Genomic DNA, 57,090 nt, shown 5'->3' on the forward strand with positions numbered 1-57,090 from the left:
CACGGGTGTTGTTTGACGTCGGTTCGGCGGATTCACCCATTCGGGACGCCCCCCTTTGGCGTTGGTCAAAGATCTGGAGCGACCCGCGCCCGATTTCGCTCCTTAACTCCGTTCACCAAGATCGCAAAGTTACCGTTCCGTGACCGAATGAAGATCAATTACAGTGCACGAAAAAGCCCGCTGACCTGGTATTTCATCCAGATCGAGCGGGCTTCTTCAGACCGTCGGGACGACAGGATTTGAACCTGCGACCCCTTGACCCCCAGGCGCGCCCGGATCACAACATGACCTGCGGAAACGTCGAATCAGCAGGTCGCGGCGGTGCAGTTGGATGCACTTGAGCGCAGCTCGATCTTGTTGCTACACCTTGACTTCTCCCAATTTCCTCCCATCTTCCTCCCACGGCGAGCCTGTGTCGACCGCTGCGAGCGTCGAACGCCTGTGTGCGAATCAAGTGACCGCAGCCGTGCCAGTGGATGCCATGCGTAGTTGGGTGACCGGAACGCGAACCGCTTTGCACATCTCGGTTTCGCGCTCAGCAATGCCGCGGACAGCCTGTTGTCGGCCGGGGTCCGCGTCACCGCAGCCGTACCGCTGATCGAGGGCGGTTACGTCGCGTGTGGCGGGCTACCGCTGCTCGGTACTGCGGCGATTCGTCGATCTGCCCCGGGTCGTTCGACGTGGTACTCGCCCGGCACGTCTTGTGGGCGCTGCCGGATTCCGGGCGCGGCACTCTCGAGGTGAGCGCTGCTCCAACCCCGAGGTGTGCTCGTGCTGTTGGAAGGACGTTGGTCGACCGGGGCCGGACCGACAGCAGAGCGGAGCAGACCAGAGCGCTGGTCGTGGACGTCCGCGAGCAGGCTGTAGTCGAGCACCTGTCAGGCCCATCCCCACCGTCATCGCGCTCTCCCGGGCCGCCCGCCGCCTGGTGGTGCAGAACCTCGCCATCGCCGGGACCTTTATCACCGGACTGGTCCTGTGGGACCTCATCGGCACCCTGCCACTGCCCCTTGGCGTCCTCGGCCACGAAGGCTCAACCGTCATCGTCGGCCTCAACGGGCTCCGCCTGCTGCGCGACACCGCCTGGCGCCGAGCCGCCGACGACAGCTGACCGCAAGACGCACGAGGCCGTGACACAGAACGTCGTCACGCTGACAGTTGAGCCATGCGTAGCCGTTGATCGATAGGCAGCATCCGAAATCGGACCGCCGTGCTCGGCAACGCACCTCGTCCAGGAGCGGTCAACCGCCCCGTCTCGGGCATCGCGTGGCCGGCACCGGATCGGACTCGCCGCACGCCCCTACGGTGTTCCGCCGCCATCCACAGTGCCGGGTTGCCGGCGTCCGCTCAGATCACGTCGGTGCGGTGGAGCCGCGGGCGATGGGAGCTGCTCCCCCGGTCGTCCCGTCGACGGTGGGGCACCCGTGTCGGCGATTTTCCGCGCGGCGATGAGGCGTCCGGTATGCGGTTTGTCCTCGACGTACCCGCCGCGTGACCTGCATGGTTGACCGGGAGCGGCATCACAGACCCGACTGGGACAGCCCACGCTCAACGGGTCGACGGGTGCTCTTGTCGGTAGCGTCCGAGGCTGCTGGTGCAACAGGCATCGGCGGTCGCGCAGTGCCGTACGAAAACACCGCGTGCCGTCGTCCGCCACATGACCACAACTCTGACCCCGGTTCGATGGCTGCCGTGCATAGACCACGGCAGGACACTACCGGCTCTGCCGGACCACCGTGCCGCCCCGAATGCAACACCGGCGCGGGACATGCGCGGGCGAATCACCAAGCTCCGGCAGGAGAACGAACGAATGCGTCGTCACGTGGAGCGCGCGAGGAACACATCCGGCGGCTCTCCACCGAGCACGTCCGGCTCGCCGCGCCGGTCACGACGGTCGACCACTCCGTGATCGCTGTGATGCCGCCGGCCAGCACAACGATGCCCGGCGGTGGTCAGCTGGAAGGCAGGATGATCCACAGTGCGATGTAGATCAGGAACTGCGGGCCGGGCAACAGGCAGGACAACACGAACAGGAGTCGGACCGTCCCGGGTTTCATGCCCCACCGCCTGGCCAGTCCCGCGCAGACGCCTGCGATCCTGCGATTGTCGCTGGGCCTGCTCAACGCCGAAGTCGTCATGTGCCGCTCATCTTTCGTCGTGGTCCACGTCTCGGGTGCGCCCGATGACGTGCGGGTGGTGCCGGGTCGCCGGGCGGTGTCGCCGGGGGGTTCGGGATTCAGCCGAGGTTGTCGGTGTCGAAGGTGCCGCGGCGTGCGGGGTCGCCGGTGTCCAGTTCGGCGTCCTCCTTGAACTGCACCGCGTGTTCTCTCCCTCGTCGAGCGTAGGGGTTCGGGCCGTAGGGACGGTCGGGCGGCGCGGCAGGCGTGTCATTGGGAGTGGCAGCCGGCCGCGCCGGTCTATGGGGTGTCAGACCCTTTTGCGGCCGTACATGCCGGCGGCGAGGGCGATCTGGCTGATCAGTTCGATCCAGTCGATGCCGCGGGTGTCGCCGACACCGAGGGCGTTCGCGATGAAGGTGCCCACGAACGCGGCGGCGATGCCGACGAGGATGGTCAACCAGATCGGGATGTTCAGCTTGCCGGGCAGCGCGAGTCGGGCGAGCGCGCCGATGATGAGGCCGACGACGAGGGCGCTGATGATTCCGGAGACGGGAACGTCCACTCCTTCGAGGGGTTCAGGTGAGCCGCACTACCCCATCAGCCCCCATCAGCGAAAGGGGTCACTCCTCGAAGGCCATGTCCTCGCCGCCGCCGTCGTCCTCGAACACCTCTTCCATGACCTCGCCGACGACCATGCCGCCGACCACACCGGCCGCGACACCACCGACGACCGCGCCAACGCCGGGACCGCGGTGGTGCCCGTGGCGGTGGTCGTCGTCGTGGTGACCGTGCTGCCCGTAGCCCGGCTGCCCATAGCCGGGCTGGCCGTACCCCGGCTGGCCGTAGGCGGGCTGGCCGCCGAACGCGGGGTTGCCGTACGCGCCGTGGCCGGGGGCGTGGCCACCGAAGGCGGAGTGGCCGCCGCGTTCGGCGATCTGCGCCATCCACTGGTTGATCGCACCGGCCCAGTCGGTGTTCATCGCATCCTGGTGCGACACGCGGAAGCGACCGAACACGTCACTGCCGGAGGAGAGCATGCCACCGCGCTTGTCGGCTTCCAGCACGACCACGAGCTCGTGGGGGTTGGTGACGAAGGTCAGCTCGACCTGGTTGATCCGTCCGGCGTACTGGCCGGGCGGGAAGAACTCGATTTCCTGGTAGAAGCTCAGTTCCTGGTTGACGCCGTGGATGCGGCCCGCTTCGACGTCGGCGCTGCGGAACTGGAAACCCAGCTGCCCGAACGCGTCGAGCACACGGTCCTGCGAAGGCAGCGGGCCGACCAGCAGCGGGTCGAGGTCGCCCTTGTCGGGGGCGCCGGAGATGACCAGTTCGGTACGCACACCGACGGTCATGCCGGGCAGCTGCTGCCCACCGACGGCGGTGATCGGGGTCTCCCAGGGGATCGGGAGCTGAAACGGCACCGACATCGGCTGACCCGCCGGGACCCGCACGCCCTGCGCGACGACCACGCGCAGGAACTCCGACACGCCGCCGAACTCGTGGTCGCCGTGCTCGATCTCGACGCGCGTCACCAGCGACAGAACGATCTGGTCGATGTTGGCGTCGTTGCTGCCGCCCTGGATGCGCACCTGACCGGTGATCACCTGGCCGGGAGTGGCGTGCGGGGTGTCCAGGACGGTGTCGACGGACGGTCCGCCGACGCCGAAGGCGCTGAGCATCCGTTTGAACATCAGGGATTTCCTCCGGGAGGGTGGGTGTTCACGTGGTGCGGAGCAAGGGGTCGGTCTCGTCCTCGAAGTCGCCGATCAGCTCTTCGAGGAGGTCTTCCAATGCGGCGATGCCGATGACCCGGTCCTCCGGGTCGGACACCAACGCCAACTGGGCGCGTTCGGCACGCATCGCGGTGACCGCGCTCGCGACCGGCATGGTGGCGGGCAGCGTCACCGCGGGGGCCATCAGGTCGCGGGCGGTCGTCCTGCGGCCCGCGGCGGTGGCGCGCACGGCCTCACGGATGTGCACCAGGCCGAGGAACCGGCCGTCGACGTCCATCACCGGGAACCGGGAACGCCCCGACTCGCGACTGCGGCGCTCGATCGCCAGGGCACTGCTGTGCAACGACACGCTCAGCGTGTCCTCGACGGGCACCATGACCTGGGCGACGGTGGTCTTCTGGAGTTGCAGCATCCGGGTCAGCAGCCGCTGCTGACCCTCGGGGATCAAACCGTGCTCGCCGGACTGCCGCACGAGCATCCGCAGGTCATCCGGTCGGTGGGCCTGCGCCAGCTCGTCCTGCGGCTGGACCTTCATCAACCGCAGCAACCCGTTGGTCACCCCGTTGAGTCCACCGAGGACCCAACGGACCGAGTGGGCGAACGCCCGGAACGGCAATGCGAGCAGGAGCGCGGAACGTTCGGGGTGGGAGATCGCCCACGACTTCGGGGCCATCTCACCCACCACCATGTGCAGGAACACCACCAGCACCAGGCTGAAGGTGAACGCGATCCCGTAGGACACGCCAGACGGCAGCCCGGTCGCCAGCAGCAACGGGTCCACCAGATCGGCCACCGCCGGTTTGGCCAGCGCACCCAAACCCAGCGTGCACAGCGTGATCCCGAGTTGGGCTCCCGCCAGCATCAGCGACAGCTCACGCACACCGGCCACCGCCGCGCGGGCCGCGCGGCTGGTCTCGGCGTCCTGTTCCAGACGGTGCCGCTTGGCGGCGATGAGCGCGAACTCGGCGGCCACGAAGAACGCGTTGGCCACCAACAACACCAACGACACCAGCAACGACCAGGTGGTGCTCATCGGGCATCCTCCCGCGCAACGGTGGGAGCGGCCAGCACCACGGTCGACGGCACGTTGCGCGCGACCGCAGTCACCCGCACCGACACCCCGTCGAAGGTGATCTCGTCGTCCACCCGGGCGGTGCGGCCGAGCCGGCTGAGCACCAGTCCGGACACCGTGTCGTAGGTGTCGTGCTCCGGCAGCTCCACACCGGTGGCGTCGGCGATCTCATCGAGCCGCATCCGGCCGGGCACCCGCCAGGCCCTCTCGCCCAACGGCTCGATGACCTCCTCGACGAGGTCGTCCTCGTCGTGGATCTCCCCGACCAGTTCCTCGGCGAGGTCTTCCAGCGAGACGACCCCGGCGAAGCCGCCGAACTCGTCCACCACGCACGCCAGCTGCCGGCGCTCGGTGCGCAACCGTTCGAGCACCGCCGGCAGCGGCAGCGTCGCGGGCACCACCAGCGCCGGGGAGGCGACGTCGCCGATCGGCGTGTCCGCGCGCCGCTCGGGGTCCACGGTCAACACCTCGGCCAACCCGACCACACCGCGCAGGTCGTCCAAGTCGTCCCCGAACACGGGGAACCGGGAGTGACCGGTGTCCAACAGCTCGACTACCCGAGAGGTGGGCTCATCGGCGCGCACCGCGTGCACCGCCACCCGCGGGGTCATGGCCTGCTCGGCGACCAGCTCCCGGAAGCCCAGACCGCGGTCCAGCAACCGGGACAGCTCCGCGTCCAGGTGCCCCTCGCCACGCGCGTCGGTGATGATCTGCCGCAGGTCCTCCGGCGTAGCGCCCTGCGGCAGCTCCTCCACCGGCTCGATGCCCACCGCGCGCAGCAACCGGTTCGCCGCCGCGTCGAACAGCCGGATCACCGGACCGGCGACCTTCAGGTAGGCCAGCGTGGAGGTGCTCAACGCCTTGGCCAGCGACTCCGGCCGGGCAATCGCGAAGTTCTTGGGCAACAGCTCGCCCAGCACCATCTGCACCACCGTGGCGAACACCAGCGCGACCACCATCGACAGCGACACCGCCACGGCCGGCGACAGGCCGGTCAGCCCCAGCAGGTTCGCCAGACCCGTGCCCAGCAGCGGCTCGGCCATGTACCCGGCGAGCAGCGCCGTCACGGTGATCCCGAACTGGGCGCCGGAGAGCATGAACGACAACTTCTGCGTCACCCGCAGCGCCCGCTCGGCGGCCTTGTCGCCGCCCTCGGCCAACTGCCGCAACCGGCCCCGGTCCACCGCCATATAGGCGAATTCCTGGGCCACGAAGTACCCCGTGGCCACGGTCAGGGCCACGATCGCGAGCAAGCCGGAAAAGATCAACACGGCGCACTCGCCACGAACCGGGAACCTATGATCAGCCGGGTCTCACCCGGCCGACTACTGGAAGGCTCCGTGTCGGCGTCATCAGGCATGCTTAACACTAGCACGTGGCACTGTACGGTTGACGGTGAGTGACCGGAACGAGGAGGTGGCAGTGTCCGAGGTTCTGCTCCGGATCGGCGAACTCGCCGCCCGCGCCCAGGTCAGCCCCCGCACCGTCGACTACTACACCAGCCTCGGCCTGCTCACCCCCGCCAAGCGCACCGCGAGCAACTACCGCCTCTACGACCCCGCCGACATCGACCGCATCCACCTGGTGCAACGCCTGGAGGTCCAGGGCGTGCCGCTGGAGGAGATCGCCGCCGCACTCACCTCCGCCCACGTCGACGTCGCCTCGATCCTGGACCGCATCGACGCCGACCTGCGCACCCTTCAAGCCGTCACGGAGAACGCCTCCCCCGAGGTGCAGGGCCTACTGGCCGTGATCGCCACCAGGGTCCACTCCCTGATCACCGTCGCCCTCCAGATCCCCCCGGATCTGCTCCTGCCCTGAACCCTCCGATCCCCGCCGCAGGCACACCGAGGTGATCGCGTGGTGCTCCACGGCGAGCACCTCGATCGTCCACCCCGACACCGTGGCCCGACGCACCCAGCGCTTCCGGGATGTGCCCAGCAACACCAACACCAGACCGGCGATCGTCGCGTAATCGCCGTCGGGCGCGTCGGGCAGCTCCACCCCCAAGTCGACCAGGTCGTGCGCGTGAAGGTGCCGGGCAGAACCAGCGAACCGTCCTCGGCGGCCCGGACCGCCATCAGGTCGCGATCGGTTTCCGCGTCGGACCGGTCACATCGCGGGACACCGGTATGCAACTCCGGTCCGGCCAGGTGCAGTAGCCCGACCACGAGCACCAGCACGGACACGGATCAGGACGGCCGTCGTCCACGCTCGGGCCCGGGACTGCCGGTTCGTACCAGGGCAGGAGCACCACATCTCCACACTGGAGGAAGCCGTCCGCGCACAGCTGCACCGGTCGCAATGATGAAAGGGTGACCAGGCTTCCTCGGGGAAGAACCGTCCGGCGATCATCGCACAGGGAGTTCGAATCGCTGTCGAGTGGAATCAGCCTCCTGTGACGTCGGAATCGGTGCCCGCCAGGGGCCTGTCTCGGCGGTCGAGGGTGAGTTGGCGGCGGTGGAAGTCGAAGTGCTGTACGGGGAAGCGGTAGAGGTCGGCGAGGGTCATGAAGTCTTGGAAGAACGGGTCCCAGCGGGTCGGGTAGTGCATGCCGCGGGCCAGTTCGGTGTCGGTTTCGCGGTCGAGGCGTCGGTGCAGTTTCGCGATCACGCGGTCGCAGAGTGCGGCCATCTGGCGGCGGCCGAGTGTGGTGCCGCCGAGCCAGGCCCCCGCGTAGTTCACGGCGTCGAACGGCTTGGTTGCGGCGTTGAGCAGGCGGGCGAAGGCCCTGCCGACGCCGGTTGGGAGCCGGTCGAACAGACGCACCAAGGTCAGCAAGGCTCGCATGATGAGGAATCCGAGGAGCATGTGGAACAGCAACTGCCGGTTGTTCCATCGCGTGCCGTTGGACTTGCGTCGCAGGTCTGCGTCGCCGGCGAGCTCCAGGAGCGAGCGGAACGTGGCGCGTGCCCGTTCCATGTCGTCGTGAACCGCCTGCTTGTCCACGTTGCCAGTGTGCCCCTCCTGCACGCTCCCCGCTTTCCCTCCTCGTCAGCCGGCGAACTCGACGCGCATGTCGGTGGGAAGCACCGCACGCACGGTCTCGTGGTCCGAGCTGTGCACGCCGCACAGTTGGATCTCCACTGCGGTCAGGGCGTCGAGCGGGCTGAGGTCGGCGCCTTCGACTCCGGTCAGGTCGAGGACGAGTCGACGCAGCTTGGGCAGTTCGGCGAGTTCGCCGACCTCGGCGGCGGAGAGCGGGCCGAGCACCGACACCGCCTCCAGTGTCGGGAACCGTCGCACGCCGAGAAGCGACCTGGAGCGCGCGGGCGAGTCGACGACCAGCTCGGTCAACGGCAGCGAGTCGGGCACGGTGTACAGCCCTGTGCGCAGGTCACGATGTTTGATCGCCAGCCTGCGCACCCATGCGCCGTCGAACGTGGCCAGTTTGGCCACCGGGCCGCCTGCGTAAGGACGGCCCAGCAGTCGGAGGTCGGTAACCGGCAGTTGGGCCAGCGCGGACAGGTCCTCCAGCGCGCTGTAGCCGGATACGAGCAACGTGTCGAGCCGACCGCAGCCGATGAGGCCGTCGAGCGACCGGCACCTCGTTGGCACGGATCTCCAAGGTGCGCAGGTCCGGCAGCACGGCCAAGGGACGCAGATCGGCCCTCATGTCAGCCAGCTGCAAATCGCCCACGACGAGCACGTGGCGAAGCGTGCGCAAGTGACGCAGTCCCCCGCAGCATGTGCCAGCGGTGGACCTCCAGCACCCGGTCGCCGAAATCAACAGGGCCTAGGTTGTCCGCTGCGTACCGCTCCGAGTATTCGGTGGCTCGCCAGGCGCGCAGGAGCTCGTTGGTGACCGCGCCACCATAGGCGTGCGTGAACGTCTCGATCGTGCCCCAGCCGCCGATGATCGCCAGCACGCGGATGACGTAGGTGGCGATCTCCGCTGGATCGGCACCGGTCTCGGCCGCGAACTCGGCGACCCCGGCCGGTCCCGGCAGCAGTTCCAGCAGGAACGCCCCGCCCGTGCCAGAAGCTCGGCGTCGTCATAGCTGCGTGGCGGAACGAGTTCCCGCACGGTGTTGATCACGTCGACACGCACGTGCTCGGGCTCGATGACGTCCACGTAGCCGAGTGACGCCGCGGCGAGCAAGCGCAGCCGGTGCACCTCGGACGTCGTCCTCTTCCGCTGATCCGCCTTGGCCAACAGGCCGCGCAGCAACTCGCCCGCCTCGTGCGCGCGAGCCTGGGCCGCGGCCATGAAGATCACTTCGTCCAGTTCCTTGGTCACGTCGTGGGCGTTGTCCACGAGGTAGCCGAGGTCGCCCGACTTGACGAAGTCGCCCGCGGCGAGGAAGTCGCGGAAGATGCGGTGCACGAACCTGATCTCGCCCTGGCCTTCGTCGTCGCGCAGCAGCCCGGTCCGTTCCACGAGGTGGCGCAACACCTCCTGCGGGTCGAGGTCCGTGGACCGGAGACCGGTCATCGCGCGCTCGATCCGCCGCACGGCCGCCGTGCGGCTCACCACGTGCTCGCCGTTGCGCACCGTGGGTGCGGCGAACCGTTCGAGCAGCACGACCTTCTCGTGGCCGGTCATCTGCAACTCGGTCTCCACCCGCACACCACGGCGCATGTCCCACTCGCCCAGCAACAGCTCCAGCGCCCGGTAGAGCAGGTCCTTACGGCTGTGCGACAGGTACATGTTCTCGCGGCGGTAGAGCGCGCACAGCAGCGAACACAGCAGCGGGCTCGACACCAGCCTCTGCACGTCCGGCCGGTTCTGAGGCGCCTTCTTGAGCTTGCGCTCGCATTGAGACAGCCATTCGTGCGTCGATTCCGGCTCGCTCACGCGCACGGCGGCGAACCAGTTGCCCACCAGGTCCCGGATGCCCGGCCCGCTCAGCGGCATGACCTCGAACCGCATGAGGTCGGGCTCGCCGGGTTCGGTGGACGCGAGCCAGGTGTCGTCGACCGCGGACGGCCGGGTCGTCACCACGTACCAGGCATCCGGGTAGTTCCGGAGCAGCCCGGACAGCCAGGAACGCACTTCTTCACGGCGCTCCAGCAGGAGTTCGTCGATGCCGTCCACGAGGATCAGCGCCCGGCCCTCGTTGAGCAGGCCGGTGACCCAGCGCTCCGGCTTCTCGCCCGCGAGTGTCGGCGTGGTGACACGGACGAGGTCTTCGGCCAACGGCAGGTCGCGGTCGGCGAACTGGCGCAGCGGCACGAAGAAGGGCACCACGCCCTCCCAGAGGCTGTCGGCGTCCCTCTTCCGGGCACTTTGCGCCGTCACCTGCAAGAAGGTCGTCTTGCCCGCTCCAGCCCGACCCAGCAGCAGGACCCGGCGGGCCTCCGCGATCGTATGGGCCCTGTTGATGCCCTGGCCCGTCAACGCGGTGTCGGCCTCCGAACGCCGTTGCCACCGGTCGATGGACGGCGGCGCGTAGAAGGTGGAGAAGTCGTGCTTGGCCGGACCGCCACCCCGATTGCCGACCTGGAACAACTCGAACCGGGCGAACTGGTTGGCGACCTCGGCGAGGTACCGCTCCTCGAACCGCGCCCGCTCGTCGCGCGCCTGCCGCTCCGGCGCTTCGGACAGCTCGTGCAATGACGATCGGATCCCGTCCAACCCGCCGAGAGCACGTTTGACGTCCGAGCCGATATCAGCCAGACCCGCCGCGACGGCGGACCGCCAGATGCTGTTCACCTGACGGGCGTGCTGGGCGATCTGCTCGCAAGTCTCGAACAGCAACCGGTGGTAGACCTCGGCTTCCACCTCGCTCATGCCGACGACCGAGGCCCCCGGCAGCATCCTCCGCAGCTTGGTGGCGTTGACGACGTCCGCGGGCGCGAGCTGGGCCAGGCGGCCGATCGACGACGCGGACAGCGTCTCGGCGGCGGCCTCCGTGGTGAGGGTCCACTCGGCGTCGGTCAGCCTCGGGAACTCCACGCGCCGCAGCGCCGCCAAGTCCTCGACAGCGGCGGCGATCTGCCGATCGACGTTGCCGAGCCGCCGGTTGCGGCGTTGCAGGGCGCCGTCGACGACCCTGGCCAACACCCACTGGTGCGGCGGGGAGAAAGTCGCCCCCGAGCACTGCGGTCAAAGGATCGGTCACCGTTACCCCCGGCTTGCACGCTCCTGCGGCGATATCACCAAAGTAGCGAAAGGTGAACCCCCGGTGGTGGCGAGACGGACGCAGCCGTCGGCAGCCCGTCCCGCACCCCTCCGCTGCCCGCCCGGCGGGACAAACACCGACGTGACCCCGAAAAACCCACGTTCGACTTCTTGCCCGTTCCGGCTGATGCATACGGGCCGTCGGGAGCCGATTGGATCGCGGCAGGGCGGAACATCCGAAAGCCGTGGCACGCCGACGGAGCGGTACAAGCCGGCATGTCAGGACCCATGACCACCCTCGAACTTCACCATGACCAACATTAAAGCGGACAACAGGCGGATTCTGTCTCCGCGGTACCGGCAACCGCCTGCGAAGAAGGCTTTCCTGAATCGAAGGCATGTGGGTACGGTCAACCATCGACTGGGGATCACTGCGCTTATGTAAACAGTCGAGCTGTCGCAGGCCATCGGATGTCGCAATTCCGTGCACCGTCGTGCGCCGAAGCCATGATGCGGATCTACAGGAGCAGACCGGTGACGTTCGCGCTCCGTCATCGCGCACGGTATGGAGCGAGGCGGGACCATCTGGCATAGCCCCACGCGGTGAGTCCGGCTTCCCGGGGTGTAGACAGCCCTACGGCGACAACGCTCGCGCGAACGAGTCCGTGGTCGCTGACGGCCTGCACGACCGCATGGGATCGGAGGTGGCCCGATGACTGTGAGGCCCGAGTCGGACAGTCCCTCGGCGACGAGGTGCTGGTGCTGCGGGGGCGGCTTCCTAGAGTCGGAACTGGTCAGGCTCGGGGAGCATCCCGAGGTGGGTGTGTGTCTGCGTTGTGCCCGTTGGTTGTGGCGGCGTGCCGTGCGGCGACGTGATGAACTGCGACGTTCGGTGGCCGGAAGGCTGCGGGGTGGAGTCCACGTCGTGCGCGAGGCGGTGATCCGACGGGGATGGCACGAGCGTGGCGCTCTGGGGGTGTTCCTGCGTTGGCTCGACCGGTACCTGCCGTAGCCGCCTGGGGCACAGGGTGGATCAGGCGGGACGGGTTTCCGATGTCGGTTGCAGGAGGGCGCCGAATTCGGTGATGCCGCTTGCCAGGGCTTGTGTCTGGTCGAGCACGGTCGCGGTGATCTCGGGATGGGCGTCGGCCCAGTTGCATGCCGCCTGGGTGCTGGTGAAGAAGTTGATGTATCCGCATGTGCGGTCGGCCGAGGGGCAACAGCCGTCGTCGGTGGCGGTGCCGGCGAGGACGACGGCGGTGTCAGGGGTCCAGGTCGCTTGGTCGCGGTCGACCCGGATGATGATCGTGGCGTCGCTGTCGGGCTCGGTGGAGGTGATGACGACCGGGTGGTCGAGCATGGCGGACATGCCGAGTGCGTCGACGGCGCACATGGCGTAAGTGGTCGGGCCGCCCGCCCAGGTCACGGCGTGGCGTGTCGGCGTGGGCGAGAAGGGGTAGGCGGCGCGGATCCGGCCCCGGTGGTCGACGGCCAGCAGGTCGCACCCGGTCAGTTCACGCAGCGCGGGTTCGAGGTCGATGTCGTGGTCGTGGGTGTAGTCCTCCAGGTCCTGCAGTCCGGGTGGTCGGCCGGTGTCGGCGAAGGCGGCGAGGATCCCGTGGTGGAGCTGACGGGCAGGGGTGGTGAGGCCGGCGGAGGCGCTGCACTTGTTCAACGCCAGGTCTGTCGGTTCGGTCATCGCGGTTCTCCACGGTCGTGGTGGGGTGGAGTCTCAAGATTGGGTCTGCTTCGGGTCAGGATGCGCAGCAGGACAGCGTGGTCACGTCGCGGGTGAAGGTCTGGGCGGCGAGTTTGAGGCCTTCGGCCATGGTGAGGTAGGGGCACCACATGTCGGCCATCTGCGTGACGGTCATGTGGTTGGCCAGGGCGTAGACGGCGGTGGCGATCACGTCTCCGGCGCCGTCGGCGAGGACGTGGGCGCCGAGCAGTCGTCCGGTGTCTTGTTCGGCGACGAGTTTGATCAGGCCGCGGGTGTCCCGGTCGATCAGGGCCCGTGGCACGTGTTGCAGAGGCAGCACCCGGCACTCGCACGCATAGCCCTGTTGGACGGCTTGGGCTTCGGTGAGGCCGGTTGCCGCGATCTGCGGGCTGGTGAACGTCACCCGCGGTAGGTGGTGGTAGCCCAGGGTGCGGTGGGCGTCGTCGAAGGCGTTGTCGGCGACCAGGGTGCCGTGGGCTCCGGCGACGTAGACGAACTGCGGGTGGCCGGTGACGTCCCCGGCGGCCCAGATGCGGGGGTTGGCGGTGCGCAGGTGTCCATCGACGGGCACCTCGCCGCGTGGGCCGGGTGTGACGCCGACGTCGGCCAGGTTGAGTCCGTCGGTGACCGGACGGCGTCCGGTGGCCACCAGCAGCGCCTCGGCCCGGATCTCGCCGTTGGCGCCGGCGGTGCGGGAGTCGAGTACGACCTGGTCGTGCTCGCGTCGGACCGAGCTGACCGCGCTGCCGGTGTGCACGGTGATGCCCTCGTCGGTGAACACGCGCCGGATGCCGGTGGAGATCTCCGGCTCCTCGCCGGGCGCGAGCCGGTCTTCCTGTTCGATGACGGTCACGCGGACGCCGAGGCGGGCGTACAGCTGTGCCTGTTCCAGTCCGACGTAGTTGCCGCCGATGACCGCCAGCGAGCGCGGCAGCGTGGTCTGTTCCATGGCGGTGGTCGAGGTCAGGTAGCCGATCTCGGCCAGCCCTGTGATCGGCGGTGTCCAGGGGGCGGAGCCGGTGGCGACGAGGTAGTGCTCGGCGTGCACTCGGGTCCGGTCGCCTCCGGTGAGGTCGACGTCCAGGGCGGGGCCGTCGACGAAGCGGGCGGTGCCGGTCAGGATCTCCCAGCCGTGGTCGGCGGCGAGGTCGACGTACTTGTCGGTCCGCATCGTGTCCACCAGGGTGCGTTTGGCTCCGGTCACGGCGGCCATGTCCACCCCGTCGGCGGCGGTGCGGATGCCGGGGAACTGCTGGTGCAGCGCGACGTGCCGGGCCTGCGCCGCGGCCAGCAGTGCCTTGGAGGGCACGCAGCCGGTGTTGACGCAGGTGCCGCCGACAGTGCCGCGCTCGATCATGATCACGGTCCGGCCTTTGCGGCGTGCCGCGATCGCCGCCGCGAAGGCGGCGCCACCCGAGCCGATCACCGCGAGGTCGTACCTCATCGGGGCCTCCCACTGCCGGAGCCATGTCGTATCCGCTTAAGCGGATACGACGAGGGTAGCGCGAAGTATCCGCTTGGGCGGATACTTGCCTGCGTGGTGCGGCACGGGAACGCGGAGACGGTCAACTGCGCGGGCGGGGCGGATTGCTGCGCCGGTCCGCTCGGTCTGCTGCCGGAGGTCACGGACGGGGCCGCGGTGCTGGCGAAGTTCTTCCGTGCGCTCGGTGACCCGGCCCGGCTGCGGCTGCTGGAGTTCCTGGTGGCCGGTGAACGGTCGGTCGGCGAGTGCGTTCGGCACATCGGCCTGGTCCAGGGGCGGGTGTCGACCCATTTGGCGTGTCTGGCCGACTGCGGCTACGTCGAGGTCCGCCGGCAGGGCCGCTTCTCCTACTACCGGGTCGCCGATCCCCGGGTGGTCGACCTGGTGCACCTGGCCCGGGCGCTGGCGGCCGACAACGCGGCCGTGCTGGCGGCGTGCCGGCGCATCGACGCCGGTGCGGGGGCGCCCGACGCCGATCGGACCTGAACCGCGCGAGTCGGTCGTCCTCACCTGCAAGGCGTAGTCACGCCTGCGGGATCGGCACGCTGCGTGACCGGGGAGGCCGTTCGTAACTCCGGAAAACGTACCCGTCTGCGGGGTGTGTCGTTGAATGGGTCTGGTTCAGACTGCGCTTCCGGGGGTGCGCCGTTAGGCGCATCGCGGGCGGAGTCTTTGGGGGATGCCTTAGGTCTGTCAGTTGATGCTGCGTCGACCGTCCTTTCGCGGTTCGCGACGCGAGTTGTCGGAATATGAGCTTTCCGCACCACTTGTCGTGACGCGCTTGATTCGTCATGGCATGGAATGAAAGAAGAGGACGAAGTGATGAGTCATCCCGAGCTGGCCACCGCGTTGACCGAGTTGCTGTCGCTGGACCTGCCGCCGGTGGCGCTGTCGAAGGTGGAGGCGCGTCCGGATGGGGTTGTCGACACCGGGCGGCCGGTGCCGTCCAGCTGTGCGATGTGGCGCGTGGCGGAGAAGGGGGTCTTCTACGCCGAGGCCTCGGAGCACTTCAACTGTCCGGTGGGGTCCATGGTGATGGGCTTCGAGCTGCCGGAGAACGTCAATGCCGAGCTGGGCGGCCTGGTTCAGTCGATGTGCGACGCCCAGTACCTGGAGATGTCGGAGGTCGCGAACATCCCGTCGGTGCGCAAGGCGGGCACGGGCGTGGTCTACGGGCCGTTGGCCGATCTGCCGGTCGAGCCGGACGTGGTGTTGATGTGGCTCACCCCGGCGCAGGCGATGATCTACAACGAGGCGTCCGGCAACGCGAACTGGACCGCGGAAGCGGGTCAGGTGTCCGGACGTCCCGGGTGCACCGCGCTGGCGCTGGCGCTGGACTCCGGGCAGCCGCGCATGGCGCTGGGCTGCGTCGGCATGCGCACGTTCACCGGCATCGCGGCCGACCGGATGCTGGCCGTCCTGCCGGGCGCCAAGGTCGGCGAGTTCGTCGAGGCGCTCAAGGTCACGGTGCAGGCCAACGCCGGCATGAAGTCGTTCTACGAGAGCAAGCTGGCCCAGTTCGCCTAAGGGCCTGACGCCGCGCGGTCCCCTGACACCTGGCTCTTGACCAGTCGGCAGTGCCAGGGGATTGCGCGGACCGCCACTTAGGGCCTACTCTCGGTCACATCGACGAAGTTCGATCCCTATATGGATCGACGGTATTCGATGTCGGGGGTGGACGGCTCGTGACAACTGCCGGGCGGGTCATCGGCTTGGAGATCGTGGAGACGCGGTCGTCGGGCGCGCCCCATTGCAGCGTTCCGCTGACCACGCCACGCCTGTCTCACGAGCAGGCTAACGACCTGTCGGTGGTGTTCAAGGCGCTGGCGCACCCGACGCGGGTGCAGCTGATGAACCTGCTGGTGTCCAGCCCGTTCGCGGCCTGTGTCTACGACATCCAGGTCGCGATGGGCATGCCGCAGTCCACGATCAGCCACCACCTCAAGCAGCTGGTCGGCGCCGGCCTGCTGCACCGCCGGCAGCGGGGCAGTTGGGCGTACTACTCGGTGGACCGCGAGGCCATGCGCCGGTTGGGCACGGTGATCGATCTGGGTGACGCGCCCGCGCAGCCGTTGTCGCCGCAGGCACAGGCAGATCCGCCGATCGAGCAGGTCGAGGACGTGTGATGGCGTCGACCACGCCTTCCGCCGCGTTACCGGACGCTGCCAGCGCCGACCGACGACTTCTGTTCGCCGACGAAGCCGGGCGTTGGCTTCACGGCCCGGCCGAGGAGCTGCTTCCCTCTCAGGCACGTCCCGCGGCCGTGCGTCGGACCTGGCTCGTCCTCGCTGTGGTGCTGCTGGCCCTGGCCGGTGTCGCCGCGACCATCGGGACGGTCCTGTGATGCCGATCCTCGCCCGACCACGACGGCGCAGGGTGCCGGTGGTGTTGCAGGCCAGCCGCGCCGAGTGCGGTGTCGCGTGCCTGACCATGGTGCTCAACCACCACGGCCACGCGCTCTCCCCGCAGGAGGTGCGGCGGTTGTGCCCGGTCGGGCGTGACGGGATCAGCGCCGGGATCATGGTCCGTGCCGCCAAGCAGCTGGGCATGCGGGCCGGCGGCTACCCGGCGGTCCCGGCCGTGTTCGACCAGGTGCCGCTGCCGGTGATCGCGCACTGGGAGGACGACCACTTCGTCGTCGTCGAACGCATCTCCGACCGCGGCGTCGACCTGGTGGACCCCCGGCTCGGACGGCGACGGCTTTCACCGGCGGAGTTCTCCGCCGGCCTGGGCAAGGTCGTGCTCGGCATCCGACCCGACGAGGGCGCGAAACCCGACGGCCGGCGCGTGGAACCGTTCTGGCGCCGCTACCTACGCTCGCTGCTCGCCCTGCCCGGCACACGCGGCCTGCTGGCGCAGGTACTTCTGGTCAGCCTGGTCGCGCAGGCGCTCGTCGTCGCGATGCCGCTGGCCACCAAACTCGTCGTCGACGAGACGGCCACCCTGCGCGACTCCTCCCTGATGACCCTGCTCGGCCTGGGCGTGCTGGTCGTGGCCGTCGCGCAACTGGTCACGGGTCTGCTGCGGGCGGCGTTGCTGGTCGCGTTGCAGGGCAGGCTCGACACCCAGGCCCTGCTCGGGTTCAGCGCGCACCTGCTGCGGCTGCCGATGCGGTTCTTCGAGCAACGCAGCACCGGCGACCTGGTGACCAGGTTCGGCAGCATCGCGATGCTGCGCGAGCTGATGACCGGGCAGACCCTGGGTTCGCTGCTCGACGCCGTGCTGGTGCTGACCTACCTCGGCCTGTTGTTCTTCATCGACCTGACCGTGGCGCTCGCGGTGCTGGCCGTCGCCCTCGCCGTGGTGGTGCTGTTGTGGAGCACGACCCGGCTGGTGCGCGAACGCATGGCGCTGGACCTGGCCACGCAGTCCGAAGCCCAGGGCTACCTGGTGGAGATGCTCGAAGGCATGTCCACCGTCAAGGCCGCCGCGGCCGAGGACCGCGCCATGGGCCGGTTGTCGACACTGGTGTCCACCTGGACCTCGGTCACCCTGCGCCGCGGCTACCTCGCCTCCACCATCGACGCGGTCACCTCGACGCTGCGCTTCGTGACGCCGCTGCTGGTGCTGTGGCTGTGCCTGACCAGGGTGCTCGACGGCACCCTGTCACCCGGCACCATGCTCGCGGTCACCTGGCTGGCCGCCGCGATCCTCACCCCGCTGGCCTCGGTCGCGGCCAACAGCCAACGCCTGCAACTGGCCGGCGCGCAGCTGCAACGCCTCGCCGACGTGCTCGACACCGCGACGGAACCACAGCCCGAGTCCGCCAGGGACGCAGCGCCGCTGCGGCTGCGGGGAGCGATCGACCTCGACCGGGTCGGCTTCGGCTACGACCCCTACAGCCCCGCCGTCCTGGACGACGTCACCGTCACCATCCGCCCCGGCCAGCGCGTCGCCGTCGTCGGCTCCACCGGATCGGGCAAGACCACCCTCGGCATGCTCCTGCTCGGCCTCTACACCCCCACCGCGGGCACCATCCGCTTCGACGGCCACGACACCGGCACGCTCGACCCGCGCGCACTGCGCGGCCAGATCGGTGTGGTGCTGCAGGAACCGTTCGTGTTCAGCGGCACCATCCGCGACAACATCACCCTGCACGACCCGGCGATCCCCGACGAGGAGATCGTGCAGGGCGCGCGCCTGGCCGGGCTGCACGACGAGATCACCGGCATGCCCCAGGGCTACGCCACGCGCCTGGCCCAACGCGGCACCGGGCTGTCCGGCGGGCAACGCCAACGCCTCGCCCTGGCACGCGCCCTCGTGCGCCGCCCCGCCGTGCTGCTGCTCGACGAGGCCACCAGCCACCTCGACGCCGTCACCGAGGCCCGGGTCCACCGCAACCTCGCCGACCAGCGCTGCACCCAGATCGTCATCGCCCACCGGCTCAGCACCGTCCGCGACGCCGACCAGATCCTCGTCCTGCACGACGGCCGCCTGGTCGAAACCGGCACCCACGACGAACTGCTCACCCGCGACGGGCACTACACCGCTCTGGTCACCGCACAACTCGACCAGCCCACGACCGCACCGCGCGTGCCCACACCAGCCACCTCCGCGACAGCGGAGACCACCCACGGCAACGGAAGGAGGTGAACCCATCATGGAGGAGATCCTGGAGCTGACCGACACCGAGCTCGACACGGTCATCGGCGGCCAGGGCGACGTCAGCACGTGCGCCGCCACCCCGGACGGCAACTGCGTGTGCAGCGCCACCGTGTAACCCCGACCAACCCAGTGCAGGTGGTCGAGGTGCAACCGGTGGTGAGCGGGCCAGCTTGACCCTGGCCCGCTCACCACCGGCCCTGAACGGGGCCGACCACGTCGACCCCGCGCCCATCCTTCCAGCCACGCATGCCTATGGCAGCCACCCGACAGCCACAGCTTCGCGACGAGCCGTCAACGGACATCGACCACGGGTCTGTTCCGTGATCTTGGAACAGTCCCGCACGCCCGCAGTATCTGGCCGTCGAGCCCAGGAGCACCGAGTGCTGTGTTATCCCGAATCGCCAAGATCGCTGTTTCAGTGCTGTTCCTGTTCGACGTGTTCAACGCCGGTTCCGCGCAAGCTTCCGAATCCGGCGACGTCCACGCTCAAGCCTGCACCATCGTCGACAGCGGGCTCAGCGCGACCTACGTGGACTGGGCTTTCCACCCGAAGCCCCGGGGCGTGGCCTACGTGGCCAACCCAGGTGCCGCAGTGGGTTGCTGAATCAAGGTCTGCGCAAAGGAGCCCGCCCAGAGCTGGGGCGTAGCCTGCCAGGACCATCAGATTCAGGCCGGTGTGCACTACTACATCGGCTTGGTCCACTGGGGCTACTCGTGTGGGGACGTCCGGTCGCGCACCTATTTCACACCGAACGGCGTCGTCCACGAAGGTCCGACTTCTCGATCCAGCTGAGAACTTGGCGGGACCCGCTCAAGCGTGCGAATGATCCCGTGATTGGGCTTCCGTACTTCCAGGCACAATACTGTCCGCCAGTCAGTCGAAGGGCTTGAATGCGATGCGACCCGCTCTGAGCGACCCTCTATGGCGTACTGAACCTTCGAAATTGCCGACCAGCAGCAGGGCAAGGTCGAAGCCGCGGTTGCGGCACAACTCCACCGCACCCACTTCGATGGCATGCGCACCGCCCACAACCGTGACTCTAAGGTTGGAATTCGACGCGTCGACCCGCGCGGCCAGCACCGTACGGCCTCCGAAGTCGAACGTCAGCGGGCTCTCGTAGTCCTCGGTAGTGATCCGGCGAAGACCGGTGTTGCGCACCTGAAGGATCATCATGCTCGCCGACCCCACCAGACCGGGGTCCGACCGACGGTGCCCTTCCCACCAGTCGAGCGCCCCGGGCCCGATCTTGGTGTCGACCATGACGCTGTAGCTGAGCCGCCTGCCCGTGATCATGACACCTGCCCAGTTCGGTGCGTGACACCCACTGCATGCCCAGTCATACGAAGCGATCCCAAGCGAACTCATCGTTGACCAGCAAGCCCGAAGTCCTGTTCGTCTGCGTCCACAACGCCGGCCGCTCCCAGATGGCCGCCGCGCTGCTCCAGCACTACGCCCTCGGCCGCGTCACGGTCCGCTCGGCCGGCTCCGCGCCCGCCGACAAGGTCAACCCGGCCGCCGCCGAGGCACTGGCCGAACTGGGCCTCGACATCACCGCCGAAGTGCCGTCCAAGCTCACCACCGAGGACGTCGAAGCCTCCGACGTGGTCATCACCATGGGCTGCGGCGACATCTGCCCCGTCTTCCCCGGCAAGCGCTACCTCGACTGGGAACTCGAAGACCCGGCCGGCCAAGGCGTCGACGCCGTCCGCCCCATCCGCGACGACATCGACCGCCGCGTCCGCAACCTGCTCGCCGAACTCCTCGACTCAGCCTCGTAGCCGCCGCACGACGTACCGGGCGTCACGCCCGACGCCCCGCAACGTCGCCGACGCGAGGGTGCGCTGCCACTCCAGACCCACGTAACCCAGTCCTCGATGGGTTGTGGACAACCCTTCACGGTGTTGTGGATAGCCGTCGGAGTCCAGCGCCCCCATCGCTTCCAGGTAGCCCAGACCCGGCCGGTAGCCGGTGGCCAGCACGATCGCGTCCACCGGCTCCCGCCTGCCGTCGGCCCAGACGACTTCCGACGCGTCGAGACCGGCGAACATCGGCCTGCGGTCCGGCCGACCGGCCTCGATCGCGGCCCGATACACCCCGGAGTCCAGCACCGGCGTGGAAAACTGCTTCGGCAACCACCGCCCGATCGGCGCCCGATCCACGCCGGTCACCGAATACCACCAGTGCACGTCACGCCCGAGTGGACGCTGCGGCACGAACTTCACCGGCTTCCGGCTCGCCAACGTGACCCATGCGTGGGACGCCAACTCGACCGCGATCTGCACCGCGGAGTTGCCCGCGCCGACCACGACGACCCGCTGTCCCTCGTACGGTGCCGGATCGCGGTACTCCGCCGCGTGCACAACCGACCCAGTGAACCGATCCAACCCCGGCAACGCCGGCCGGTATGGCGTACCGAATCCTCCCGTCGCCGCGATCACCCGACCCGCAGACAGCCGCCGACCACCCTCCAGCGGCACCTCGAACCCTCCGTCACCGGCCACGACCTTCTCCACCCGGCACCCCGTGCGGATGTCGACCTGGAGCCGCTCCGCGTACCGGGCCAGGTAGTCGACCACCTCGTCCCGATGCGGATAACGCTCCGGATCACCACCGAAGGGCAGCCCCGGCAACGAGCTGAACCCGGCCGGTGAGAACAAGGCCAGGCTGTCGTAGTACCCCGCCCACGACCCCGTCGGCCGCTTCCCCGCCTCCAGCACCACAGGACGCCCGCCCGCGGCCTTCACCGCCCACGCGGCAGCCAGACCCGACTGACCGCCACCGATCACAACCCACTCATCCATCGACATAGCTCGATATTATCGGATATTCGCGAAATGACGACAGGTCTGCGACCCTGACTTCGTGGTCGAACTGGGCGAGACCTCCCGCCGCTTCCTCAAAGCGCTGGCCAGCGAGACCAGGCAGCAGCTCATGCTGGAGTTCGCAGGCGACACCGAACTCACCGTGGGCCAGCTCGCCGGACGAGCGGGCATCGCCCACTCCACCGCCTCCGAGCAACTGTCCCTGCTCCGCCAAGGCGGCCTGCTCACCTCGCGCCGCGAAGGCAAGACCGTCCACTACCGCGCCAACCCCACCGGCATCACCACCGCGCTCGCCGAACTCCAGGCAGTCCTGGCAGTCTGCTGTCCACCCACTGCGGAATCGGCGCGGAGCGAGTGAGGGTGCGTCTCAGACGCTGTCGCCGACACCTCCGGTGACAGCGTTGCGTAACTGCCCGCTCCCAGCGTGTGCGTTCGCACCTTGACGCAACCGAATGGGCTGGTGCAGCCGGGTGGTCTTACGTGCGGATGTGTGGCAGTTCACGCAAGATCGCCGGATGGCGTGGAAACCGGTGCACACGGGACGTGACTTCCTGGCGAGGCAGACCTACACCAAAGCCGGCGCGGTGGAGGCGATCAACGAGTTGGTGTGGAACGGTCTCGACGCCGAGGCCAACGAGATCGACATCGACGTCGAGACCGCGACGGCAGGCCCCAGGGAGATGCGGTACGTCACCCAGGTCGTCATTACGGACAACGGTCACGGCATGAGCCACGAGCGGGCCGAGGCGGCGTTCCTGTCCCTCGGCGACTCATGGAAGCAGTCGCTCAACCGCCGCACTGTCAACAACAAGCGTGCCCTGCACGGCGAGAAGGGCGTGGGACGATTCTACGTCTACTCCATCGGCGGACACGCTCGCTGGACCAGCGTGAGCGCGGAGCCGGCGGGTACGGGCAACACCAGGGTCGAGATCGTCGGAGAGCAACGCCGATGGGAAGGCTTCTCGATCGAGGACCCGGTCCCCACCGACCAGCCCACCGGCACCCGGGTCGCAATCCACGTCGAACAAGGCCGTTCCAATACAGCGCTGCTGCGCGAGGACTTCCCCCTCCAGCTCACGGCCCGGCTCGCGAGCCATTTGATGGCCAACTCCGACATCGTGATCCGCGTGAACGGCCTCGCTCTGGACCCGGTGGGGTTGATCGACGGTGAACCGTTCGATGTCGTCCTGGATCAAGTCCCGGCCGGGCGGCTCGGCGGGCACGAGGTTCCGAAGCTGACGATCGTGGACTGGACCGACCGCATGGGCAGGGTCCCGGCACTGATGTTGTGCAACGAGAACGGCATGGCGTTGGTTGCTGCGGACCACCCGAAGGCGAATCCGGCGGTGAAATCCACCGGTTACCTGTGCTGGTCGGGATTCGTCGACTCGCCCGCCGACCTGGCGCTCGCCCACTTGCACCACCAGGAGCTCCTGGAGGAGGCGACCAGGGTCTACGAGGAGCACGTGCGCGAGCGTCTCGACGCGACCACCGCCACGGTCGTCGCCCGCATGCAGGCCGAGGGCATCTACCCCTACCCGACCGACCGGATGGACGATCCGATCCTGAGCGTCGAGCGGGACATGTTCGACCTTGTAGCCGTGACCGCCCGCGGCACGTTGACCGGTGGCAACCGCCAGCAGCGGGAGATGAATACCCGACTGATCAAACTGGCATTGGAGGAACGTTCCGAAAGCCTGGACGCCGTCTTGGCCGCGACTCTCGAGATGTCCCCCGAGGAAAGGGATCAGCTGGCCTACATGCTGCGCCAGTCGTCCCTCGGCCACATCGTCGGCGCGGCGACCGAAGTCACCCGACGGGTCGACCTCATCCTGGCGCTGCGACAGGCCATCTACGGCAACGACATGCGCAGGCGGATGCGCGAGATCGACCAGCTTCACCCGTTGGTCAAGGACAACGCGTGGCTGTTCGGCGAAGAGTGGCGGCTCAGCCGCAGTGAACCCGGCCTGACCACCGTCCTTCGCGATGTCCTCGCCGACGACGCACTGCTCGAAGCGGATCTCATCGCGTCAGGAGGTCAGGTTCTCCGTGACAACGGCCGGACCGGCCGACTGGACCTGGTACTCCAAAGAACGATCCACACCCCCGGACTCCAGCACCGACTGGTGATCGAGTTGAAGCGCCCGAGCGTCGCACTGGGTGACAAGGAACTACGCCAGGTGCGGAGCTACGCGCGAGCGCTGAGCAAGAACGCGGCGACGGGGCGGGCCAAGTGGACCTTCTGGCTGGTTGGCGCCTCGATCTCAGAGGAGATCGAGGACGACGTCCACCAGACCGACCGCGAGTGGGGTCACGTCACCAAACAAGGCGACTACGACATCTACGTGACCCAGTGGGGACAACTGCTCGACGATGCGGCCAAACGCTTGGAGTTCTATCGGGAGCAACTGCGCTACGACATCAGCCAAGAAGAAGCTGTTACCCGAGTGCGTGAACGCCACTCGGCTCTGCTGCCTGAAGAACAACGTTCCGCCTAGGAACCCTGTCCAGTCGAGCTCGACGCCACCGCTTGAGCTGCCGTACGGCGGTGATCAGAGGCGTCGCCAGCGGGTCAGTGGTTCCGGCCTGGCCGAGTCGGCGACGGCCTTGTCCCAGCGGTCTTGCAGACCGTTGAGAAGTCGGTGTTCGACTTCGGCGGCGATGTGGGAGTAGACCTTCTGCATCTTGTCTTCGAGGGTGTGCCCGAGACGTGCGGCTTGGGCGATCTCGGGCACGCCGTCGGCGATCATCCAGGTCTTATGGCTGTGCCGGAAGCCGTGGAACGTCAGTCCTGGTTGGACGGGCTCGATCCGCACGGGCGGCGCGGTGCGCTTGAGGTTGCCGTCGGCGGCGGGGCGCATGGCCCGGCGGGAGAAGTTGGACCGGCGCAGGTACTCGCCTTCGGCGGTGACGAACACGTGGGGGTGGTCGTGGCTGTCGAGGTGTCGGCGCAGCAGTGGGATCAGGAACGGCGGGAGGGTGATGGTGCGGGCGGATTCGGCGGTCTTGGGCGGGCCGAGCTCGAAATGGCCGTTGATCTCGTGCAGTGCGCCGATGTCGGGGTCGATGACGATGCGGCCGTCGTCGAGATGGGTGTTGTGGCGTTGCAGACCGGCCAGTTCACCCCAGCGGGCTCCGGTCCACGCGGCGGTGAGCATGAGGAAGCCCGCCCACGGGCCGACGAGGGCGGCGGCGTTGTCGGCGACGCGCAGGGCCTGTTGGTGGGTGGCCCAGGTGCGCTCGCGGGATTTCGCGCGTTGGCGTTTACCCCGTCGGCGGGGGCGGATGGGGTTGGCGGGGATGAGTTTGTCGTCGGCGGCGTCGGCCAGCATCATCGACAGCACTTTGACGATCGTCGTGATGGTGGCCGGCGCGTAGCCGGCGGTGAGTTGCTTGCGCCAGGCGGCGACGGCAAGACCGGTGATGTCGGCCAGGGAGGTCTCGCCCCATCGAGGCAGGATGTGGTTGGTCACCAGGCTGCGGTACTGGGCTTCGGTGGCGCGGGACAGGTCGAGGGCGTCGAGCCAGTCGTCGGCCCACTCCGCCACTGCGATCCGGCCTGCCGCCGGGTCGATCCAGGCACCTCGACGTTGGTCGGTTTCGAGGGTGTCGGCGTAGTTGTCGGCCGATGACTTGTTGGGAAATCCGGTGACCGATCCAAGAGTGCCGTCGTCTCTAGGGTAGCGCACCCGCCAGGTCTTGCCGTGTTGTTCGGACCAGGCCATCGTGCCTCCCGGTGTGGATGTTCGGAGCTGTTGACGGGCGGTTGGTGTGACACGCCCATGGACGCTCTGTTGGCGGTAAAGGGCAATAGGCGTCGGGGAAGTTCTTTGGTGTCAGTGGGTTCGACGTGGGCGACTGTGGAGCGTCGGGGGTGTGTGGTTGCCGGAGTCGGCGATGTCGCGCAGGTTGGCGGCTGAGAAGCGCAGGTGTTTGCCGAGGAAGGTGCAGGGGATGGCGCGTTGTCCGGCTTTGCGTCGCAGCCAGGACTCGCGCACGGCGAGGAGTTCGGCGGCTTGGGCCGGGGTGTAGAGCCGAGGCACCGACTCCGGCGGCTCCGGGTGGTGGCCGGACGACGTGGGCGTGATGCGGCGTGTGGTCATCGCGTCTCCGCCCGGCGGCGGGATGAGCGGTGGCGGACTGGATCGCGAGGCGGCCTGGTGTTGCTTCGTGCGTGGGTGTCGGGTCCGGTCGAGAGTGGGCGGGTGGATGTGCGGTGTGGTTTGACCGGGCGCGCGGGTCGGGTGGTGCGCAGTCGCCGGGTCAAGTCGTCGTGCCAGGCCAGGGCGAACCGCAGGCAGTTGGACTCACTGCGGTGGCTTGGTGTGCAGCCGGAGACGTGGCGACCCCGGAAGCTCCAGGCCATCGAGTCGCTGGAGGTGACCGTGTCGGCGTAGCGGGCCAGACCGAGGACCTTGGCGCCGAAGGTGTGCAGGTGGTAGCCACGGGCGGCCAACGACCGGACGATGCGCTCGACCTCGGTGGTGTGTTGGCGGCGGCACACGCTGCCGACTCCGACCAGGGGCAGTGCGGCCAGGTCGATGCCGTGCCGTTCGTAGAGGTCGGCGCAGCGGTGGTAGTCGGTGATCGACTGACCTTGCAGCACGGGGATGATCGGCAGGTCCGAAGCCAGGTCTCTGAGTTGCAGGTAGTTGGCGACGGTGCGGTGCTGGTGCGTGCGCAGGCTCTCCCCGGTACGGGCCAGGAGGTGGTCCTCGGTCATCCAGTCCTGGGGTGCGGCCCACTCGAGATGCCCGATCTCGGTGGCGTAGCGGCGGACCGCTGCGACGTAGGCGGCAGGGTCGGTGCGCCAGCGGCCGTGCAGGGACAGTTCGGTGAAACCGCCGGAGTCCAGCGCCCACGGCCCGGTGGCACGCGGGAGGCTTCGGCGGCCAGCCAGACGCCGGTGGCTGACCAGCAGCGGCACGCGGAGGTCGCGGGCCAGCCAGGAAGGCTGGTGGGTGCCCAGGTAGAACCTCATGACCGCACTGCCCACCGCATGAGACCCGTGCCCCGGAGGACGGCCAGGGTGAGGACGGTAGCGACCGTTTTGCCCAGGATCTGTCCGGGTACGGCTGCGGAGCTGCCGAAGGCCAGCGGTACGAACAGGACGCTGTCGACGACGAGGCCGACCGCGTTGGACGCGGCGACGGCTCCGAGTCGGCTGTGCCGGCGCAGCCGTACGTATACCAGTGCGTCGAGGACCTCGGAGGCGGTGAAGGCCACGACGCCGGCCACGGCGAGCTGCGGAGAGGCCAACGCTGCGGACAAGCCCGCGCCGACCACGATGCCTGCCGCCACCCCGTGGACGCCGAGGGTGTCGTGCAGCAAGTCCCGGGCGGTCAGGGCCGCTCCGGCGAACAGCGTTCCCGCCGGGACGAGCAATCCGGCGACGAGCATCGGTGGCCAGAGCACCGAGGCGACGTTGGCGGCGACGACCGACGGGAGGTAGCCGACCATCGCCGCCACTGCGAGCACCGAGGGCCGCCTGGTCACGAACGACATGTCCAGTGGTCGCGCGCGCTTCGGGACCGTTGTGGCGGTGCTCATGCCGCACGCTCCTGGGAGCCTGTGGTCGCCGGTGTGTCGGCGGCGGGTTCGCCGGATCGACACGACCACGGCGAGCAGCCGTCGGGGTCGCCATCCTCCGCCTGGGTCGACTCTGCTGTGATCATCCGCAGGTGTCGGTTCGTTCTCGTGGGCGCGTCGAGGTCGACCTGGTCCAGCGGGAGGCAGGAGCGGTGCAGGAAGTACTGCCCGCGCAACTCCTGGCCCTGGGTGGTGGCGTGCGGGTGGCCGTGGCGGATGGCGCGGTCGAACTCGACCGCCTCCGCCCAACCCTGCGGATCGTGGTCGCGTACCCAGCGCCAGCCCGCGTTGCCGTGGAACGGGCACCCGACGCAGGCGCTCTTCACCGTCTTCCCGAAGCCGCGTTCGGCGAGGAAGTCGACGCAGCGGGCTCGGTCGAAGCCGAGGTCGAGCAGCGGGAAGACGTTGCGCAGAAACCGCAGCCCGGAGTCCTTGGCCCGGTGGAACTCGTCGACGCTGATGCCGATGGCCTGCTCGGCGTACACCCCGCGCGGCACCCGACGTGGATGCGGATAGCCGAGCAGTTCACGGGCCGCCTTCTTCAGCGGGATGATCTTGTACTCGGAGGTGCACTGCCTGCGCGCGAGCCCTCGGGATCCGTCCGGGTTGAGGGTGTGCAGGGGCATGGACACGAAGCGGTGGCGGGGATCGAGGGCGTCGGCGCGGATGTTCCCGGCCGAGACCTGGCGCACCGGGATTCCCTTGCGCTCGGCGTGCGCCGCCATGCGGTCGAGGTTCGCGTAGACGGCGCGCGGCTCCCAGCCGGTGTCGGCGAAAAGGGCGACGTCGAAGCGCGGGATCTCGCCCTCGCACGCCAGCAACAGCACGGTGGTGCTTTGCACTCCGGCGCCCAGGGACAGCAGTCGCAAGGCGGGTCCGGTGTCGGTCGCCTTCAGGCTTGTCTTGGTCATGCCGCGGTCACCTCCTGCCCGGTTCGCGACCGGTCGTCGATGTCGGTGGTGGTGCCGAGGAGTTCGGCGAGGTCGTCGAGCAGCAGGGCCACCGCGTAGGCGGCTTGTTGGGGAACCACGCCGTTGCCCAGGGCGCGGAGTTGCGCGGTGCGGGGCAGGGAGAGGTGGGTGACCCAGCCTGCGGGCAGCCCCATGAGGTGCTCGACGAAGGCGGGCGCGAGGACCGGGCGGCCGTGGTTGCCGGGCTGGGTGGGGTGCGGTGTCGGGCGGCCGAGCACCGCTTCCCAGCGGCGGATCGCCGCCTCGTAGACACCCCAGTTCACCGGTGCCGACTCGCCACCGGATGCGCGACTCCTCGTGCTGACGGAGTCGGGAACCGCTACGAGATGTCGTCGGTCTCGCTGCCGTCGGGCCGGTGGCGCGCCGGCGGGACGAGCAGGCGGATGACCGCCGAGGGCAGCATCAGGTCGCCCTTGGAGCCCCGCTGTGCCGGGCAGCCCTTCGTTCCGTCCGTCGCTCGTGGCGTCGGCAGGAACGCCTCGGGGTCCACCAGCGGGAGCACCTGCTGTGACAGAGGCGGCCGGAACCCCGCTCCGGCCCTGCGGCCCGCCGTGCCGGTGTCCGAGGCTCGCGGAGTCGGCAACAACCGGGCCGCATCCGGCAGCGACAGGCCACCTGTCTGCGTGCGGTGCGTGCAGTTCTTCGCATCCGAGGCTGTCGGGGTCGGCAACGATCGAAGCCGGTCCGGCAGTGACGGACCGCCCTGCCTGCCGGCGGCGCTGATGCCAGTGGAGGAGCCGTCGTGCGCGGTCGGCGTCGCCAGCATGTCCGTCTCGTCGACCGGGGCTGGGCTCGCGCAGCCAGGCGAGCAGGAACACGCGTTCGCGGCGGTGCGCGGCTCCGACGTCGGCGGCGCGGACGCTACGCCAGAGCGCGTCATACCCCGCTTCGGCCAGGTCGCCGAGTACACGGTGGAGTCCTCCGTTGCGCCAGCGAAGCGCGGCGACGTTCTCCACCACGATGAGTGCGGGTCGTAGTACGCGAAGGCCCGCCACGATGTCGGCCCACAGCCCACTGCGGACTCCCTTCTCGATGCCCGCGCGTTTCCCGGCGGCGGAGATGTCCTGACACGGAAACCCCGCGACGAGCACGTCGACCGGCTCGACTTGGGCCCAGTCGATGTGCCGCAGGTCACCGAGGTTCGGGATGCCCAGTGTCCGGGCATCGAGGATTCGGACGACGTGCGGGTCGGGGTCGGCGACCCAGGCGATCCGGCCGCCACCCAGGGCAGCCAGCACGCCGAGGTCCAGGCCGCCGTAGCCGGTGCACAACGAGCCCACGACCGGACCGGACTCGGTGACAGGGCGAGTCCGCCGTCCCTGCCCCGGCGTCACCGCCGAGGCCGGGACGAGAGTGAGCGAACGTGCCGCACAGTCACGGCGCGAGCGCGGCGAACGGCGTGTCATGCCGCCTGGCCTCGCTCACCCGCACCGTCGCGCGCGGATCGCGCCGAGCGGTACTGCCCGAGGTCCACCACCTCGCCCGACGAAGTACCGGCCGCACAGTTTCCGGCGGACGTGTGCAGCGCGGTGCGGAACACGAGGACGTCCTCGTGGGCGATCAGGTGCAGCGGGAGTCCGGCCTCGCGTTGCTTGCGGATGAAGTCGCGCTGGAAGAAGCTGCCGCGCGCCACGAGGTCGGTGGCGGCGGCGCGGGCGAGCAGTGCGACGTTGCGCTCGACCGGGATCAGGCCGGCGGCGCGTCCGCAGGCGAGGATCTGGGAGGGCAGGTCGATCAGCTCGGCGTGTTCGCGCCACGGGCGGATGGTGATGGCGATGTGCCCACCGGGCTTGAGGAAGGTGCGCAGCGCGGCGAGGATGCGCGTGAATCCGGCCAGCAGCCGGTGGTGGCCGATGTTGGCGAGGTTGCCGCGGTCGAGGGTGTTGCCGTAGAGGTGGTGGTACTTCTGCACCCCGACGCCGGGTACCGCCGACACCTGCCCGTGGGTGGACGGGCCGTAGGGCGGGGAAGTCACCACCAGCGCCGCCCGGCCGACGTACTCAGGTGGGAGCAGCGTCACGAGCTGGCGGGCGTCGCCGTGGAACACCCGTGCGTCGATCCCGTCGTCACCGCCGACGCCCTGCTCCCGCGCGAGGTCGAGATTCGCCTGCGCAACCTCGACCCAGTGGGGTTCGTACTCCACGCCGACGGCGCGGCGACCGAGCCGGACGGCTTCGACCAGGGTGGTGCCGATGCCGCACATCGGGTCGAGCACCAGCTCGCCCGGCTTCGTGTAGTGGGTGACGGCGTGGCGGACAACCTCGGGCAGCATCTTGGCCGGATGCGCGGTCGACTCGGGCGTGTACTTGTTCTTGCGCTGGGCAGCCGGCGAGGACTGCGCGGTCGTCCACACCGACACTGCGGGCGGCTCCGCGCTGCTCTTCTGCTCACCGTTGTCCACAGAGTTGTCCACAGGGGTGGGCGAGGTGTCGAGTGCGGTGATGAGCGCGCGTGGGATGCGTTGGGTCGGCTCGTCGCCGACCGCTGCGGTGGTCGTCGCGGAGGGCTCGGCGGTGGGCTGGTGGGTGGCGTCGTGTGTCACGGGCATGCCTTCCTGGCGGTGCGGTGCGGTGCAGTGCGGTCCGGGGTGGGAGAGGTCGTCGTCCGGCGCGGGTCGGGCGCGATGCTCAACTGAGGTCTTCGGGCTGCGGGACCACGTCCGTGGGCGGACTCGGCGACGCCGCGGGCGTGGGCTGGTGGTCGTGCGGCTGGGCGAAGACGAGGACGTCGGAGTGGATGCGCCGATGCGGCGCGGGCAGCCCGCGCACCAGGGCACGGTGACGTGCACGCGCGTCGCCGTCGTCGGTGTCGCGGTCACCGCGAACGCCGTCGGAGTGGGCGTCGGCGAGGTGGAAACGACCGTCGTGGATCGGCGTGTGCAGGGCGACGATGTACTGGAGGTAGAGCAGGTCGGCGTTCTGTCCTGCGGTCACCACCGCGCCCGTCGGGTCGGTCAGCTCGCCCGACGTCCAGTCACAGTGCGTGAGCACGACGAGGATGCCACCGACCCGTAGCCGCCGTGCCGCGTAGAGCGCGATGAGGTCGGCGGTGTTGCCGTCACCGTGGTCGCCGGAGCGGTGCGACGGCAGGCTGGTGACGATCAGATCGGCGCTGTCCACCGGTTCGGTCCCCGCGTGCGGGAAGGGCACCTCGACGGTGACTTTCGGTGCCGTGGGGAGGGTCGCGGGAGCCGGACCCACCCCGCCGACGAGGTCGGCCCAGAACGGGCGGGAAGCCGGGCCGGTCGACGTCGCGTCGACCGGGACGCGCTCGACGCGCACGCCGCGGTCGAGGCGTTCGACAGCGGCGATGGTGTCGGCCAGGTCGGGGTCCGGCTCGGTGCCGGGGGCGTGGTCGATGACGCCGTCGGCACCGACCACGCCGAGCGTCGTGCGGGTGCGCTCGGGGGTCGACCAGTCCAACAGCACGACCCGTTCGGCGGGCTTGCTGAACGAGGTGACGATTCGCTCGACGAGGGTCGCGGGCCACATGGCGTCGAGGTCGATCGGCGCGGTGCCGGCGGTCCAGACGGTCGCCGGAGTCGGGGTCGAGGCCGACCCGCGTGAGCGCGAGCGGCCGGTGCCGGCCGTGGACTTCGCGGGCTTGCCGGGGCTGACCCGGGTGGTGCTCGGAGCGGTCGGCCAGGGTCGGCGGTCACCGCCCCGGTGCCCGCCGGGGCGGGCCGGAGCCGGGTGGGTGGAGTCGACGCGCCGTCGGGGCGAGCGGCGGGCGGAGTTGTCGGGCTGGGTCACGGGTGTCCCTTCACCAGGGGTGGGTGCGCATGTCGGTGTGAGGCGCTGATGACACCCCTGAACTCCGAAATACGACCCCTCCGGGGACACGCCCCCGGCCACTTTTCTCAACCGGATTTTCGACAGCGAATAGCGGGAAAGGTTCGCGCACGTATGCCCGCGCAGAGGGAGGCGGCGGGCCCAGGGAGAAGGTGACCGAGCGCTTTTTCGATCCCGCCGGAGGTCGCGGGCACCCCGGCCATGGCAGCGCGTGACGACTCGCTCACGGCTATGATCAAACTAGTACCGAACTAGTACCGGGAACCCATATTGCCAGCTAGGCAGGCATTACCGGACGGGTCGATTTGATCTTGACTGCGCGTGTTCAGTGATGAGTGGATCTTGTGACCCCTGCGGCGGCGGGGTGGTGATCGCCGGTACCTCTGCGGTACTCGTTCGGTACCAGTTTGGTCATCGGTTGGTACTACCCGCCGTGGCGTCCTGGGCAAGTCGTTGATTCCGACTTGCTTTCGGGAGCCATTCCATGAGTTCACGTGAGGCTATTCCGCGCTCCGGTTTCGAGCGCGGCTCCATGCCGTTGGACGCGGCGCGGTCGGCGTTCGAGTGGCTGGTCGCCGGGCCGCGTCCGGTGTCGGTGGACGGCCGGTTGTTCCCCGGTCTCCCGGCACGCCGGGTGCCGCTGGACGAGCTGCGCGACCGGCTGCTGCGCCGCCGCTGCCCGCAGACGCTGCGGGACGCGGCGTGGGCACACCTGGTCCTGCTCGCCCGCACCGAGGGCGACGCCTGGACCGTCGGCGCGGTCGGTGTCGCGCTGCCCGCGCTGACCACCATCGCCGCCACCTTGTCGGCGAAGTTCGCCGGTGACCCGAGCGACATCCACGCGGCGGTGCTCGCCGGTTTCGTCGCCGAGCTCGGCGGGATCGACCTGCGCCGTCCGCGGGTCATGTTGCGTCTGCGGTGGGCCGCCTACCGCGCCGGCCACGCGTGCGTGCGCGAGGCGCTGGACGCGCCGGTGCCCTCCGGTCACGCGGGCGAGGGCTTCCGCTCGACGATGCCGCCGCCCCCGTGGGGCCACCCCGACTTCGTCCTCGCCCGCGCCGTCGCCGAGCACGCCATCACCTCCGCCGAGGCCGAACTCATCGGCTCCACCCGGCTGGAAGGTGTGCCGCTGGCCGACGCCGCGACCGGCCGCAACCTCTCCTACCAAGCAGCGAAGAAGGCGCGCCAACGCGCCGAGCACCGCCTGGTCGCCTACCTGCTCGGCGACACCACCGACACCCCGCACTCCGGTCCGCGCGAGGGCGACGTGGCGACCCGGGTGGCCGACGCGGTGACCATCACAGCCGCCGCCCAGCACTCGACCATCGCCGCCTCGCCGTCACGCAATGTCACTGATCTGGCGGCGCGCACGGCGAAGAGAGTCGGCGACCGCGTGTCCCCGCAGGGCCGATTTTCCGGAGTTCAGGGGTGCGGGAGGAAACCAGCCACCCCCGCGCACACCACCTCTTCGCCCACGCCGCCGCGCGAGTCCACGCAGCACTCGGCACAGCGGCCGTCGGGCACGACTCCGGGAGTGTCGCGATGCGCCTGACCCGTACCCCAGTTCGCCCTCACCACCACTGCCGGCCCGGTGACAACCGGCCTCGCCGCAGGTTTGTCCTCAGCCGCCGTGAGGTGACCTCGCGAGCCCACACACCGACGTGCGCGGGCCCGCGGCGGCCGACCGACGACGGCAACACACCTCCGACTTCTGATGGGCGTAGCGACCGCCGCCGCAGCGTCCGCCGTCGCGTGCTGTTCGTTGCCGCACTGGTCGTGGTGGCGCTGCAGGCCTCCGGCGCGACGGCGCACGCCGACACCATGGTGCTCGCGATCGCGGGCAGCGTCGACGAGGTCCTGACCAACATCCGCAACTGGTTGATGGGCATCCTCGCCGGCCTGGCGACGGTGTTCTTCACCATCGGGGGCGTCCGCCGGGTGTTCGGTGGCGGTGACCCCGGCGAGCAGGAGAAGTCCAAGCAGGCATTCAAATCGGCCGGGATCGGGTACGGCCTAGCCGCACTCGCGCCACTGGTCGTCACCGTGCTCAAGGGCATCGTGGGGGCCTGAGGCGATGCGCCCGCCGAACAGGCCGGTCAGGTCTGCCCCACGACGCACACCGGTCGGCCCCACCGTCGGCTCACCGCACGACACAACGCCCAGCGCGCGCAGCGGATCGGTGCCGACGGACTACCGGGAGATGCTCGCGCCTCCGGCCGCGAGCCCCCGTCAGGCCCGCCGGGTGGTGCGACCGCCCCGCACGACGCGCGACCGGACGCTACCGGCGTTGGCGGTGAGCCTGGTCGTCCTGCTGGGCGTCGCTCTCGCCGCAGTGGCACTCACATCCGGGTCGGGCTCCCTCGTCACGCGGGTCACCGCCGCACAACCGCTGCCGAGCCCGACCGTCGACCCGGGCACGTGCGGACCGGGCTCACCGCTGCGGCCGGTCTGCACCCCGCCCACACAGCCGACGGCGGCCACGACGACCGGGTTGCCCGTGTCCAACCCCAGCAGGCCGTCCGCCTCGGCCAGCTGCGTCCCAGGACCGCTGCAGCCCGGGTGCCCCGGCCCGAGCACCACGTCGTCGCCGTGCACGGGCCAGGGCTGCATCCCGCAACCCGGTGCCACCACGACACCGACGACCACACCCGGCACCGGGCAGCCAGGACAGGGCGAGCAGACCGAGGACGACTGCGGGATCACCGACATCGGTGCCTGCATCACCGAAGCCATCAACGCCTTCTTCCGGGGCATCGTCACCGAGGCACTCAACCCGCTGCTGGACCTGCTGTCGCGCACGCTGCTGACCACGCCGATGCCCGACTCGCTGCCGCGGGTGGGCGAGCTGTGGGACAACTCCTGGCAAATCCTGCTGGTCTCCTACGGCCTGCTCGTGCTCATCGCCGGGATCGTCGCGATGGGATACCAGACCGTCCAGACCCGACACTCCATCAAGGAACTCGCCCCGCGCCTGGTCGTCGGGTTCCTGGCCGGTGCCCTGTCGCTGTGGGTGGCGACCACGGGCATCCAGATCGCCAACGCGCTCGTCGCGGCGATCATGGGCGGCGGGGTCGACGCGAACTCCGCGGGCGAGACGCTGCGCAACCTCGTACTCGGCAGCCTCAACGGCGGCATCTGGATCATCTTCATCGGCGTCTTCCTCGCCGGGATGCTCGTCGCGCTGCTCATCACCTACGTGGTGCGGGTCGCGCTGACCATCATCCTCATCGCCGGGGCCCCGATGGCGCTGATGTTCCACGCCCTGCCCCAGACCGAAGGCATCGCCTACTGGTGGTGGAAAACCTACGGCGGCTGCCTCGCAATCCAACTCGGCCAAAGCCTGACGCTGATCACCGCGATGAAAGTGTTCCTCGCCCCCGGCGGATTCACCCTCTTCGGCCCCACCACCTCCGGTCTGATCAACCTGCTCGTCGCGCTCGCGCTGATGTACATCCTGTTCAAGATCCCGTTCTGGGTGCTGTCGTCGGTGCGCGGCGGGGGTGGCAGGCGCGGTCTGATCGGGTCGCTGGTCAAGGGCTTCCTCGCCTACAAGACCTTCGGCCTGCTCCGCGGTGGCGGTGGCGGTGGCGGCAAGAGCCCGAAGCCACGCCCGTCGGGCGGCGGCCGGGGCGGCAACGGCGGCGGAAGGTCCAGCGGCGGCAGCGGTTCGTCCAACCCGTACGCCAACACGCGCACCACCGGAGGCGGGCAGTACGTCCTGCCGCTGCCCGGTGTGCGCCGCACCCGCCCGACGGGCAAGCCCACGCCGAAGCCGACGTCCGGTCCGACCTCGAAGTCCTCCGGTCCGCGGGGCCGCCAGCTGGCGCTGCCGTTGGGGGACGACTGGCCGGAGAACAAGCCGGTCCTCGGCCGTGACGGGCAGTACCGGCTGCCCCTGGACGTCCAGCGCACGACGCCACGACCGGCCTCACCCACCGGGACGGACACCGGCGGTCGTCGCACCCGCCCGGCCGGGGGCAAGCAGCTCGAGTTGCCGTGGGACCCCTACCAGGGCAACCGCCCGAACCGGTCCGGGCAGTACCCGCTGCCCCTGGACGGGGTGCGTCGAGTGCCCCGCCCGGTGAATCCGCCGCCTCCACCTCCACGACCGAGCGGACGTCGGGTGGTTCAGCCGGAGCTGCCCTTCGACCCGTACAAGGGCGACCGGGCGACCCGCAGCGGCCAGTACCCGCTGCCGCTGGACGGCCTGCGCCGGGCTCCCGCCACCAAGCCCGCAGCCGCTCCGCCACCAGCGGCACCGCCTCGGCGCGTGCCGCGCGCGGGACAGCAGCTGCGGTTGCCGCTGGACCTGCCCAAACCCGCCAAGCCACCGACGACGCCGGTCTTCAGCTCACCACCGCCACCGCCACCGCCGCCACCGGCGCGGCCGAGTCCCAAGCCAGGAGGTAAGACCTCATGACCGCTCCCGTCCGCATCCCGGCCGATGTCGACATGCACGACCGCGTTCTCGGGCCGCTGACCGCACGCCAACTGGCCATCCTCGCCCCCGCCGGGGCGGTGCTCTACCTGATCTGGGCGGCCACCCGTGCTTTCGTCCCGATCCCGGTGTTCGCCGCGTTCGCCGTCCCGGTCGGCGCGGTGTTGGCGATGCTCGCCCTGGGCAAGCGCGACGGGGTGCCGATGGACAAGCTGCTCGTCGCCGCGATCCGGCAACGCGTCGCTCCCCGGCACCAGGTGGCCGCCCCGGAGGGCGTGTGCCCGGCACCTGCCTGGCTCACCCCGGACACCGACCGGAGCACGAGCCCGACCGTGGGTCGCCGCAAGGGCGGCAAGGGCGGGACCGGGCAGCCCGAGCAGGTGTCGCCTTCGGCGTTGCGGCTGCCAGCGGAGGCCGTCACCGACACCGGGGTGGTCGACCTCGGCAGCGACGGCCTGGCGGTGGTCGCGGTCGCCAGCACGGTCAACTTCGCACTGCGGACCCCGAACGAGCAGGAGGCGCTGGTCGCTTCGTTCGGCCGCTACCTGCACTCCCTGACCGCACCGGTCCAGGTGCTCGTGCGCACCGAACGCCTCGACCTCTCCACCCAGATTGCCGAGCTGCGCGAGCGCGCGGGTGGGCTGCCGCACCCGGCGCTGGAGGCCGCCGCCGTCGAGCACGCCGACTACCTGGTCCAGCTCGGGCAGCAGTCCGACCTGCTGCGCCGCCAGGTGCTGCTCGTGCTGCGCGAGCCGCTCGGCACAGCGGCGCCGACCGACGGGTTGGGCGGACCCGGCCCGCTCGCGGTGCTCGGGTCGATGACGGGCAAGCACCGCAAACAGGCGGACGGACAGATCGACGCCGGAACACGCCGGGCGGCTGAGTCCCGGCTGGTGCGCCGTCTCGGCGAGGCGATCGAGCTGCTGTCCCCGGCCGGAATCGTGGTCACCTCGCTCGACGCCGGACAGGCGACGGCGGTGCTGGCCTCGGCGTGCAATCCCGACAGCCTGCTGCCCCCGTCCGCCGGGTTGGCCGGCGCGGACGAGGTCATCACCACCTCCGGCGCGGACCTCGCCGAGGACGACCCCAACGACGGCCGCTTCTTTGCACACACCGCCACGGCACCCAGCCGGTCGGAGGACAGCGACGAGTACGGGGACGACTGGGACTACGAGGACGACTACCCGGATGACTCCGAGGACGAGAGGGGGCGGTCCTGATGGCTTCCCGCGCACGCAAGAACCGTGGCAACCACAGCCCTGCCGCTCCGACAACGGCCTCTTCGGCAGCCGCCGCGTTCACCCCCGACGCCCTGTCGGTAGCCGCACGGCACCTGGAGGTCGGCGGCGAATGGGTCGCCAGCTTCGCCGTCGTCGGGTTCCCGCGTGAAGTGCATCCCGGTTGGTTGGCACCGTTGCTGACCTATCCCGGTCGCCTGGACGTGTCGCTGCATGTCGAACCGATCGACCCGGCCACCGCTGCCTCCCGGCTCAAGAAGCAACTGGCGAAGCTGGAAGCCGGACGGCGGCACACCGCCGAGCACGGCCGCCTGTTCGACCCGCAGGTCGAGGCCGCCACCGAGGACGCCTACGACCTCTCGTCCCGTGTCGCGCGCGGCGAGGGAAAGCTGTTCCGGGTCGGGCTCTACCTGACCATCCACGCGGCGACGGAGAAGGGACTGGCCGACGAGGTCGCGGCGTTGCGGTCGCTGTGCGCCTCGCTGCTCTTGGACGCCAAACACACCACCTATCGGTCGTTGCAGGGCTGGGTGTCCACCCTGCCGCTGGGCCTCGACCTCATCGGCATGAGACGCACCTTCGACACCTCGGCGTTGGCGGCGGCATTCCCGTTCACCAGCCCCGACCTGCCCGCCCCCGACCCCACCTCGGTCGCGGCACCGTCCGGGGTGCTCTACGGCTACAACGTGGGCTCGCAGGGGCTGGTGCACTGGGACCGGTTCGGCGACGGGATGCACAACCACAACTCGGTCATCCTCGGGCGCTCCGGCGCGGGCAAGTCCTACCTGGTGAAGTTGGAGCTGCTGCGCAGCCTGTACCGGGGCATCGAGATCGCCGTCGTCGACCCCGAGGACGAGTACGCCCGGCTGGCCGCCGCGGTCGGCGGCACCTACGTCCACCTCGGCGCGCGAGGCGTCCGCCTCAACCCCTTCGACCTGCCGATCCACACCCGCGCCGACGGCCGCCGCACCGCCCCGAAAGACGCGCTCGTGCGCCGGTCTCTGTTCCTGCACACCGTCATCGCCGTCCTCGTCGGCGGCGAGTTGGAGGCGGCGCAGCGGGCCGCGTTGGACCGGGCGATCGCCGCGACGTACCAGAGCGTGGGGATCACGGCCGATGCCCGGACCTGGACCCGCCCGTCACCGACGCTGCGGGTCTTGCGGGACCGACTCGCGGACGCCGGGCAGGCAGGCGACCGGGCCGCGGGCGAACTCGCGGCGGGGCTGCACCCGTTCGTCGAGGGCGCGTTCAAGCACCTGTTCGACGGCCCCAGCAGCGTCAACCCCGAAGGCCACCTCGTCGTGTTCAGCCTGCGCGACCTGCCCGACGAGCTCAAGGGCATCGGCACCCTGCTCACCCTGGACGCGGTGTGGCGGCGGGTGTCCAACCCCGCCATCCGCCGACCGCGCCTGGTCGTGGTGGACGAGGCATGGCTGCTGATGAAGGAGAAGTCGGGCGCGGAGTTCCTGTTCCGTATGGCCAAGGCGTCCCGCAAGCACTGGGCCGGGTTGACCGTGGCGACCCAGGACACCGCCGACGTGCTCGGCAGCGACCTGGGCAAGGCCGTCGTGGCGAACGCGGCGACCCAGATCCTGCTGCGGCAGGCGTCGCAGGCCATCGACGAGATCACCCGGACCTTCGACCTCTCCGCCGGGGAACGAGCGTTCCTGCTCTCCGCCGACCGTGGCCAAGGCCTGCTGTCGGCAGGCACCCAGAGGGTGGCGTTCCAGAGCATCGCCTCGCCCACCGAGCACTACCTGGTGACCAGCGACCCGGCCGAACTCGCCGCCTACGCCGACACCGCCGGGCCGGTCGACGAGGCCGAGGCCGCGTTCGTCGACCTGGGCTTCGACGGAGACGAGTTCGGCTCCGACTCCGACGATGACCAGGTCCACCTCGACGCCGACTGAGCCGCGCAACCACCTGATGCGCACATCTCCCGTGAAGGGACTCGTTCATGCTGCCCCGAACACTGACTTGGGTACCACCTGCCCTAGACCGGCCACCGGAACCACTTCTCACCGCCGTGCCAACGCACTCGACGGCCTCTGCCGCCGCCGGCTGGATGGAGGACTACCTACGCGACCCTGGCGGCGCGCTCCTCGCGCTGCTGGCCCGGCTGCGGGACCTCATCCTGGAGTGGGGCCCGATCGCGGTCCCCGTCCTGGCGGTGCTCGTCGCCGGGATCGTGCTCGGCCGGCGGTGGTGGGGACGTCGCTGCCACCAGCTGCTGCTGGCCGACGCCCGTCAGGTCACCGTGCTCGCCCCACCCGCGGTGGATCCCGCAGGCGGGGCCGCGTTGTGGTCCAACCTCGTCGGACTGCTCCGGCCGGGCTGGCGCCGCACGTTCACCGGCCAGCCGCACGTGGCGTGCGAGTACGTGTTCTCCGAGGCCGGTGTCGCGATCCGGTGGTGGGTGCCCGGCGTCATCCCGCCCGGCCTGGTCGAACGCGCCGTGGAGGCGGCCTGGCCAGGCGCGCACACCCGCGTCGGCCCGTCCGAGCCGCCCCTGCCCACACCGGACGAGGGGCAACGGCACCTGGTGGTCGGCGGCGAGCTGCGGCTGGCCCGCCCCGAGGCGTTGCCCATCCGCAGCGACTTCGACGCCGACCCGATCCGCGCTCTGATCGGCGCTCCGGTCGGGCTCGGGCGTGAGGAGTACGCGTGCGTGCAGGTGCTGGCCCGCCCGGTCACCGGCCGCCGTGTCCAGAAAGCCCGTCGCGCCGCCCGCCGAGTCCACACCGGCGGTTCGACCCGGCTGGTCGGCCGCCTGCTCGACGCGATCACCCCCGGCACGGGCAGCCGCTCGCGGCGTACGGCTACTGCGAGGACGAAGACCGGGGCCTTGCACAGCGATCCGCAGACCTCGCTGGAATACGCGGCGCAGAACCGCGCGATCGTCGCCAAGCAGCGTGGCAGCCAGTTCGAGACGGTCGTCCGCTACGCCGTGGCCACCCTGCTGCCCGCTAAAATCGACGAGGCCGAGGTCCGCCGAGCGCGGGACGTCGCCCGCGGACGGGCACACGCCCTGGCAGCCTCGTTCGCCTCCTACACCGAGCACAACCACTACACCCGCCGCCGCGTCCGCCACCCCGGCCGCGTCATCGACTCCCGTCGTCTGGGACGCGGAGACCTGCTGTCGGTGCCTGAGCTGGCGGCGATCGCCCACCTGCCGACCGATGAGTCCATCCCTGGCATCCAACGCGCCGGAGCCCGCGCGATCGCACCCCCACCGGGCATCGCGACACCGGGTCCGGAGGCCAAGCCGATCGGGGTCACCGACACCGGTCACCAGCGCCCCGTCGCCCTGCGTGTCCCGGACGCCCGCCACCACCTGCACGTCATCGGCGCGACCGGCTCGGGCAAGTCGACCCTGCTCGGCAACATGATCCTCGCCGACGCCGAGGCCGGCCGAGGAATCGTCCTCATCGACCCCAAGGGCGACCTCGTCACCGACGTCCTGTCCCGCCTGCCACGCTCGGCAGCCGATCGAGTCGTGATCTTCGACGCCGACAGCAAATCCCGGCCACCGTGCCTCAACCCCCTCGACGGCGGCGAGACCGACCTGACCGTGGACAACCTCGTGTCGGTGTTCCGACGGGTCTACTCGGCGTTCTGGGGCCCGCGCACCGACGACGTGATGCGCGCCGCCTGCCTCACCCTGCGCACCCAGGAAGGCGTCGCCACCCTGGCAGACCTGCCCAAACTGCTGGCCGACGAGGCGTTCCGCAGCCGCGTCACCGCCGGCATCACCGACCCCGTGCTGCGCGGATTCTGGTCCTGGTACGAGCAACTCACCGACTCCTCCCGCTCACAAGTCATCAGCCCGCTGATGAACAAGCTCCGCGCGTTCCTGTTGCGGCCATTCGTCCGCGACGCGATCGCGGGCGGTCAATCCACAGTGGACATGAGCCGGGTCCTCGACGGCGGTATCTGCCTGGTGCGCATCCCGAAGGGCTCGCTGGGCGAGGAGACCACTCGGCTGGTCGGGTCGCTGGTGGTCGCGCGGACCTGGCAGGCCACCACCGGGCGGGCCCGCACCCCGCAACGGCTGCGCCGGGACGCGAGCCTGGTCATCGACGAGTGCCACAACTTCCTCAACCTGCCCTACCCCATCGAGGACATGCTCGCTGAGGCCCGCGGGTTCCGGGTCGCGATGACCCTGGCCCACCAGCACCTCGGCCAGCTCCCCCGCGAACTCCGCGAAGGCATGTCCACCAACGCCCGCAGCAAGATCTTCTTCAACGCCAGCCCCGAGGACTCGCGCGAGCTGTCCCGCCACACCGCCCCACGGCTGTCCGACCACGACCTCGCCCACCTCGGCGTCTACCACGCCGCCGTGCGCCTGGTGCTCAACGGCGAGGAAGCCCAGCCGTTCACCGTGCTCACCCGGCCACTCCCACCCGCCATCCCTGGCAGAGCACGAGAGATCCGCGGCGTGGCGCGCCGTACTGCGCGCACTCGTGCGACCGAGGCCGCCACCACCTCGCCTCGCACCGCCGCCCAGCCGCCTCACGGCTCATCGGACTCGACCCGAGTCGCGGACCGGAGCGAGTCCGTCGCGCGCCCTCGTAGCTCCGATCCCCGCCGCAACGGCTGACCTCTCCCCTGATCCGACCTGCCACCTGTCCACCACCCCGGCGTGCCTCGCGTCCGGGGTGACGCCGCCTGCTCACTCGGAGGTGCCCTCCATGATCACCAATCCCACCCGCCAGCGCGCTCTGCGCGGCCACAAGCCCACCCGGCCCACCCCGCGTGTCGCGAACACCGCCGAGCACCAGGCCGTGCTGGCGTGGCGGCTGACCCCGCGCGACAAGTGGATCGCCCGGATGCTCTGGGAACACAAGGTCCTCACCGCCCACCAGATCACCGCACTCGCCTTCCCCAGCTTCCGCTCCGGACGGATGCGGCTGCGCGAGCTCTACCTCTGGCGTGTCGTCGACCGCTTCCAGCCCTTCGTCACCCTCGGCACCGCGCCCATGCACTACGTGCTGGCGCCCACCGGCGCGGCTGTGCTCGCCGCCGAGGACGGCCTCGACGTCAAACAGATGGGCTACCGGCACGACCGGGTATTCGGCATCGCCCACAGCCTGCGCCTGGCCCACACCGTCGGGGTCAACGAGTGGTTCACCGCCCTGGTCGACCGCGCCCGCCACCCCCACTCCGGCGAACAGGTCGCACTGGCGGCGTGGTGGTCGGAGACCCGCTGCGCCCGCCACTTCGGCGACCTGATCAAACCCGACGGCTACGGCCGCTGGCGCCACCACGACGACCGTCACGGTGACCGGCAGGTCGAGTGGTTTCTCGAGTACGACTTCGGCACCGAGCCGCTGGGCAAGCTCGCCGGGAAACTGGCCGGCTACGCCGCCCTCGCGCAAGCCACCGGTATCACCACGCCGTTGCTGGTGTGGCTACCGACCTCACGGCGCGAGGCCGCCGCCCGCAGGCTGCTCGCAACAGCGTGGCGCGAGCTCGACGACCGGCGCTCGGTGCCGATCGCCACCGCGGCAGCCGAACTTCTCAACCCCGAGGCTGGCCACCCGAGCCCAGCCGACCAAATCTGGCTGCCGCTGACCGCCCCCGCCGGAGCGCCCCGGCGACCGCTGTCGGGGCTGCCCGACGCCTGGCCACATGTGCCACCGCCGGCCACGCCCAACGAGGAAACCCCGACGGGGGCGGACTCGCCACAGCCCTTGTCGCCGCCGCCTTCACCGATGCCACCCACCGCAACCAACCCACGAGCGCCGCGCGGGGTGGGCCAGCCGGGGAGGTGGTGAGAGCGTGTTCGCCAAGATCGCCATCGGAGCCGCGGCCTTGTTGCTGCTCATCCCCATCCTGATCGGCCACAGCGTAAGTGCCGTGGTGGAAGCGCTGTTCGGCAGCTCGTCGACCACCTCGGTGGACTGCACCAAGCCCATGGCCGACATCCCGCCCGACTACTGCCTGCTCTACGTCACCGCAGCCCCGCACTGCCCCGGCCTGAACTGGACCGTGCTCGCCGCGATCGGCAAAGTCGAGACCGACCACGGCCGGCTGAAAGCGCCTGGTGTGGCCGACGGCGAGAACCACGCCGGAGCCGGCGGACCGATGCAGTTTCTCGCACCAACCTTCAACGGCGTCATCGCCAAACACCGGATCCCGCCCGGCGGCGCCAGCCCGCCCTCGCGATACAACCCGCACGACGCCGTCCACGCCGCGGCCTTCCTGCTGTGCGACGAAGGCGTACGGCAAGGCGACCTGCGCGCGGGGATCTTCGCCTACAACCACGCCGACTGGTACGTCGACAAGGTCCTCGAACAAGCCGCCAAGTACGCCGAGGCCGCCGCAGCCGGCGTCGGCAACGGCGACTGCAACGCCATCCAAGCCCTCAACGCCATCACCCACGCCGCCATCAACTACGCCTGCGGACAACGAGGACTGCCCTACGTGTGGGGCGGCAACGGCCCTGACGGCGGACACGCCGGGTTCGACTGCTCCGGACTGACCAAAGCCGCCTACGCCGCCGCCGGGGTGACCCTGCCCCGCACCGCCCAGACCCAGTTCGACGCGGGCCCACGCGTCCCTGCCGGGCAGCCGCTGTTGCCGGGCGACCTCGTCTTCTACGGCACACGCGGCAACATCCACCACGTCGGCCTCTACATCGGCGGCGGACTCATGATCAACGCCCCGACCTTCGGTCAGCCGGTGCAGATCGACAACTACCGGTACAACGGCGACGACTACGCCGGAGCGACCCGCCCGGCTACCCCTATTGCGGTCGCCGTTTCCACGCACACGTGATCGGTTTCGAGTACAGCCGGCCTCAACATGACCAATTGATCAGCTACCACGCGTGAGTCCCTGGCAGGTTGAGCGGTTGATGGTTCCGCTTCCCGTACAGTCCCAGCCGGGAGTGGACCCGTACGGTGCCGCGAGGTTGTCGCCGGAAAGCCGTCGGCCAGCGAGGTGAGAGGCGGGCTACATCGTCCACGTGATCTGGCACCAGTCGTCCAACCCAGGCTTGTCGTAGCTGACGATGACCTTGACCTCCTGCTTGCCAGGGCGACTGTAGTCTCCGATGTCGGCCGTATTGATCCTGTGCCAGTTGCCGTCTTTGTCAGGAATTCCGCCTTCATATCGGTCGCCGTCCCACCAATCGATGTTGGCCTGGTCGCGGCCGTTATTGGTGAGGCGATACTCCACCTGACCCACGTAGTTGACGTAGCTGCCGTTGTAGAGGTGCCAGAACCGAACCTCTGCAGGGTTCCGCCTCACTCACGCCTGTGCCGACTATCGCGGCAGGACGGCCGGGCCGCCCGCGCCTGTAGATGCGGGCGGCCCGGCTGCCGAAGAAAGACTCACTGCTCTCGACGCGTTCCGATCGTCAGTCCTCGGCGGGTACGCAGCTCGGCGCGAAGCTCGGCGAGTGAGCGTCCGTCCGAGGTTCGTTTCCACTGCACCCAGCCGTTCCCGTGAAAGCTGCCGGCGAGGGCGGTCAGCGCGCCGGAGGGGTTGGCGTAAGCGCGGCCGTCGGCGAGGACCAGGGTGCCGTCGGAGCGGATACGGGCGGTGTGCCGGGCACCGCGCCCTGGAAGATCCCAGATGAACTCCTCGCCCTCATAAAGCAGGCCGGCGGCGAGCAGGTCCGCAAGGGCGCCGTTGCCGCCAAAACCCCCCAGAGATCGACCCTCCGTGGGGCCTGTCGGGAGCGGGGCGATCCCGGTTGCTTCCACGTGCAGTGCCATGATCGCCGCAGCGGTCACCGCGACGGCCCACGGCCAGCGCGGGTCCAACCCTTCCCACTCACCGACCCGCATCCACCGGTCGCCGTGGGCGAGCAGCATCTCCACATCGACCCGGTCGTCCGGTGACGACTCGCCGTCGGGCGCGGTCAGCACGAGGACGAGATCGCCTCCGGATACTGCCGCCTGTAGCTGTTCGGGCAGCCAACATCCGGCGAACAGGGCGACTTCGCCTTCCCGGTCGGGATCGGTGTCGTCCAGGACGTCCGCTGCCAGCACCAGCATCGCCCAGGTGTTCTCGGGCTGCCGCATGGGCGTGGCGGCGACCGACGGGGCGAGAATCATGGCGTCCTCCGGAAGTCCTTCCCGCCACAACATCTTCGTCTCTTCGTCGTCCTGTGTCGCTACGGGCGTCGGGTCGGCCGGGGTGGTTGCGGTGTCGCCACACGGCGCGGCAACAGCAGCGTCCGGGGTGGCCTCGGGTGGCGTCGGCGGCGTGGTGTCTGCAGTCATGGTTTCCCATTTCCCTTCAGGTCGGGTTCATCCGGGCCTGACGGCCCACATGTATGGACGCTTCGTGACCGCCACGATGTCAATGCCCGTATGCGACCGGCGGCGAAGTAGACGCTTGTGGCGTAACGGTTTGTCGATTCTCTGACCGTCTACAGAAGACAGTTGGCTTGTTCGGTCATTCCGCTTGACTTCACGGCGGCAAGGAAGCGTCCATAGTCATGCGGCCCGACATCACCGGATGCGCACCGGGGGCCGCACCCGCCCTGGCCGGGGCATGACCGCCCACACCACACGTCACTTCCTGCGAGGTAGTCATGTCCACCAACGCCCGTCCGGCATTGCGAGCTGTCCCCGATCCGGTGAAGCCGCGCACCGACACCGAGGAGAAGCTGTGGCAGGCACTGCTCGACAATCCCGGCAGCACTGCCTCCGCCCTCTCGGCCACCGCCGGGATCGGCAAGTCCACCGCGCCGAAGCTCCTCGCACGTTGGGAAAAGGAAGGTCTGGTCGCCCGCACGGCCGGGATCGCCGACGGCGGATCGCGTCCCGCCGACCGCTGGTCGATCACCACCGATGATCGGCCTTCCGGAGAAGACCGGTCTGCCGACGACGGGCCGACCGATGACCGACGCGCGCATGATCACCCCTTGGTTGAGGGTGACGTGCCCGCCGCCGAGGACCGACCCGCTGCGGCCGGTGAGGCGGATGTGGATGCGGAGCCGAAGGGCCGGAGGTTGGCACCGGGGGCATTGCGTGGGCTGGTCGAGGACCACCTGCGGGAGCACTCCGGGCAGGACTTCACCCCGAACGTGATCGGCAGGGCACTGTCCCGGTCGGCCGGTGCGGTGCACAACGCGCTGGAGAAGCTGGTCGGCGGCGGCTACGCCGTGCGCACCAGCGACAAGCCCAAGAGGTACGCGCTCGCCCCGGGCTCCGACGAGTCCACCGCGAACAGCTGAAGGGCCTGGGCGGGTACCACCGCCCGCGCCGGCACCCACACTGACGACATACGGGAGCACGACCATGCGCACCACCCGCCCGGCGGACGCCACGACCGCCGACCACCAAGCCGTCACGCCCACACCGTCTTGCCCTGCCATCGCCGACTTCTACGACGAGCACGGCACCGAATCCCGATGGCTCGGAGCCGTCCAAGGCCACGCCGACCCGCGATCACTGCGCACGATCGTCGCCGGGCGAACGCTGTTGGAGGCGACCGACCCGGACACCTTCACCGCCGCCGTGGCCGACCTGGTCGACGTGTGGACAGACCGGGACGACGGCCTGTGCTATCCGCCGTCGGGCGGATGGCCGTGGCCGTGGCAGGACCTCCGCCACGCCGACTGGGTCTACACCTTCGACGGACACCGGGTCTGGGTCGTCATCGACCGCACCACGGTAGGCACGATCACCCCGACGGCCCTGCTACCCGAACCGGAGGACGTTCTCGCGCGACGGGTCGAACTTCTCGACGACCTGCACCGGCGAACCGACCCCACCGCCGAGGACCATCCCGCCGCTCCCGGACAACCCAGCCCTCGCCGAAGCCGCTTCGACCTGCTGCACGAACACGTGCTCCGCGCCGGCGACCGCACGCAGCCGTTGACCGATCGTGAGATCGCCGACCTGGCGTTCGCGCTGACCAACCCGCTGGTCCGCGACGCCTGCCTGTCCTTCGCCATCAGCGAGCACGCCGACCGCGCCGAGGCCCTGTGGACCGAACTGGTCAGGACGAGCCCCGTGCCCGAACGAGCCGAACCGGCCGCGCTCCTGGCCGCCTACGCCTGCCTGCGAGGCGACCTCAACCTCGCCGCCGCCGCAGTCGGACACGCCGAGAAGAGCTTCCCCGGGCACCGCCTCGGCGAACTGCTCGGCACCGCACTGTGCAACGGGATCGACCCGCAAGCCCTGTCCGAGATGGCGCGACGGAGCCAGAAGCTGATCGCAGAGCTGTGACCCCGGCCCCCGGACACCGGGGTGCCACTCCTGCCGACCTGATACGACCAGCCGTCGGCGGCCCGAGCAGAGCCGCCGACGGCTCTTCATCGTCACAACGCGATCCAGACAGCCCGGTCAGGAACCCGCGAACCTGTACCGCAACCGATGCGGTCGACCGTGACGGACCACTCGGCGAGCACGGTGGTCAGCACTTCCGGACCGCCCACCACTGCCGTGTCATGGGTCCTGCACACCAACCACATGCGCCGACCACGATGGACCACGTCGCTGTCGGCGCCCGACAGGGGCGCCCCGGTCGGAGAGTCCCGCCGAATCGAGTCGCACAAAGCCCAGGCGGTTGGCGCCGCGCGGTCAGGGCCGGTCCATGGTCACCAGGACGGCGCTGTCGACCTTCATTCATCGGGCAGGAAGTGGCGGCCCTCGCGTACAGCGCCCCGCCGACCGAGGTCGTCATTTTTGGTCTTCACTGAAACGATCAGACTGATTGATCCAGCACAATACGTCGACGAAGGCCGACGGCGGGCTGACTTGTTGACGCGAGTTCCGCCTGGGTCCGGTTCGGAGCCGATCAACCTATGACTGCAGTCGCTGTGGTCGGGTCGACGCGATGAGCGCTGGAGCCGAGGTATCCGATACCGATCCGCTGGCGCCGATCGGTGCGCGGGTCGCGCTGCACGGGTCGAGTTTCGAGCCGTGTCGCGGGAGCAGGACCAGCCCTTCCCTGTCGGCCTTCGGTCCTGAGGGCTTCGTCGCGCGCGTCCGACTGGCGAAGGGTCGCACGCTGCCGGGTGGACTCGGCCGTGATCGGACATAACTCCTACAGGCCCCATGTCCGCCAGTTGACGATCGTGGACCGCTCACCGTCGGTGGCGACGAGGTCGTGGGTGGCCTTGATCACGTCGGCCGGCGGCAGCTCGGCGTCGGAGGGCCACTCCCGGGTGTGGGCCTGGTGGTCGTAGAGGACCGGTTCGCCGTCCGGGTCGCCGCCGTTGGTGGTGATGTGGGAGCCGGTGGCGTCGGCGTGGGCGATGAAGCCGCGGTCGGGGGCGGTGCCGAGCCGGACGGCCACCCAGCCCTCGACCCACGGGTCGGGGCGGGGCGACCATGGGCGGGACCGGGCCGTCCTGGGCGGCGAAGTCGGCGGCCATGCGTTGCAGCAGTGTGGCAGGCCTGTCACCCTGGCTGGCTTGCTTTTGGCGGCTGCGGTCGGGTGTGGCGTGCAAGCGCGACGGGAACGGCGGCAGCCTCAGTCGGTCTCAGCCCAGGTCAGCCCGTCCGGACGGTCGCCGCGGCTGGTCAGCAGTCCCCACAGGGCTTCGCGGACCAGGTCGAGCGGTACCTCGGCGTCGGCCGGGAACTCCTGGGCGGTGCCGAAGTAGGCAAATCGCACTCCGTCGGGGCTGACCCGCTCGCCCTGGAGGTACCAGGTGCCGTGTTCACCGCTGTACCGCACGGCACCCAGGCCGGTCTGCCCGCCGGTACCGATCAGCAGCTCGTGGTCGGGCAGTGCGTCGCTGCCTTCCTCGACGGCGTAGGCCGTGGCGGCGCTGTAGGCCGGGCCGAGTGTGAGCAGTTCGTCGACGAAGGCGTCGACGTCGGCGCGCGTGCGCAGGTGCCTCGGTTCCTGGTCGTGTCGGTAAGCCACGTCGAGCACGTACCCCACGGCTAACGCTCCTTTCCGGTGTAGGTCTTCACGCCGTCGGGCCAGTAGACCGTCAGGCTTTGGCCCGGCCGGAGCACTCTGGGCACGATGCGGTCGCAGGACAGCGGGCCGAAGTCACAGGGCCGGTTGTTCACCGCCAACGTAGCGTCAGCGCCGCCGGCCTCTCGCACCTGCACCGCGACCTGCACCTCCACGTGGTCGGCCACGGTGAGCGTTCCCCGCGCGGGCGCCAGGCCCAGACGACGCAGACTCTGCACCGCCTGTTCACGCAGCTCGCCCCGGCCGCTCTCGACAGGGCCCTGCACCCGACCGGTCTGGCCGACCCAGTAGCCCGTGGTCTTGCCGCCGGGGTCGTCGCGCACGGGAAGGGCCTTGAGCAGCTCGCCCATGCGCTCGGGCGTCGGGTTCGACGTGGTCGACTTCGCTCCTGCCGGCGTGCTTGTGCCGGGTTGATCCGGTGGCGGCGTGACGGTTCGCGGCGCGCCGTGACCTTCGAGGCGGCTTGCCGCCGCCGTGGCGGACCGCTGGATGGCGGTCAACACCTCCTGGAGCGCGCCGATGCCGTCGGCTACCTCCCCGAACCGGACGACGACCTGCCCGAACTCGTCCTGCCCGCTGCCCGCGACGGCCATCTCGATGAGGGCTTTCGCGTCTTCCACCAGGTCGAGAGCTTCGGCCAACGGCGCGAAGGGCAGGTCCTCGACCACCCGGCGCAGCGCGGCCACGACGTCACCGATGCTCGCCAACCAAACCCCCTGCTGTCGGGTCGGTTGCGATCGTGACACGCCCTGGTGGCCACCTTGAAGCGGGTCACCTGTCGAAGCGGACGGCAACGGCCCTCACGCCGGGCTCGGCATGTTCCGAGCGCAAGTCCGGCCACACCTCGCCGAACCCGCCGTTGGGATCGGCAGTGCCCTCGTGATCCCGGGACTCACCGGCTGAAACCGCTCTCAGCCCTCCGCCTGAGGGATTGCGGTGCAGCTGGGCTGGTGGTCCGCTATGTCGCGGATCTCCCGGAGGAGCGGGGCGTTGTGGCCGGGGGCGAGGTAGTCACCGAGGTCGGCCAGGGTGGCGACACGGGCGACAGAGGTCTCGGCGTCGCAGCCGGGGCAGCGGTCGAGCAGCAGCCATGCCTGGCCGGGAGTGGTGTGGTCGGGGATGAACCGCCACGTGCTCCCGGTGGCGGGGTCGGTGACGGTGATCAGGTCGCCGGGGACCTCTCCGGTGCGGGTGGGGTAAGTGCGGTGGGGGTCGTCGGTGGCGAGCACGGCGTCGGTGGGCACCTGCAGGGCGGTGGCGACGGTGCGGGCGACGCGGGCGCGGCGCGCCCACCGGTTCCACGCCTCGGGGTTGTCGTGGCGGTGGTGGAATCCGTGGGGGTCGGCGGCGCGGTGGGCATGCGCGGCGCGCATCGCGCGTTCGGCGAGGCCGGGCACGGTGGTGGTCATCGCGACCATCCGAGGGCATCGGCGGCGGACTCGGGCAGGTGGCCGACCTGTTCGCCCGCGCCGAGCCACACCACGGGCGGGTCGGTGGGTGGGTTGCCGTCGCCTTCGGCGTCGTCGGGGGTGCGCACCACCTGCGCGAGGAGGTGTTGCATCGGGTAGCCGGGCTGCGTGGCGATCCGCAGGGGCGTTGCCGGGTCGTAGGCGGACAGGGCGGCGATCGCGTCGTCGACGGTGGCGAATCCGGCGGTGTAGGTCATCGTGGTCACCTCGCGTGCGGTGGTCAGTGGTCAGTGGTCGGTGGGTGGTGGGTGGTCTGGGCGGGGATGCCCGCCCCGAACCGGGTAAAGCTTCAGCGGGTGGCGCGCAGGGCGGCGGTGGCGGCGCGTCCGATGGCGTGGGCGGTGGCGGTGGGGCTGGTCAACTTGTGGACGGTGACGCTGTCGAAGGGATCGTCGCGGTCGTCGGTGGTCAGCCACAGAACGGCGCACCCGGAGGCGCGCAGCCGGTCGACCTGGTGGCGTCCGGCGGCGCGTTCGGCGGGGTCGTAGTGCCCGTCGGAGACGATCACGAGCAGGCGTGCCGCGCCGGGGTGGGACAGTCCGAGCGCGCCGTCGAGGGCTGCGGCGGCGGCGGCGAGGTCGTGTGAGCCGTCGTTGGCGTCGAATTCGGTCACGAGGTCGGGGACGGTGCCGGGGTGGGTGATCGGGCGGACGTGCGCGCCGTAGATGACGGTGGCGGTGGTGACGGGCACGGTGGCGCGGTGTCCGGCGTGGGCGAGGATCCATGCGGTGGAGGCGACGGGTCCGCGCAGGTAGCCCATCGAGCCGGACACGTCGCACGCGATGCCCAGCCGTAGCGGCGGGGTGGGTGCGACGAGTCGGGTGGTGCGGGTGAACGGTTCGGCGGTGACGGTCGCGCCGGCGGCGCGTTGGGCGTCTGCGGCGAGTGCGCCGCGCATCCGCAACCGCCCGGGAGGGACCGGTGAGGTGGACTTGACCGCCACCCGTTCCCGGACCCCGGCGGTGGACAACGTGCGGGCGAACACGCGCGCGGCGGTGCGTTCGTCGGCGGTGGGTGGGCGGGTGCCGGCCGTGGCGGTGGTCCCGTAGCCCGTGGGGTTGTGGTACGCGCCGGAGAACACCGTCCGGGCGGTCGCCTCGTTGGCTTCGTGGGCGGCGTCCTCGGAGGCCTGCTGTGCCGCCGCCACGGCGGCGGGGTCTTGGGGCGGAATCTCGTGCGCGACCGCCCGCGCGACGTTCGCCAACGCCTGCCCGATGGCTTGGGTCAGCGGTGAAGGCACGTCCGGCGACCCCGACGGGTCGGGGTCGCCGTACGTGCCGGGGTCCGCGCCGGGGTCGGGGTTGTCGGGGTCGGTTCCGATGGCCTGACACCACCGCCGCCCGAGGTCGATCATCGCGTCGGCGTCGTCGTCGGCGGTGTCCAGCGCTTCCCGCCACAGTCCGCGCAACTCGGCCAACAGGTCCGCGCCGAGGATGGTCTCGACCACGGCGGCGACGGGGGCTGTTTCGGCGGCGGTCAGGATGCCGCCGTCCACCCGTGCCAGCAGCAGCGCGGCGGTGTGCGCGGCGTCGGCCGTGGTCATCTGCGGCGCGCGGGCGGGGTCGGTCGCGTCGGTGTCGGCGAGGATCAGGTCGGTGGCGGACGCGCGCAACCAGTGCCGGTCGTCGGGGCGTCGGCGGACCTGCGCGGCTTCCATGCGCGGCTCTTCCAGCAGCATGGCGGCCTCTGCCACAGCGGGCGGGGTGCCCTCCGGCACGTCCCATGCGGTGTGTTTGGCGTGTCCGCACTCGTGGGTGAGCAGCCCCCACGTGGTCGCGTAGCGGGCGCGGTCGGCGAGGTTGGCAGGGTCCACCGTGGCGGGGTCCACCCCGAGGTGGGTGCCGTCGACCTCGATCAGCACGCGGGCGGGGTAGAAACACGCCGGGGCACCCCCGCCCGCACCCGGCGCGATGGTCACCAACAGGTCCTCGCGGTCGGCGATGATCTCGACCTCGTCCACGAGCGCGGTGGACAGGGTCAGCCATTCGGGGCGGGCGGGGAACACGGCGGCACCGGTCGCGTCCGGGTCGGCTACGAGGTGGGTGGTCATCGCGGGTTGTCCTTTCGGGACGGTGGCGGCGTGGGTCGGTGTTGGTGGGGGCGGGTTGGGTCAGACGCGGGCACCGAGTGCCAGAGGTGCCACGGTGGTGCCGAATACGGCCTTGACGGTGGCGGCGACGATCTCGCGGTCCTCTTCCGGCGCGACGCCCACGAGGTTCCCGGCGGCGGCTAGAACCCCGACCACGCCCGCGATCTTCTGGAATGCGATCAGTTCCCGCAGCTGGGGTGCCCACCCGATCTCGCCCTTGGCCTGTCGGGTGGCGAGGTTGCGGGCGACCTTCACCGCCCGCTTGTCGATCTTGAGTTGGGCGGCGAGGTCGTAGTCGGTGACCACGTGGATCTGCGCGGAGAACCGCGACGACAGGGCGTCGGACAACACCGCGCCGTGTACGCCGGGGTTGTGGCCGGCGACCACGTAGAACCCCGGCGCGGCGTCCACCACCTCTCCCCCGTTGGCCTTCACCACGATCTGGCGGCGTCCGTCCATCGCGGGGTAGACCACCGCGAGCACGGTCGGCGCGATCAGGGTGGCGTCGTCGATGAACAGCGGCACACCCTCACGCATGGCGCGGACCAGCGGACCGTGTACGAACACGTAGCGGCCGTCGTCGGTCTGGGTGTACTCGCCCACGAAGTCCGCGACCGTGGTGTCCCCGTCGCCCTGAACCGTCACCAGGTCCGGGAAGGCGGCCTCGACCACCGAGGTCTTCCCCGTGCCGGGCGGCCCGTACAACAGCGCGGCAACCCCGGCGTCCCGGAACCGCTGCAACGCGGTCACGTCCGGCATTCCGGCCAACATCCGGGGGTGGTAGTCCATCCCGTTCGGGCGTTTCACCGGACCCGTCACCACGCGTGCCGACCGGGTGGGGGTGCCACCCGTCCCGGACGGGGCGGGGTTGGTAGGCGCGGCGGCGGGCGGCGTCGACGTCTTCGGGCGGGATGTGCGCGGTGGGGTGGGGGTGATCGTGGGCGCGGCGGCGGACGCCGTGGTCGCGGTCGCCCGATAGGCCAGCGGGGCGGTCGAGGCGACCTCGGCATCCCCCCGGTCCGCGAGCACCTTGCAGGCGTTGCCGACCGCCCCGGATGACCGGTTCAGGGTGTGCGCGATGGTGCGCGGCGTGAGGTCGGTGCCCGTGTTGTCGGCGAGGACCTTGGCGACCATCGCGCGCAGCTCACCGTTGCCGAGTCGTTTCGGCGCGCTCGCCGGGGCGGTCGGCGTGGTGGTGGGTGCCGGGGCGGGCGGTGCGGTGGGCGTGGTGGGCGTGGTCATCGCGGGCGTTCCTTTCCGGTGTACGGGCGGCGTGGTCAGGCGGCGAGCGTGGACTCGGCGGCGGCGGTCTGGTGCCGTTCGGCGTCGGCGTCCGCCGCTTCCGGGGCGGCGTGGTCCGCCGACCATCCGCAGCAGCAAAACGCGGTGGCGGTTCCGTCGTTATTCGTCAAGGTGTCGGCGTAACACATAATCAGCTTTCCGTTTTCGACATGGCTCGCGCCGGGTGTGGTGTTCGGTGTGGTTTCCGGTTCCCCCGGCGACAATTCAATTATGACTCTGCGCCGCGCGCCATACAATAGGTTTGACAGCTCAATTTCAAGACTCTTTTCGGCCGGTCGCCGCCCCTACCATTCCGGACTGCCCGAAACGGCACACGTCCGCACATTTCCGACCGAAATGCCATTCCGTTTCCGCAGGCCAGCGAGGACAGCGAGCTTTGGGAGCCGAGCGGACAGCCGAAAGCCAGCGGGTACATGGGCATAAAAAGAAAGGATTTTGGGAAGCATTACGGAGAGGGAAATGAGGCAGAAAGAGAACAGTTGAAAGGCAGGCGCAGCCCGGAGCCGACAGAGCAGGCAGTCGGCCACCAGTCCGCCCCGATGTGTCCACCGGCTTGTGGCCAAGCGAGTCTGGGATACCAGCGGATCCCCCTACACACCCACTGACCGGCGTCTTTACTGGTCGGAGGGGGTGGCGCTCTAACAGGATCCCCAACCTGATCCCCAATAAGATCCCCCGTATGAATCCCCAACGGAAGCGACCGTACGCGCTGTCGATCTCCATACCGGCCACGTGGAGTGACATCTCATCGGAGTTGGGCCGAGTAGGAATACGGTAGGCGACTTCCTCGGTTCGACGTAGCGCGGGAGGCTCGACACCTTTCGCCAGCGGAGGCAGAGGGCGACGGAGCGGTCGCGCTGAACAGGCACGATCACCTCGACAGCAGGTTCGGGGAAGAGCCTGCCGAAGAACGTGACGAGCGGGCGCGCAGTGGGGGCCTCCGAGACGGCCCGCTGCGTCGGGGTAGAGAGTCTTTCCACGGTCAACTCGTATTTCATCGACGAGAATCGGACGGACAAACACGCTGTACTGCACGATAGCATTCTGGCGCGCACATTGAAAAAGACGCGCGAACAGGGGGTCATCGTCCGCGAGAGTTGCGATAAGTCTTTTCCGCCGGAAGTCATGTACTCGTCGACCCAGGCGGTCGCCGAGGTGTTGACGCTGGCAGAGCCTCTGATCGAGTGGACTCGTGCCCATCCGGGATTGTTCTTCCAGGCGCAAGCGCCCAGCCGGCACAGTGGTGCGGAGACGGCCATTCTCGATGGTGTCGTGGATTCCGACTCCCCGACCGGTGACGGCCGGTTCGACTCCTCCGGACGTCGCCCTCGTGCCGGTGGCGCCGTCGGGTGACCCGGCGCCGCGCACGAGGGTGCCTGCGGGGTTCATCCGGCTCGGCTGTGCCCGCGGTCGGCTCGCCCCGGCTCGCCGGGCGCGTCGTGGCGGCGACGTAGCCGGTCGGCCAGGTCGACAGCTTGGTGCGTGGGCCGATCGTCGACCTCGGCGAGCCGCGTGGTGAGCAGGGTCAGGGTGCGCGGGATGGCGTCGAACTGTCCGAGGCGTTCCTGCAAGCGCATGATGTCGCGGTAGATCAGCTCGTTGTGCGGGTCGAACGCGCGCGCGATCTCGAGCAGGTCCAGCGTCTGCTGCGGGTCGTCCTCGACCAGGGCGCGGGCCAGGGCGGCGACGGCGTCGATCGCGTCGCGGCGGATGGCCTCGCGGGCGGTCTCGATCCAGTCGGTGCTCAGCCCGTCGGCCAGAGGGCCGGTGTAGTGGTCGACGATCCGCCGGTACGCCTCGACCCGATCGACGTCGGTGACGGCGGAGCGGCGGGCGGCCACGGCGGCGGCGAAGTGGTGGTAGTCGACCTCCACCAGGCCGGGGTCCAGCCGGTAGCGGCCCTCACCGACCACCACGAGGTCCGACAACACGTTGCCGGTTACGGCGGCCAGGGTGCGGCGCAGACGCGAGATCGAGGTGTTCATCGCGTTGGTGGTCCGCTCCGGCGGGCTCGTGGCCCACAAGGCGGCGATGAGCGCCTCGCGGCTGGCACCGTCGGGGTGCAGCGCCAGGAAGACCAGTAGTTCGCGCAGGCGTGGCTGGAACGCCGAGGTGATCTCGCGTTCGGCGGCCTCGCCATCGGGTGTTGCCGGTGCGGGACGCCACCACACCCGCGGCGGCCCGAGCACGCTGAGGCGCAACGGCGCGGACGACGCCTCGCGCGGCTCGGCGGGGCCCTGTGGTCGGCTCCCCGCCGGCCGGCCGTGCCGGTGCCCTTCACCCGTGTTCCGGGTTGCGTGGTCGGCGTCGGGGCGGACAGGCTGGACGGGACGCAGCCGAAGACCGGGTGACGTCGCGGGCTCCGGCCGCAGGATCTCCAGCTGACCGTCGCCTCGCCGGTCGTCATCGCTGGCTGCCAACAGTTCCAGGTCCGTGTCGGCGACCGGCGCCTGGGTCGTTCCCTCGGTCAGCGTGTCCTCGCCCACCGTGTGTCCGCGATCGGCGGTGCGCGCGCCGCGGTCCATCACGGTGTCCACGGGCTCGACGGTGACGGGAACGGAATCGCCCACGACGACGTGAGGACGCGGCACGACAGCCGGATGCGGTTCGTCGCCGGCGGTATCAGTGAACTCGGGCTCGTCGTCGGGGTCGGCGTGACGCATCAGGTCCAGCAGGTCGGCGAGGTGG

At 69.9% G+C, this 57,090-nt stretch carries 58 protein-coding genes and 1 pseudogene (2 of these 59 running past the window's edge); 24 read left to right on the forward strand and 35 right to left on the reverse strand.

The features are described 5' to 3' along the window. Together OQ02_RS24130 and OQ02_RS24135 are read left to right on the forward strand one after the other, a co-directional pair. Positions 1-143 carry the 3' end of an IS3 family transposase gene (locus OQ02_RS24130; protein WP_063747140.1) on the forward strand. Its footprint begins 274 nt before the window's first position, so the window shows 143 of its 417 coding nt (coding positions 275-417); its start codon lies off the left edge, out of view; the stop codon is at positions 141-143. A 785-nt stretch (positions 144-928) separates the two neighbouring features. Continuing rightward, positions 929-1,111: a hypothetical protein gene (locus OQ02_RS24135; protein WP_442973672.1), complete on the forward strand. Its 183-nt coding sequence runs from the start codon at positions 929-931 to the stop codon at positions 1,109-1,111. Positions 1,112-1,300: 189 nt separating this feature from the next. On the opposite strand, the gene OQ02_RS47230 is transcribed toward OQ02_RS24135, so the two are convergent. The 6 genes from OQ02_RS47230 to OQ02_RS24160 form a co-directional block, all read right to left on the reverse strand. Beyond that, entirely contained in the window at positions 1,301-1,705 is a 405-nt protein-coding gene (locus OQ02_RS47230; protein ID WP_442973673.1) for a zinc finger domain-containing protein, read from the reverse strand. Positions 1,706-1,952: 247 nt separating this feature from the next. Continuing rightward, a complete protein-coding gene (locus OQ02_RS24140; RefSeq protein ID WP_033440842.1) occupies positions 1,953-2,138 on the reverse strand; it encodes a PspC domain-containing protein in 186 nt (61 codons plus the stop codon). Between the two features lie 289 nt (positions 2,139-2,427). After that, positions 2,428-2,682, reverse strand: a complete 255-nt coding sequence (locus OQ02_RS24145) for a GlsB/YeaQ/YmgE family stress response membrane protein (protein ID WP_033440843.1) — start codon at positions 2,680-2,682, stop codon at positions 2,428-2,430. 58 nt (positions 2,683-2,740) lie between these two features. Further along, positions 2,741-3,811 (reverse strand): sporulation protein, encoded by a 1,071-nt coding sequence (locus tag OQ02_RS24150; RefSeq protein ID WP_033440844.1) that lies wholly within the window; start codon positions 3,809-3,811, stop codon positions 2,741-2,743. A gap of 28 nt (positions 3,812-3,839) precedes the next feature. Next, positions 3,840-4,886: a hemolysin family protein gene (locus OQ02_RS24155; RefSeq protein ID WP_033440845.1), complete on the reverse strand. Its 1,047-nt coding sequence runs from the start codon at positions 4,884-4,886 to the stop codon at positions 3,840-3,842. Then, positions 4,883-6,178 carry a hemolysin family protein gene (locus OQ02_RS24160; RefSeq protein ID WP_231500197.1) on the reverse strand — a complete coding sequence of 432 codons (1,296 nt, stop codon included), beginning with the start codon at positions 6,176-6,178 and terminating at the stop codon, positions 4,883-4,885. Before OQ02_RS24160 ends, OQ02_RS24155 begins: the two co-directional genes overlap by 4 nt. 169 nt (positions 6,179-6,347) lie before the next feature. Here OQ02_RS24160 and OQ02_RS24165 point away from each other — a divergent pair, with 169 nt between their 5' ends. Further along, positions 6,348-6,746 carry a MerR family transcriptional regulator gene (locus OQ02_RS24165; RefSeq protein WP_033440847.1) on the forward strand — a complete coding sequence of 133 codons (399 nt, stop codon included), beginning with the start codon at positions 6,348-6,350 and terminating at the stop codon, positions 6,744-6,746. Here OQ02_RS24165 and OQ02_RS46005 read toward each other — a convergent pair. The 6 genes from OQ02_RS46005 to merA all read right to left on the reverse strand — a co-directional run bounded on the left by OQ02_RS46005 (position 6,666) and on the right by merA (position 14,153). Continuing rightward, positions 6,666-6,929 (reverse strand): transporter associated domain-containing protein, encoded by a 264-nt coding sequence (locus OQ02_RS46005; RefSeq protein WP_331281551.1) that lies wholly within the window; start codon positions 6,927-6,929, stop codon positions 6,666-6,668. The two genes, OQ02_RS24165 and OQ02_RS46005, sit on opposite strands and share 81 nt — an antisense overlap. 384 nt (positions 6,930-7,313) lie before the next feature. After that, on the reverse strand, positions 7,314-7,874 hold the full coding sequence (locus OQ02_RS24170) for a DinB family protein (protein WP_033440939.1): 561 nt from the start codon (positions 7,872-7,874) through the stop codon (positions 7,314-7,316). Positions 7,875-7,919: 45 nt separating this feature from the next. After that, positions 7,920-8,483 (reverse strand): hypothetical protein, encoded by a 564-nt coding sequence (locus OQ02_RS24175; RefSeq protein ID WP_033440848.1) that lies wholly within the window; start codon positions 8,481-8,483, stop codon positions 7,920-7,922. Positions 8,484-8,661: 178 nt separating this feature from the next. Next, positions 8,662-10,929 (reverse strand): NACHT domain-containing protein, encoded by a 2,268-nt coding sequence (locus OQ02_RS41230; RefSeq protein WP_156077267.1) that lies wholly within the window; start codon positions 10,927-10,929, stop codon positions 8,662-8,664. Between the two features lie 1,093 nt (positions 10,930-12,022). Continuing rightward, positions 12,023-12,688: an alkylmercury lyase family protein gene (locus OQ02_RS40215; RefSeq protein ID WP_051772733.1), complete on the reverse strand. Its 666-nt coding sequence runs from the start codon at positions 12,686-12,688 to the stop codon at positions 12,023-12,025. A 55-nt stretch (positions 12,689-12,743) separates the two neighbouring features. Beyond that, positions 12,744-14,153 carry a mercury(II) reductase gene (gene merA / locus OQ02_RS24190; protein ID WP_033440849.1) on the reverse strand — a complete coding sequence of 470 codons (1,410 nt, stop codon included), beginning with the start codon at positions 14,151-14,153 and terminating at the stop codon, positions 12,744-12,746. A gap of 93 nt (positions 14,154-14,246) precedes the next feature. Here merA and OQ02_RS24195 point away from each other — a divergent pair, with 93 nt between their 5' ends. From OQ02_RS24195 to OQ02_RS24215, 7 genes are all read left to right on the forward strand, one after another. Continuing rightward, complete coding sequence (locus tag OQ02_RS24195) at positions 14,247-14,678, forward strand: ArsR/SmtB family transcription factor (protein ID WP_231500198.1); 432 nt, start codon at positions 14,247-14,249, stop codon at positions 14,676-14,678. Positions 14,679-15,014: 336 nt separating this feature from the next. Beyond that, a complete protein-coding gene (locus tag OQ02_RS24200) occupies positions 15,015-15,719 on the forward strand; it encodes a DUF169 domain-containing protein (RefSeq protein ID WP_033440850.1) in 705 nt (234 codons plus the stop codon). A gap of 158 nt (positions 15,720-15,877) precedes the next feature. Next, positions 15,878-16,318: an ArsR/SmtB family transcription factor gene (locus OQ02_RS24205; protein WP_156077268.1), complete on the forward strand. Its 441-nt coding sequence runs from the start codon at positions 15,878-15,880 to the stop codon at positions 16,316-16,318. Further along, positions 16,318-16,536 (forward strand): hypothetical protein, encoded by a 219-nt coding sequence (locus tag OQ02_RS44025; protein WP_156077269.1) that lies wholly within the window; start codon positions 16,318-16,320, stop codon positions 16,534-16,536. Before OQ02_RS24205 ends, OQ02_RS44025 begins: the two co-directional genes overlap by 1 nt. Continuing rightward, complete coding sequence (locus OQ02_RS24210; RefSeq protein WP_081915905.1) at positions 16,536-18,785, forward strand: peptidase domain-containing ABC transporter; 2,250 nt, start codon at positions 16,536-16,538, stop codon at positions 18,783-18,785. Before OQ02_RS44025 ends, OQ02_RS24210 begins: the two co-directional genes overlap by 1 nt. A 7-nt stretch (positions 18,786-18,792) precedes the next feature. Then, entirely contained in the window at positions 18,793-18,912 is a 120-nt protein-coding gene (locus OQ02_RS44030; RefSeq protein WP_156077270.1) for a bacteriocin, read from the forward strand. A 270-nt stretch (positions 18,913-19,182) separates the two neighbouring features. Beyond that, positions 19,183-19,401, forward strand: coding sequence for a hypothetical protein (locus OQ02_RS24215; protein WP_156077271.1), 219 nt, complete (start codon positions 19,183-19,185; stop codon positions 19,399-19,401). Between the two features lie 270 nt (positions 19,402-19,671). Here OQ02_RS24215 and OQ02_RS24220 read toward each other — a convergent pair whose 3' ends face one another. Further along, a complete protein-coding gene (locus tag OQ02_RS24220) occupies positions 19,672-20,091 on the reverse strand; it encodes a hypothetical protein (protein ID WP_033440852.1) in 420 nt (139 codons plus the stop codon). 74 nt (positions 20,092-20,165) lie between these two features. On the opposite strand from OQ02_RS24220, the gene OQ02_RS24225 reads away from it, so the two are divergent. Further along, positions 20,166-20,576: an arsenate-mycothiol transferase ArsC gene (locus OQ02_RS24225; RefSeq protein ID WP_033440853.1), complete on the forward strand. Its 411-nt coding sequence runs from the start codon at positions 20,166-20,168 to the stop codon at positions 20,574-20,576. Here OQ02_RS24225 and OQ02_RS24230 read toward each other — a convergent pair. Continuing rightward, a complete protein-coding gene (locus OQ02_RS24230) occupies positions 20,565-21,599 on the reverse strand; it encodes a flavin-containing monooxygenase (RefSeq protein WP_197043467.1) in 1,035 nt (344 codons plus the stop codon). The two genes, OQ02_RS24225 and OQ02_RS24230, sit on opposite strands and share 12 nt — an antisense overlap. Positions 21,600-21,660: 61 nt before the next feature. On the opposite strand from OQ02_RS24230, the gene OQ02_RS24235 reads away from it, so the two are divergent. Together OQ02_RS24235 and OQ02_RS24240 are read left to right on the forward strand one after the other, a co-directional pair. Beyond that, positions 21,661-21,978 (forward strand): ArsR/SmtB family transcription factor, encoded by a 318-nt coding sequence (locus OQ02_RS24235; protein WP_033440855.1) that lies wholly within the window; start codon positions 21,661-21,663, stop codon positions 21,976-21,978. 157 nt (positions 21,979-22,135) lie between these two features. Next, positions 22,136-24,118 carry an ATP-binding protein gene (locus tag OQ02_RS24240; protein WP_033440856.1) on the forward strand — a complete coding sequence of 661 codons (1,983 nt, stop codon included), beginning with the start codon at positions 22,136-22,138 and terminating at the stop codon, positions 24,116-24,118. Between the two features lie 54 nt (positions 24,119-24,172). Here OQ02_RS24240 and OQ02_RS24245 read toward each other — a convergent pair whose 3' ends face one another. From OQ02_RS24245 to OQ02_RS41240, 10 genes and pseudogenes are all read right to left on the reverse strand, one after another. After that, positions 24,173-25,345: a tyrosine-type recombinase/integrase gene (locus OQ02_RS24245; RefSeq protein WP_033440857.1), complete on the reverse strand. Its 1,173-nt coding sequence runs from the start codon at positions 25,343-25,345 to the stop codon at positions 24,173-24,175. A 111-nt stretch (positions 25,346-25,456) separates the two neighbouring features. Further along, positions 25,457-25,723, reverse strand: coding sequence for a helix-turn-helix domain-containing protein (locus tag OQ02_RS24250; RefSeq protein ID WP_051772736.1), 267 nt, complete (start codon positions 25,721-25,723; stop codon positions 25,457-25,459). Further along, positions 25,720-26,601, reverse strand: a complete 882-nt coding sequence (locus OQ02_RS24255; RefSeq protein ID WP_231500199.1) for a deazapurine DNA modification protein DpdA family protein — start codon at positions 26,599-26,601, stop codon at positions 25,720-25,722. Before OQ02_RS24255 ends, OQ02_RS24250 begins: the two co-directional genes overlap by 4 nt. Continuing rightward, positions 26,598-27,170, reverse strand: a complete 573-nt coding sequence (locus OQ02_RS24260) for a VUT family protein (protein WP_231500200.1) — start codon at positions 27,168-27,170, stop codon at positions 26,598-26,600. The genes OQ02_RS24255 and OQ02_RS24260 overlap by 4 nt, the downstream gene beginning before the upstream one ends. Further along, a complete protein-coding gene (locus tag OQ02_RS24265; RefSeq protein WP_033440946.1) occupies positions 27,167-28,120 on the reverse strand; it encodes a hypothetical protein in 954 nt (317 codons plus the stop codon). Before OQ02_RS24265 ends, OQ02_RS24260 begins: the two co-directional genes overlap by 4 nt. Next, on the reverse strand, positions 28,117-28,443 hold the full coding sequence (locus tag OQ02_RS46010) for a hypothetical protein (RefSeq protein ID WP_231500216.1): 327 nt from the start codon (positions 28,441-28,443) through the stop codon (positions 28,117-28,119). The genes OQ02_RS24265 and OQ02_RS46010 overlap by 4 nt, the downstream gene beginning before the upstream one ends. 56 nt (positions 28,444-28,499) lie before the next feature. Beyond that, positions 28,500-28,946 carry a hypothetical protein gene (locus OQ02_RS46015; RefSeq protein ID WP_231500217.1) on the reverse strand — a complete coding sequence of 149 codons (447 nt, stop codon included), beginning with the start codon at positions 28,944-28,946 and terminating at the stop codon, positions 28,500-28,502. Positions 28,947-29,034: 88 nt separating this feature from the next. Beyond that, a pseudogene (locus tag OQ02_RS46020) lies at positions 29,035-29,586 on the reverse strand (DNA cytosine methyltransferase); the annotation flags it as partial. Further along, complete coding sequence (locus tag OQ02_RS24280; protein WP_051772738.1) at positions 29,583-30,728, reverse strand: TRM11 family SAM-dependent methyltransferase; 1,146 nt, start codon at positions 30,726-30,728, stop codon at positions 29,583-29,585. The gene OQ02_RS24280 and the pseudogene OQ02_RS46020, both read right to left, overlap by 4 nt. 79 nt (positions 30,729-30,807) lie before the next feature. Beyond that, entirely contained in the window at positions 30,808-31,932 is a 1,125-nt protein-coding gene (locus tag OQ02_RS41240; protein ID WP_051772739.1) for a hypothetical protein, read from the reverse strand. 523 nt (positions 31,933-32,455) lie between these two features. Between OQ02_RS41240 and OQ02_RS24290 the strand changes: the two genes are divergently transcribed. The 8 genes from OQ02_RS24290 (at position 32,456) to OQ02_RS24325 (ending at position 44,427) form a co-directional block, all read left to right on the forward strand. Beyond that, complete coding sequence (locus OQ02_RS24290; RefSeq protein WP_033440858.1) at positions 32,456-33,523, forward strand: hypothetical protein; 1,068 nt, start codon at positions 32,456-32,458, stop codon at positions 33,521-33,523. 200 nt (positions 33,524-33,723) lie between these two features. Beyond that, complete coding sequence (locus tag OQ02_RS24295) at positions 33,724-34,041, forward strand: pilin (RefSeq protein ID WP_033440859.1); 318 nt, start codon at positions 33,724-33,726, stop codon at positions 34,039-34,041. Positions 34,042-34,150: 109 nt separating this feature from the next. Next, complete coding sequence (locus tag OQ02_RS24300; protein ID WP_231500201.1) at positions 34,151-36,391, forward strand: type IV secretion system protein; 2,241 nt, start codon at positions 34,151-34,153, stop codon at positions 36,389-36,391. Further along, the gene (locus tag OQ02_RS24305; protein WP_033440860.1) at positions 36,388-37,629 is read left to right on the forward strand and encodes a PrgI family protein; all 1,242 of its coding nucleotides are present in this window, start codon (positions 36,388-36,390) and stop codon (positions 37,627-37,629) included. Before OQ02_RS24300 ends, OQ02_RS24305 begins: the two co-directional genes overlap by 4 nt. After that, a complete protein-coding gene (locus OQ02_RS24310; RefSeq protein ID WP_033440861.1) occupies positions 37,629-39,557 on the forward strand; it encodes a VirB4 family type IV secretion system protein in 1,929 nt (642 codons plus the stop codon). Before OQ02_RS24305 ends, OQ02_RS24310 begins: the two co-directional genes overlap by 1 nt. Before the next feature lie 155 nt (positions 39,558-39,712). Then, on the forward strand, positions 39,713-42,247 hold the full coding sequence (locus OQ02_RS24315) for a type IV secretory system conjugative DNA transfer family protein (protein WP_051772740.1): 2,535 nt from the start codon (positions 39,713-39,715) through the stop codon (positions 42,245-42,247). A 91-nt stretch (positions 42,248-42,338) separates the two neighbouring features. Next, positions 42,339-43,424 carry a replication-relaxation family protein gene (locus OQ02_RS24320; protein ID WP_033440863.1) on the forward strand — a complete coding sequence of 362 codons (1,086 nt, stop codon included), beginning with the start codon at positions 42,339-42,341 and terminating at the stop codon, positions 43,422-43,424. 4 nt (positions 43,425-43,428) lie between these two features. After that, a complete protein-coding gene (locus OQ02_RS24325) occupies positions 43,429-44,427 on the forward strand; it encodes a C40 family peptidase (RefSeq protein WP_051772741.1) in 999 nt (332 codons plus the stop codon). Positions 44,428-44,604: 177 nt separating this feature from the next. Here the strand turns inward: OQ02_RS24325 and OQ02_RS24330 are convergent, their stop codons facing one another. Then, a complete protein-coding gene (locus tag OQ02_RS24330) occupies positions 44,605-44,838 on the reverse strand; it encodes a hypothetical protein (protein ID WP_156077273.1) in 234 nt (77 codons plus the stop codon). A gap of 146 nt (positions 44,839-44,984) precedes the next feature. Further along, positions 44,985-45,881 carry a hypothetical protein gene (locus OQ02_RS24335; protein WP_033440865.1) on the reverse strand — a complete coding sequence of 299 codons (897 nt, stop codon included), beginning with the start codon at positions 45,879-45,881 and terminating at the stop codon, positions 44,985-44,987. A gap of 314 nt (positions 45,882-46,195) precedes the next feature. On the opposite strand from OQ02_RS24335, the gene OQ02_RS24340 reads away from it, so the two are divergent. Next, on the forward strand, positions 46,196-46,840 hold the full coding sequence (locus OQ02_RS24340) for a MarR family transcriptional regulator (RefSeq protein ID WP_063747141.1): 645 nt from the start codon (positions 46,196-46,198) through the stop codon (positions 46,838-46,840). Between the two features lie 64 nt (positions 46,841-46,904). Continuing rightward, positions 46,905-47,837 carry a DUF4192 domain-containing protein gene (locus OQ02_RS44995; protein ID WP_063747142.1) on the forward strand — a complete coding sequence of 311 codons (933 nt, stop codon included), beginning with the start codon at positions 46,905-46,907 and terminating at the stop codon, positions 47,835-47,837. An 820-nt stretch (positions 47,838-48,657) separates the two neighbouring features. On the opposite strand, the gene OQ02_RS24355 is transcribed toward OQ02_RS44995, so the two are convergent. From OQ02_RS24355 to OQ02_RS44040, 8 genes are all read right to left on the reverse strand, one after another. Next, complete coding sequence (locus OQ02_RS24355; RefSeq protein ID WP_081915910.1) at positions 48,658-49,017, reverse strand: Imm1 family immunity protein; 360 nt, start codon at positions 49,015-49,017, stop codon at positions 48,658-48,660. 69 nt (positions 49,018-49,086) lie between these two features. Further along, positions 49,087-49,503 carry an Imm1 family immunity protein gene (locus OQ02_RS24360; protein WP_033440867.1) on the reverse strand — a complete coding sequence of 139 codons (417 nt, stop codon included), beginning with the start codon at positions 49,501-49,503 and terminating at the stop codon, positions 49,087-49,089. A 2-nt stretch (positions 49,504-49,505) separates the two neighbouring features. Continuing rightward, positions 49,506-50,228 carry a DddA-like double-stranded DNA deaminase toxin gene (locus OQ02_RS41245; protein ID WP_156077274.1) on the reverse strand — a complete coding sequence of 241 codons (723 nt, stop codon included), beginning with the start codon at positions 50,226-50,228 and terminating at the stop codon, positions 49,506-49,508. 225 nt (positions 50,229-50,453) lie between these two features. Next, a complete protein-coding gene (locus OQ02_RS24370; protein ID WP_231500202.1) occupies positions 50,454-50,951 on the reverse strand; it encodes a hypothetical protein in 498 nt (165 codons plus the stop codon). Continuing rightward, on the reverse strand, positions 50,948-51,208 hold the full coding sequence (locus OQ02_RS24375) for a hypothetical protein (RefSeq protein WP_033440869.1): 261 nt from the start codon (positions 51,206-51,208) through the stop codon (positions 50,948-50,950). The genes OQ02_RS24370 and OQ02_RS24375 overlap by 4 nt, the downstream gene beginning before the upstream one ends. A 92-nt stretch (positions 51,209-51,300) precedes the next feature. Continuing rightward, on the reverse strand, positions 51,301-53,061 hold the full coding sequence (locus OQ02_RS24380) for a VWA domain-containing protein (RefSeq protein WP_033440870.1): 1,761 nt from the start codon (positions 53,059-53,061) through the stop codon (positions 51,301-51,303). A gap of 60 nt (positions 53,062-53,121) precedes the next feature. Further along, positions 53,122-54,342 (reverse strand): AAA family ATPase, encoded by a 1,221-nt coding sequence (locus OQ02_RS24385; RefSeq protein ID WP_033440871.1) that lies wholly within the window; start codon positions 54,340-54,342, stop codon positions 53,122-53,124. Positions 54,343-54,377: 35 nt separating this feature from the next. Continuing rightward, a complete protein-coding gene (locus tag OQ02_RS44040; RefSeq protein ID WP_156077275.1) occupies positions 54,378-54,605 on the reverse strand; it encodes a hypothetical protein in 228 nt (75 codons plus the stop codon). 727 nt (positions 54,606-55,332) lie between these two features. Here OQ02_RS44040 and OQ02_RS40225 point away from each other — a divergent pair. Next, entirely contained in the window at positions 55,333-55,755 is a 423-nt protein-coding gene (locus tag OQ02_RS40225; RefSeq protein WP_051772744.1) for a hypothetical protein, read from the forward strand. Positions 55,756-55,787: 32 nt separating this feature from the next. Here OQ02_RS40225 and OQ02_RS24395 read toward each other — a convergent pair whose 3' ends face one another. Continuing rightward, a protein-coding gene (locus OQ02_RS24395) for a BTAD domain-containing putative transcriptional regulator (RefSeq protein WP_051772745.1) crosses the window boundary here: on the reverse strand, positions 55,788-57,090 show its end. Its footprint extends 1,817 nt past the window's final position; only the last 1,303 of its 3,120 coding nucleotides appear in the window; the start codon falls outside the window, past its right edge; the stop codon is at positions 55,788-55,790.

Origin of the sequence: Saccharothrix sp. NRRL B-16314 (assembly GCF_000716595.1) — a bacterium.
Taxonomy (GTDB): Bacteria; Actinomycetota; Actinomycetes; order Mycobacteriales; family Pseudonocardiaceae; genus Actinosynnema.

Coding starts and splice junctions, on each gene's coding strand:
- OQ02_RS44025 (WP_156077269.1), top strand. CDS start 16,318: ATGGCGTCGACCACGCCTTCCGCCGCGTTACCGGACGCTGCCAGCGCC.
- OQ02_RS24200 (WP_033440850.1), top strand. CDS start 15,015: ATGAGTCATCCCGAGCTGGCCACCGCGTTGACCGAGTTGCTGTCGCTG.
- OQ02_RS24315 (WP_051772740.1), top strand. CDS start 39,713: ATGGAGGACTACCTACGCGACCCTGGCGGCGCGCTCCTCGCGCTGCTG.
- OQ02_RS24260 (WP_231500200.1), bottom strand. CDS start 27,170: ATGAGCACCGCCACAACGGTCCCGAAGCGCGCGCGACCACTGGACATG.
- OQ02_RS24385 (WP_033440871.1), bottom strand. CDS start 54,342: ATGACCACGCCCACCACGCCCACCGCACCGCCCGCCCCGGCACCCACC.
- OQ02_RS24245 (WP_033440857.1), bottom strand. CDS start 25,345: ATGGCCTGGTCCGAACAACACGGCAAGACCTGGCGGGTGCGCTACCCT.
- OQ02_RS24320 (WP_033440863.1), top strand. CDS start 42,339: ATGATCACCAATCCCACCCGCCAGCGCGCTCTGCGCGGCCACAAGCCC.
- OQ02_RS24340 (WP_063747141.1), top strand. CDS start 46,196: ATGTCCACCAACGCCCGTCCGGCATTGCGAGCTGTCCCCGATCCGGTG.
- OQ02_RS24140 (WP_033440842.1), bottom strand. CDS start 2,138: ATGACGACTTCGGCGTTGAGCAGGCCCAGCGACAATCGCAGGATCGCA.
- OQ02_RS24155 (WP_033440845.1), bottom strand. CDS start 4,886: ATGAGCACCACCTGGTCGTTGCTGGTGTCGTTGGTGTTGTTGGTGGCC.
- OQ02_RS24220 (WP_033440852.1), bottom strand. CDS start 20,091: ATGATCACGGGCAGGCGGCTCAGCTACAGCGTCATGGTCGACACCAAG.
- OQ02_RS44995 (WP_063747142.1), top strand. CDS start 46,905: ATGCGCACCACCCGCCCGGCGGACGCCACGACCGCCGACCACCAAGCC.
- OQ02_RS24250 (WP_051772736.1), bottom strand. CDS start 25,723: ATGACCACACGCCGCATCACGCCCACGTCGTCCGGCCACCACCCGGAG.
- OQ02_RS24280 (WP_051772738.1), bottom strand. CDS start 30,728: ATGCCCGTGACACACGACGCCACCCACCAGCCCACCGCCGAGCCCTCC.
- OQ02_RS24370 (WP_231500202.1), bottom strand. CDS start 50,951: ATGACCACCACCGTGCCCGGCCTCGCCGAACGCGCGATGCGCGCCGCG.
- OQ02_RS24375 (WP_033440869.1), bottom strand. CDS start 51,208: ATGACCTACACCGCCGGATTCGCCACCGTCGACGACGCGATCGCCGCC.
- OQ02_RS24335 (WP_033440865.1), bottom strand. CDS start 45,881: ATGACTGCAGACACCACGCCGCCGACGCCACCCGAGGCCACCCCGGAC.
- merA (WP_033440849.1), bottom strand. CDS start 14,153: ATGAGGTACGACCTCGCGGTGATCGGCTCGGGTGGCGCCGCCTTCGCG.
- OQ02_RS46015 (WP_231500217.1), bottom strand. CDS start 28,946: ATGCTGGCGACGCCGACCGCGCACGACGGCTCCTCCACTGGCATCAGC.
- OQ02_RS24265 (WP_033440946.1), bottom strand. CDS start 28,120: ATGACCAAGACAAGCCTGAAGGCGACCGACACCGGACCCGCCTTGCGA.
- OQ02_RS40215 (WP_051772733.1), bottom strand. CDS start 12,688: ATGACCGAACCGACAGACCTGGCGTTGAACAAGTGCAGCGCCTCCGCC.
- OQ02_RS24310 (WP_033440861.1), top strand. CDS start 37,629: ATGGCTTCCCGCGCACGCAAGAACCGTGGCAACCACAGCCCTGCCGCT.
- OQ02_RS24210 (WP_081915905.1), top strand. CDS start 16,536: ATGCCGATCCTCGCCCGACCACGACGGCGCAGGGTGCCGGTGGTGTTG.
- OQ02_RS24290 (WP_033440858.1), top strand. CDS start 32,456: ATGAGTTCACGTGAGGCTATTCCGCGCTCCGGTTTCGAGCGCGGCTCC.
- OQ02_RS24255 (WP_231500199.1), bottom strand. CDS start 26,601: ATGAGGTTCTACCTGGGCACCCACCAGCCTTCCTGGCTGGCCCGCGAC.
- OQ02_RS24230 (WP_197043467.1), bottom strand. CDS start 21,599: ATGGATGAGTGGGTTGTGATCGGTGGCGGTCAGTCGGGTCTGGCTGCC.
- OQ02_RS24305 (WP_033440860.1), top strand. CDS start 36,388: ATGACCGCTCCCGTCCGCATCCCGGCCGATGTCGACATGCACGACCGC.
- OQ02_RS24150 (WP_033440844.1), bottom strand. CDS start 3,811: ATGTTCAAACGGATGCTCAGCGCCTTCGGCGTCGGCGGACCGTCCGTC.
- OQ02_RS24240 (WP_033440856.1), top strand. CDS start 22,136: ATGGCGTGGAAACCGGTGCACACGGGACGTGACTTCCTGGCGAGGCAG.
- OQ02_RS44030 (WP_156077270.1), top strand. CDS start 18,793: ATGGAGGAGATCCTGGAGCTGACCGACACCGAGCTCGACACGGTCATC.
- OQ02_RS24380 (WP_033440870.1), bottom strand. CDS start 53,061: ATGACCACCCACCTCGTAGCCGACCCGGACGCGACCGGTGCCGCCGTG.